The sequence below is a fragment of the Georgenia yuyongxinii genome (assembly GCF_006352065.1).
Classification (GTDB): Bacteria; Actinomycetota; Actinomycetes; order Actinomycetales; family Actinomycetaceae; genus Georgenia; species Georgenia yuyongxinii.
Map to the genome: position 1 here is coordinate 1,140,822 of NZ_CP040915.1, position 56,263 is coordinate 1,197,084.

The 56,263-nt window shown below is 72.3% G+C and carries 58 protein-coding genes, 1 other RNA gene and 2 pseudogenes (2 of these 61 only partly in view); 42 read left to right on the forward strand and 19 right to left on the reverse strand.

The window, feature by feature from the left end; translation table 11 throughout:
- From FE374_RS05110 to FE374_RS05150, 9 genes are all read right to left on the reverse strand, one after another.
- Positions 1–492, reverse strand: the 5' portion of a protein-coding gene (locus FE374_RS05110; RefSeq protein ID WP_139927535.1) for a hypothetical protein. 384 nt of this gene lie to the left of the window's left edge; 492 of the gene's 876 nt are visible here — the first part of the coding sequence; it begins with the start codon at positions 490–492; its stop codon lies beyond the left edge, outside the window.
- An 11-nt stretch (positions 493–503) separates the two neighbouring features.
- Positions 504–695: a hypothetical protein gene (locus tag FE374_RS05115; RefSeq protein ID WP_139927536.1), complete on the reverse strand. Its 192-nt coding sequence runs from the start codon at positions 693–695 to the stop codon at positions 504–506.
- Positions 692–991, reverse strand: coding sequence for a hypothetical protein (locus tag FE374_RS05120; RefSeq protein WP_139927537.1), 300 nt, complete (start codon positions 989–991; stop codon positions 692–694). The genes FE374_RS05115 and FE374_RS05120 overlap by 4 nt, the downstream gene beginning before the upstream one ends.
- A 24-nt stretch (positions 992–1,015) precedes the next feature.
- A complete protein-coding gene (locus FE374_RS05125; RefSeq protein ID WP_139927538.1) occupies positions 1,016–1,315 on the reverse strand; it encodes a hypothetical protein in 300 nt (99 codons plus the stop codon).
- A 276-nt stretch (positions 1,316–1,591) separates the two neighbouring features.
- Complete coding sequence (locus FE374_RS05130; RefSeq protein WP_139927539.1) at positions 1,592–1,828, reverse strand: hypothetical protein; 237 nt, start codon at positions 1,826–1,828, stop codon at positions 1,592–1,594.
- Positions 1,825–2,631 (reverse strand): hypothetical protein, encoded by an 807-nt coding sequence (locus tag FE374_RS05135; RefSeq protein WP_139927540.1) that lies wholly within the window; start codon positions 2,629–2,631, stop codon positions 1,825–1,827. The genes FE374_RS05130 and FE374_RS05135 overlap by 4 nt, the downstream gene beginning before the upstream one ends.
- Positions 2,632–3,067: 436 nt before the next feature.
- Positions 3,068–3,538, reverse strand: coding sequence for a hypothetical protein (locus FE374_RS05140; protein WP_168205601.1), 471 nt, complete (start codon positions 3,536–3,538; stop codon positions 3,068–3,070).
- A 970-nt stretch (positions 3,539–4,508) separates the two neighbouring features.
- On the reverse strand, positions 4,509–4,820 hold the full coding sequence (locus FE374_RS05145) for a hypothetical protein (protein ID WP_139927542.1): 312 nt from the start codon (positions 4,818–4,820) through the stop codon (positions 4,509–4,511).
- Between the two features lie 33 nt (positions 4,821–4,853).
- The gene (locus FE374_RS05150; RefSeq protein ID WP_168205602.1) at positions 4,854–6,344 is read right to left on the reverse strand and encodes a recombinase family protein; all 1,491 of its coding nucleotides are present in this window, start codon (positions 6,342–6,344) and stop codon (positions 4,854–4,856) included.
- 58 nt (positions 6,345–6,402) lie between these two features.
- On the opposite strand from FE374_RS05150, the pseudogene FE374_RS05155 reads away from it, so the two are divergent.
- The 9 genes and pseudogenes from FE374_RS05155 to FE374_RS05195 all read left to right on the forward strand — a co-directional run.
- Positions 6,403–7,203, forward strand: a pseudogene (locus tag FE374_RS05155) (CpaF family protein); the annotation flags it as partial.
- A gap of 4 nt (positions 7,204–7,207) precedes the next feature.
- The gene (locus FE374_RS05160; RefSeq protein WP_139927545.1) at positions 7,208–8,068 is read left to right on the forward strand and encodes a type II secretion system F family protein; all 861 of its coding nucleotides are present in this window, start codon (positions 7,208–7,210) and stop codon (positions 8,066–8,068) included.
- Positions 8,069–8,489: 421 nt separating this feature from the next.
- Positions 8,490–8,996 (forward strand): type II secretion system F family protein, encoded by a 507-nt coding sequence (locus FE374_RS20170; RefSeq protein WP_330998439.1) that lies wholly within the window; start codon positions 8,490–8,492, stop codon positions 8,994–8,996.
- A gap of 66 nt (positions 8,997–9,062) precedes the next feature.
- A complete protein-coding gene (locus tag FE374_RS05170) occupies positions 9,063–9,260 on the forward strand; it encodes a hypothetical protein (RefSeq protein WP_139927546.1) in 198 nt (65 codons plus the stop codon).
- Positions 9,261–9,292: 32 nt separating this feature from the next.
- Entirely contained in the window at positions 9,293–9,655 is a 363-nt protein-coding gene (locus tag FE374_RS05175) for a TadE/TadG family type IV pilus assembly protein (protein ID WP_230978464.1), read from the forward strand.
- Between the two features lie 5 nt (positions 9,656–9,660).
- Positions 9,661–10,095: a pilus assembly protein gene (locus tag FE374_RS05180; RefSeq protein ID WP_230978465.1), complete on the forward strand. Its 435-nt coding sequence runs from the start codon at positions 9,661–9,663 to the stop codon at positions 10,093–10,095.
- Entirely contained in the window at positions 10,092–10,616 is a 525-nt protein-coding gene (locus FE374_RS05185; protein ID WP_230978466.1) for a hypothetical protein, read from the forward strand. Before FE374_RS05180 ends, FE374_RS05185 begins: the two co-directional genes overlap by 4 nt.
- A gap of 160 nt (positions 10,617–10,776) precedes the next feature.
- A complete protein-coding gene (locus tag FE374_RS19360) occupies positions 10,777–11,829 on the forward strand; it encodes an IPT/TIG domain-containing protein (RefSeq protein WP_179957348.1) in 1,053 nt (350 codons plus the stop codon).
- Between the two features lie 193 nt (positions 11,830–12,022).
- Complete coding sequence (locus FE374_RS05195; RefSeq protein ID WP_139927548.1) at positions 12,023–12,793, forward strand: hypothetical protein; 771 nt, start codon at positions 12,023–12,025, stop codon at positions 12,791–12,793.
- A gap of 39 nt (positions 12,794–12,832) precedes the next feature.
- Here FE374_RS05195 and FE374_RS05200 read toward each other — a convergent pair whose 3' ends face one another.
- From FE374_RS05200 to FE374_RS05215, 4 genes are all read right to left on the reverse strand, one after another.
- Positions 12,833–14,062, reverse strand: a complete 1,230-nt coding sequence (locus FE374_RS05200; RefSeq protein ID WP_139927549.1) for a S8 family peptidase — start codon at positions 14,060–14,062, stop codon at positions 12,833–12,835.
- A complete protein-coding gene (locus FE374_RS05205; RefSeq protein WP_139927550.1) occupies positions 14,062–15,021 on the reverse strand; it encodes a glycerophosphodiester phosphodiesterase in 960 nt (319 codons plus the stop codon). Before FE374_RS05205 ends, FE374_RS05200 begins: the two co-directional genes overlap by 1 nt.
- A complete protein-coding gene (locus FE374_RS05210; RefSeq protein ID WP_139927551.1) occupies positions 15,018–16,739 on the reverse strand; it encodes a S8 family peptidase in 1,722 nt (573 codons plus the stop codon). The genes FE374_RS05205 and FE374_RS05210 overlap by 4 nt, the downstream gene beginning before the upstream one ends.
- Before the next feature lie 158 nt (positions 16,740–16,897).
- Positions 16,898–17,398 carry a CBU_0592 family membrane protein gene (locus FE374_RS05215; protein WP_139927552.1) on the reverse strand — a complete coding sequence of 167 codons (501 nt, stop codon included), beginning with the start codon at positions 17,396–17,398 and terminating at the stop codon, positions 16,898–16,900.
- Between the two features lie 72 nt (positions 17,399–17,470).
- Between FE374_RS05215 and FE374_RS05220 the strand changes: the two genes are divergently transcribed.
- Positions 17,471–18,376 (forward strand): LysR family transcriptional regulator, encoded by a 906-nt coding sequence (locus tag FE374_RS05220; RefSeq protein WP_139927553.1) that lies wholly within the window; start codon positions 17,471–17,473, stop codon positions 18,374–18,376.
- A 24-nt stretch (positions 18,377–18,400) separates the two neighbouring features.
- On the opposite strand, the gene FE374_RS05225 is transcribed toward FE374_RS05220, so the two are convergent.
- Positions 18,401–19,063: an SIMPL domain-containing protein gene (locus tag FE374_RS05225; protein WP_139927554.1), complete on the reverse strand. Its 663-nt coding sequence runs from the start codon at positions 19,061–19,063 to the stop codon at positions 18,401–18,403.
- A 146-nt stretch (positions 19,064–19,209) separates the two neighbouring features.
- Between FE374_RS05225 and FE374_RS05230 the strand changes: the two genes are divergently transcribed.
- The 11 genes from FE374_RS05230 (at position 19,210) to FE374_RS05280 (ending at position 29,327) form a co-directional block, all read left to right on the forward strand.
- Positions 19,210–19,785 (forward strand): DUF6529 family protein, encoded by a 576-nt coding sequence (locus FE374_RS05230; protein ID WP_230978467.1) that lies wholly within the window; start codon positions 19,210–19,212, stop codon positions 19,783–19,785.
- 2 nt (positions 19,786–19,787) lie between these two features.
- Complete coding sequence (locus tag FE374_RS05235) at positions 19,788–20,231, forward strand: Rieske (2Fe-2S) protein (protein ID WP_139927555.1); 444 nt, start codon at positions 19,788–19,790, stop codon at positions 20,229–20,231.
- Positions 20,232–20,377: 146 nt separating this feature from the next.
- Positions 20,378–21,769, forward strand: a complete 1,392-nt coding sequence (locus FE374_RS05240; protein WP_139927556.1) for a phosphoribosyltransferase family protein — start codon at positions 20,378–20,380, stop codon at positions 21,767–21,769.
- Positions 21,770–21,780: 11 nt separating this feature from the next.
- The gene (prfB, locus tag FE374_RS05245; protein ID WP_139927557.1) at positions 21,781–22,908 is read left to right on the forward strand and encodes a peptide chain release factor 2; all 1,128 of its coding nucleotides are present in this window, start codon (positions 21,781–21,783) and stop codon (positions 22,906–22,908) included.
- A gap of 149 nt (positions 22,909–23,057) precedes the next feature.
- On the forward strand, positions 23,058–23,747 hold the full coding sequence (ftsE, locus tag FE374_RS05250) for a cell division ATP-binding protein FtsE (protein ID WP_139927558.1): 690 nt from the start codon (positions 23,058–23,060) through the stop codon (positions 23,745–23,747).
- A 10-nt stretch (positions 23,748–23,757) separates the two neighbouring features.
- Positions 23,758–24,672, forward strand: a complete 915-nt coding sequence (gene ftsX / locus FE374_RS05255; RefSeq protein ID WP_139927559.1) for a permease-like cell division protein FtsX — start codon at positions 23,758–23,760, stop codon at positions 24,670–24,672.
- Between the two features lie 10 nt (positions 24,673–24,682).
- Positions 24,683–26,077, forward strand: coding sequence for a M23 family metallopeptidase (locus FE374_RS05260; protein WP_223173649.1), 1,395 nt, complete (start codon positions 24,683–24,685; stop codon positions 26,075–26,077).
- A gap of 73 nt (positions 26,078–26,150) precedes the next feature.
- Positions 26,151–26,888, forward strand: a complete 738-nt coding sequence (locus FE374_RS05265) for an IclR family transcriptional regulator (protein ID WP_139927560.1) — start codon at positions 26,151–26,153, stop codon at positions 26,886–26,888.
- Between the two features lie 177 nt (positions 26,889–27,065).
- Complete coding sequence (locus FE374_RS05270) at positions 27,066–28,049, forward strand: thiamine pyrophosphate-dependent dehydrogenase E1 component subunit alpha (RefSeq protein ID WP_456319095.1); 984 nt, start codon at positions 27,066–27,068, stop codon at positions 28,047–28,049.
- Position 28,050: 1 nt separating this feature from the next.
- Positions 28,051–29,088 carry an alpha-ketoacid dehydrogenase subunit beta gene (locus FE374_RS05275; protein WP_139927562.1) on the forward strand — a complete coding sequence of 346 codons (1,038 nt, stop codon included), beginning with the start codon at positions 28,051–28,053 and terminating at the stop codon, positions 29,086–29,088.
- Positions 29,085–29,327 carry a biotin/lipoyl-containing protein gene (locus tag FE374_RS05280; protein ID WP_139927563.1) on the forward strand — a complete coding sequence of 81 codons (243 nt, stop codon included), beginning with the start codon at positions 29,085–29,087 and terminating at the stop codon, positions 29,325–29,327. Before FE374_RS05275 ends, FE374_RS05280 begins: the two co-directional genes overlap by 4 nt.
- Before the next feature lie 234 nt (positions 29,328–29,561).
- Here FE374_RS05280 and FE374_RS05285 read toward each other — a convergent pair whose 3' ends face one another.
- On the reverse strand, positions 29,562–30,878 hold the full coding sequence (locus FE374_RS05285) for a lactate racemase domain-containing protein (protein ID WP_139927564.1): 1,317 nt from the start codon (positions 30,876–30,878) through the stop codon (positions 29,562–29,564).
- Between the two features lie 266 nt (positions 30,879–31,144).
- Between FE374_RS05285 and smpB the strand changes: the two genes are divergently transcribed.
- The 4 genes from smpB to ssrA all read left to right on the forward strand — a co-directional run bounded on the left by smpB (position 31,145) and on the right by ssrA (position 33,829).
- The gene (gene smpB, locus FE374_RS05290; protein WP_139927565.1) at positions 31,145–31,666 is read left to right on the forward strand and encodes an SsrA-binding protein SmpB; all 522 of its coding nucleotides are present in this window, start codon (positions 31,145–31,147) and stop codon (positions 31,664–31,666) included.
- A gap of 128 nt (positions 31,667–31,794) precedes the next feature.
- Positions 31,795–32,220, forward strand: coding sequence for a DoxX family membrane protein (locus FE374_RS05295; protein WP_139927566.1), 426 nt, complete (start codon positions 31,795–31,797; stop codon positions 32,218–32,220).
- Between the two features lie 57 nt (positions 32,221–32,277).
- Positions 32,278–33,336, forward strand: coding sequence for an LLM class flavin-dependent oxidoreductase (locus FE374_RS05300; RefSeq protein ID WP_139927567.1), 1,059 nt, complete (start codon positions 32,278–32,280; stop codon positions 33,334–33,336).
- A gap of 124 nt (positions 33,337–33,460) precedes the next feature.
- Positions 33,461–33,829, forward strand: a transfer-messenger RNA (tmRNA) gene (gene ssrA / locus FE374_RS05305).
- A 209-nt stretch (positions 33,830–34,038) separates the two neighbouring features.
- Here the strand turns inward: ssrA and FE374_RS05310 are convergent.
- A complete protein-coding gene (locus FE374_RS05310) occupies positions 34,039–35,079 on the reverse strand; it encodes a TerC family protein (RefSeq protein ID WP_139927568.1) in 1,041 nt (346 codons plus the stop codon).
- A 448-nt stretch (positions 35,080–35,527) separates the two neighbouring features.
- Between FE374_RS05310 and FE374_RS05320 the strand changes: the two genes are divergently transcribed.
- The 4 genes from FE374_RS05320 (at position 35,528) to FE374_RS05335 (ending at position 40,271) form a co-directional block, all read left to right on the forward strand.
- Entirely contained in the window at positions 35,528–36,553 is a 1,026-nt protein-coding gene (locus FE374_RS05320) for a threonine aldolase family protein (protein ID WP_139927569.1), read from the forward strand.
- Positions 36,554–36,654: 101 nt separating this feature from the next.
- Entirely contained in the window at positions 36,655–37,674 is a 1,020-nt protein-coding gene (locus FE374_RS05325; protein ID WP_139927570.1) for an ABC transporter ATP-binding protein, read from the forward strand.
- Positions 37,671–38,660 (forward strand): ABC transporter permease subunit, encoded by a 990-nt coding sequence (locus FE374_RS05330; protein ID WP_139927571.1) that lies wholly within the window; start codon positions 37,671–37,673, stop codon positions 38,658–38,660. The genes FE374_RS05325 and FE374_RS05330 overlap by 4 nt, the downstream gene beginning before the upstream one ends.
- 18 nt (positions 38,661–38,678) lie before the next feature.
- The gene (locus tag FE374_RS05335) at positions 38,679–40,271 is read left to right on the forward strand and encodes a CoA transferase (RefSeq protein ID WP_139927572.1); all 1,593 of its coding nucleotides are present in this window, start codon (positions 38,679–38,681) and stop codon (positions 40,269–40,271) included.
- Between the two features lie 626 nt (positions 40,272–40,897).
- On the opposite strand, the gene FE374_RS05340 is transcribed toward FE374_RS05335, so the two are convergent.
- A complete protein-coding gene (locus FE374_RS05340; protein ID WP_139931383.1) occupies positions 40,898–41,686 on the reverse strand; it encodes a FadR/GntR family transcriptional regulator in 789 nt (262 codons plus the stop codon).
- Between the two features lie 297 nt (positions 41,687–41,983).
- On the opposite strand from FE374_RS05340, the pseudogene FE374_RS19745 reads away from it, so the two are divergent.
- The 8 genes and pseudogenes from FE374_RS19745 to FE374_RS05380 all read left to right on the forward strand — a co-directional run.
- Positions 41,984–42,115: pseudogene (locus tag FE374_RS19745) on the forward strand (N-acetylmannosamine-6-phosphate 2-epimerase); the annotation flags it as partial.
- 199 nt (positions 42,116–42,314) lie between these two features.
- A complete protein-coding gene (locus tag FE374_RS05350; protein ID WP_139927573.1) occupies positions 42,315–42,596 on the forward strand; it encodes an HU family DNA-binding protein in 282 nt (93 codons plus the stop codon).
- 170 nt (positions 42,597–42,766) lie between these two features.
- On the forward strand, positions 42,767–43,552 hold the full coding sequence (gene nagB, locus FE374_RS05355) for a glucosamine-6-phosphate deaminase (protein WP_168205603.1): 786 nt from the start codon (positions 42,767–42,769) through the stop codon (positions 43,550–43,552).
- Between the two features lie 76 nt (positions 43,553–43,628).
- Positions 43,629–44,006 (forward strand): DUF3039 domain-containing protein, encoded by a 378-nt coding sequence (locus FE374_RS05360; RefSeq protein WP_139927575.1) that lies wholly within the window; start codon positions 43,629–43,631, stop codon positions 44,004–44,006.
- The gene (locus FE374_RS05365) at positions 44,003–45,838 is read left to right on the forward strand and encodes a DEAD/DEAH box helicase (protein WP_139927576.1); all 1,836 of its coding nucleotides are present in this window, start codon (positions 44,003–44,005) and stop codon (positions 45,836–45,838) included. The genes FE374_RS05360 and FE374_RS05365 overlap by 4 nt, the downstream gene beginning before the upstream one ends.
- 209 nt (positions 45,839–46,047) lie before the next feature.
- The gene (locus tag FE374_RS05370) at positions 46,048–47,412 is read left to right on the forward strand and encodes a DUF222 domain-containing protein (RefSeq protein ID WP_456319096.1); all 1,365 of its coding nucleotides are present in this window, start codon (positions 46,048–46,050) and stop codon (positions 47,410–47,412) included.
- A 157-nt stretch (positions 47,413–47,569) separates the two neighbouring features.
- Positions 47,570–48,457: a phytanoyl-CoA dioxygenase family protein gene (locus FE374_RS05375; RefSeq protein WP_139927578.1), complete on the forward strand. Its 888-nt coding sequence runs from the start codon at positions 47,570–47,572 to the stop codon at positions 48,455–48,457.
- A 212-nt stretch (positions 48,458–48,669) separates the two neighbouring features.
- Positions 48,670–48,825 (forward strand): hypothetical protein, encoded by a 156-nt coding sequence (locus FE374_RS05380; RefSeq protein ID WP_230978468.1) that lies wholly within the window; start codon positions 48,670–48,672, stop codon positions 48,823–48,825.
- Positions 48,826–48,933: 108 nt separating this feature from the next.
- Here FE374_RS05380 and FE374_RS05385 read toward each other — a convergent pair whose 3' ends face one another.
- Entirely contained in the window at positions 48,934–50,301 is a 1,368-nt protein-coding gene (locus FE374_RS05385; RefSeq protein WP_139927580.1) for a nicotinate phosphoribosyltransferase, read from the reverse strand.
- A 114-nt stretch (positions 50,302–50,415) separates the two neighbouring features.
- On the opposite strand from FE374_RS05385, the gene clpS reads away from it, so the two are divergent.
- The 5 genes from clpS to FE374_RS05410 all read left to right on the forward strand — a co-directional run bounded on the left by clpS (position 50,416) and on the right by FE374_RS05410 (position 55,915).
- Positions 50,416–50,748, forward strand: a complete 333-nt coding sequence (gene clpS / locus FE374_RS05390) for an ATP-dependent Clp protease adapter ClpS (RefSeq protein WP_139927581.1) — start codon at positions 50,416–50,418, stop codon at positions 50,746–50,748.
- Complete coding sequence (locus FE374_RS05395) at positions 50,749–51,441, forward strand: DUF2017 family protein (RefSeq protein ID WP_139927582.1); 693 nt, start codon at positions 50,749–50,751, stop codon at positions 51,439–51,441. It abuts the gene before it with no gap.
- A gap of 11 nt (positions 51,442–51,452) precedes the next feature.
- Complete coding sequence (murI, locus tag FE374_RS05400) at positions 51,453–52,274, forward strand: glutamate racemase (RefSeq protein ID WP_139927583.1); 822 nt, start codon at positions 51,453–51,455, stop codon at positions 52,272–52,274.
- Positions 52,271–53,065 (forward strand): MBL fold metallo-hydrolase, encoded by a 795-nt coding sequence (locus FE374_RS05405; RefSeq protein ID WP_139927584.1) that lies wholly within the window; start codon positions 52,271–52,273, stop codon positions 53,063–53,065. The genes murI and FE374_RS05405 overlap by 4 nt, the downstream gene beginning before the upstream one ends.
- Before the next feature lie 150 nt (positions 53,066–53,215).
- Complete coding sequence (locus tag FE374_RS05410) at positions 53,216–55,915, forward strand: phosphoenolpyruvate carboxylase (RefSeq protein WP_139927585.1); 2,700 nt, start codon at positions 53,216–53,218, stop codon at positions 55,913–55,915.
- A 116-nt stretch (positions 55,916–56,031) separates the two neighbouring features.
- On the opposite strand, the gene FE374_RS05415 is transcribed toward FE374_RS05410, so the two are convergent.
- On the reverse strand, positions 56,032–56,263 hold the final stretch of the coding sequence (locus FE374_RS05415) for a pilus assembly protein TadG-related protein (RefSeq protein WP_139927586.1). The gene runs 1,163 nt beyond the window's last position; only the last 232 of its 1,395 coding nucleotides appear in the window; its start codon lies off the right edge, out of view — the gene reads right to left on this strand; its stop codon occupies positions 56,032–56,034.

The following is a 56,263-nucleotide window of genomic DNA, read 5'->3' on the forward strand; positions in this document are numbered from 1 at the left end:
GGCGTCCTCGGTGCGTCCGGCCCGGAGGAGAGCCTCGGGAGTGTCGGCGTCGGTGGTCACCTCGGCGGCGGCGGCGAAGATCTCCACCACCGGGGTAACGATCTTGTTCTCGATCTCGGCGAGAATGTCATCCGCAAAGTCTCGGGCGGTGCTGGCGAAGATGTACGCGGAAGACTCGGCAGCCGTCCGGAGCGCTTGCAGCCGGATCTCGCGGACAGCCGCCACGGTGAATGTCTCGGGCTTGGTCCAGTTCTTGAGCGTGCCAGCGGCGATGGCGTGCGCGAGATCCCTCACGCCGGTCTGTCCCTCGGCGGCGACGCGGGTGGCCTCGGCGGCGACGGCGATGGCGTGCTGGCGAGCCTTGGTCACGTCCTCGGGAAGCGTGAGCGTGCCATCTGCGACGTACTGGCGAAGGTTGCGATCCAGTTGGCGGACAGACTGAGAGACGCCGAACGCGCCGAGAGTGACGGAGGTGTCGTAAGTGGTGGTCATGGTGTGCGCTCCTAGTTGTGAGAGGTGGTGCTGTCCGGCTCGGTGCCGGAGGTCGTGGGGTCGGTCGTCGGGAGACCGAAGAAGCGGAGAGCCGCGTCCGAGCGGGCCTCGGCGTGCTGGCGGTCGGCCTCCGGCTCGGCGGAGGGCTCCCGGGGTGCCATGCCGAAGATCTCCAGCGCGCGTGTGTTGTCGTCGGCACTCACGCGGCGTCCTCGGTGGGCGGCTCGGTGCCCCATTCGCCGGAGAGGATGCGCTCGGCGCACACGCGGGCGACATGCTCGCGCCTCTCCTCGGTGGTGAGGTCGTAGACCCACGACCAGCGCGGGATGCCACGCCGGAGACGGGTGGGCGCGTGGGCGTGCTGCTGTCGGCCACGGCCACGACGGGCACGGGGCACCACGTAGCGCTCGTGACGGCGGGTGTGGAAGTAGAGTGCGGCGCGCTGCTCCTCGGTCATGCCGAGGTCAGCGGCCACGCGGTCAACGGGGGACGTGGTCATCCTGTCTCCAGGGGGTGTAAACGGTCAGCGACGCCGAGCGACGATGTCGCGGGCGATGTAGCGGGCGAGGACGGCCTCACGGGCCTCCACGGGCAGGCGGCACCAGCCGCGCCGGGAGATCTCGCCGAGGATGGCTCGGGGCGTGGTGGTGTTGGTGTCCGTGGGGCTCACGTCGTAGACGAAGCGCGCGAGGTTGTCGAAGTCGGCAGCCGCGCGGGCCTGCTCGCCGGGCGTGAGGTTGCACGCGGCCACCTCGGCCCACATGGCGGCGAGGTCGAGATCCGGCACGGCGACGGGTGTGTCTGGGGTCGTGGGGGTAGTCATCTGCGCTCCAGGGGTGTAAATGGGCCGCTCCAGACGGGGTGAGCCCCCGTCCTGCCAGATCTCGCCAGATGCACGGCAGGACGGGGACGGGGGATCTCGGCGGACCGTGGGAGCGGTCACGGCCCGCCGAGAGAATGGGTGAGCCCCCGTCATCCCTGAGCAAGATGACGGGGGCCAGGCGGTGAGCCTCGGGGACTCTCCTGCCCATCGCGCCGGACCAGGGCGCGTGCCTCACCGGGGCCGACAAGGGGGGCCGGTGAGGGGTCTAGGGGGCCGCTACTGGCGGCGCTCGGTGACGGGGTCGGTCTCGGCGAAAGCGTCTAGCACGTCGTCCATGCTGAGACCGTCCGGCAGCGCCGGGATCTCGACGGATGCGCCCATTTCGGCCAGCGTGCGGCGGGCAGCGATGAGACGTTCGGCCGCGTCGGCGGCGTCATGGTAAACGGCGGTCTCGGCGCGCACGGCGTCCAGGTTGACAAGCTGCGTAGTGGTCTGCTCGGTCTTGCGGCTCATGCGGGGGCCTCCTGGCGGTCGTCGGTGCGGGCAGTAGCGGGCGAGGTCGAGACGGTCACCGGGACAGTCACCGGATGGTCAGCAGAGACGGCGACGCGGGCAGCGGCGAGACGGCCAGCCGTGGCACGCGCGGGGCGATAGCCGAAGTGACCGCGCACCTTGACGGGTGAGCCCCATCGGGCAGCCGCAAGCGCACGGAGGACGGTCTCGGGCACGTCACCGGGGCTACCGGCGTCGCGGTAGTGCGTCGTCAGGTCAGAGCGCCGAAGCCAGGCGTCAAGGTCGAAGCGGGCCAGCCATGCGGCGGCATCGGCGTCGGTGCGGGCCGGTGCGCCGGACGGGAGGTAGTTCCGGACGTTGCCCATGAGAGACGCGCGGGCACGGCCGGAGCCTCGGAGATCGGCAGCGGTTTCCCGGAGCGCCTTGGCGATCTCCTCGGCGTCGGGCAGATTGGCGAGCCGGTCCAGCCGATCACGCTCGCGGACTAGCGCGGGGATGTCGGCGGGCTCGGCGTCGGTGATCTCATCCGTGAGGACGGTGAGCCGGTAGTCCACGACGGCGGGGTCGGTGTCGTCGGCCAGGCGGCGGAGCATCTCGGCAACGTCGAGCGCGACAGCGTCGGCGGTCACCCGCTCACCGCGCCGGGTGTAGCCGGAGCCGTTGCGGTAAGTCACGCCGTAGTCAGCGCCGAGCTCGGCGGCGATCTCCTCGGCGGGGAGGTCGCGCACCAGCCAGCCAGCCTGGCGGCGTCGGATCTCGCGCCGGAGATGCAGCGGGGGCAGAGAGTCAAGGGGCAGGGGCATGGAGGTGTCCTAGGGGTGTGTGGTGGTGGTGGTGGTGGTCAGATGTGGTGCCATCGGTGCGCTACTGCTGTCGGGGCGGTGCCGGTCATGACTCCGGCACCAGCCCGCAACGCGCACCACACCCGCTACCTAGGCGGGCTCGCCGGGCACCACCCCGGCGAGATCAAGGGGCCAGCCCCGGCTCAACGTTGCAAGCACAACGACGGAGCCGGGGGCCAGCCGGTGCCCCGCTCTCCCGGCGCATCTCCCGTACAAACGGACGCCGGATCTGAGATGAGAGCGGAGCGGTCTCGGTGCGGGAAGGGTCACCGAGAAGGGGCCAGCACGTCACGCGCGATCCGTCAGGCGGGGAAGTGGGGCGGCGTGGCGTGCGTGCTGGCAGCACGTGGGAGGGGGCGAGACAGCCACCTCACCTACTAGTGAAAGTGTGACAGCGTCAGCTGAGCCGGGGACGCCGGGAGACGACATCCGGAGACGTGCGGCCCAACGTGCGGGAGTCGTCCGGCTCGGTGGCGAGGTACTGCTCCGGCGCGACGGTCAGCACGTAGCGCGCGGCGGGGTCACGGTGCCGGGCCGGAGCCTCCCGGGCGAGGTCGCCGAACGTGGCGGCGGTGCCGGTCACCATCGCGGCCGGGATGCCGGGCGTCCCGTCCTCACCTGCGGCGGAGCCGGTCAGCACGGACGGCGAGCCGCGACGCTCGCGGGCGTAGGTGTCGCGGTCCCAGACCGAGCCGGTGGGGCTCACGATGACGGCGTGCGCGGGAGCGGTCTCGGGAGAGGCCACGTCGCCGGGGGCGAGGTCATGCTCCCACGATCCGGCAGGCGGCTCCCGGTGCGTGTGGTCGGCCAGACGGGCGGCGTACCGGGCGCGACGACGCTCGACCAGGTCCGCGAGCGGGCCGGGCACCGCCGAGGACGTTGGGAGCGGCTCCCGGGCCTCACGCTCGGTCTGGCGCTGCTCGGCACGGTCGGCCGTGCGCCAAGCCGTGCGGCAGGCAGGACCGCAGTAGGCGGGGCGTCGGCCACGGTGACCGAGCGGGATGGTCAAGGGTGCGCCGCACCAGCGGCAAGCGGAGCCGGTAGGGACGTGGGACGTGATCACTGTGTCTCCAGGGTCGGTGGTGGTCGGGGGCGGAGATGTCTCCCGATGAGGAGGGGGACTTTCGGCCGGATCTGCTCACCAGCCCCCGTTACGAAGGAGACCAGTAGGGGCCGGTCTGCTCACGGGCGGAAGATCTCTCGACGGAGGAGACGGCCCACGGGGGGCAAAGTTGCTCACGATGGCGTCCACATTCTGAGACACAGATGGGGTGGGCGGTGATGCCATCACCCGTTAACGGCTCCCGGGAGCCCTAATGATTGAGCGGGAATAGTTCACAGTGTGTCGTTTAAACTTCCATCCCCGGCGCAGAGAGTATCCAGTTATTCATAACCGTTACTATTAGGGGGCAAACTTGGCCGGCCCCTCGACATTAGGGGGCAAGTGTCCGAGCGGTGCCCCCTAGATGCCCCCGTAAAGCCGCAGTTCAGAGCACATTGGGGGGCAAAGGGGGCAAGGGGGCACGATAGATGGGGAGAAAGCCTTATAGACCGATGTAGGAAGTTAGGTTAAAGAGCCCCTAACCTAACTAGGTATCGGAGGGTCGGGCTTCGATGCCCCCTCATTGTGGCTGGTCTCAAGGCCAAGAACGTACCAATGAAGCTCGCGGCCGCTGGACAAGGCGAGAGACGTGCGGCCAGCGCCACAGGCGACGGAAGCCCCGCCACCTCTCGGGGCGACGGGGCTTCGGTCACGTTGGATAGCCAAGTGAGGACCGCACTCGGCCCCGGCTATTCGGCGGTGGCAGCGGTCTGACGGGCTGAGGGTGGCCACGGTCTCACGCGTCGACCCATGTCCAACCGTCGAGTGCGTACGTCGATTCACCTCCGGCCGTGACGCCGTAGACCTCCCAGGAGTCTTCAGTCCCATCGCCGTCGATGTAAACGAGCCGTCCGTCGGCGGAGACGCTGACGCCGCGAGGCTCCCACGTCCCATTAGGGTCCATCTCCTGCCATGCGGCGATGAACGCCCGGAACGCTGGGGCGGTAGCGATGGGCACCTCGAAGCCATTCCAACGTTCTGGGGCCGTGGCGGTCACCTCAAGCTCAGGCGATGTCATGGGGTCCTCGGTGTCGAGATAGATGGCCATAGATCGTCCTCTCTTCGCGTTTCTAAGTGTGAGTCAGTCGACGCGGGCAGCGTCCGCGATCTCCGCATCGACGTCGATGTCCTCCCAGCGCCACGGGATGTCCAGCCGGTCAGGGTCGAGGCGCTTGGGTCCACGCTTGCCGGGATGCACCGTCATGGGACCGGTGAGCACGGAATGAACGAGCGCCCGACGTCCCGCCACGTCTTCCCGTTCCCATCGCGCCGCCATCATCTCTCCGGTGTCCACCTTGACCACCTCGGGCTCCGCCGGCTGTGCCGCAAGTTCGTCGCGCCGCTGGCGAAGGATGGTCAGGCGCTCGACAAGAGCGGCGATGTCCGCGTCTGGCGCTCTCAGTTCGTCGGTCGTCTCGGCGATGGCCTGCTCGACCTGAGCAACCTCGGCGGCGTCGCGGTTCATGGTGCGGACCTCGAAGACCGGCATGAGGCCAGCCATCCCGAGGAAGACCTCAGCGACATAGTCCTCAACGAGCGTCGCTGTGATCGTGACAGGAGCGGGACAACGCGCACCCTCGGCACTGCAAACGTAGCGCCCAACCTTCTCTCCGCGCCGGGGGAAGACCCCGGCACGCATCGGGCGGCCGCAGCCAGAGCACGTGAGCAGGCCGGAGAGGAGCCTGGCAGCCCTCGTGCGCGTGGTGTGCTCCTGCTCGGCGACGGCGCGAGCGGGAGAGTCCTTCGGGAGGTCGGATGGCCTCGCAAGGATGGCGCGGAGACGCTGGGACTCCTCCAACGTGAAGATCGGCTCCCAGCGGACCTCAGGGAGACCGTCATCCCCCAAGATGAGCCGCCCGCGATGCTTTACGCGCCCGAGCACGGCATCGCCGACCAGGACTGCCCGGAGCGTTGACCAGCCCCAGCGCTCGGCGCGATGCGGCTTGCTACCGGTTTCGTTGAGCATCTGGGCGGCACCGTAGAGACTGCCGCCGTCGAGCACGAGCCTCGCTGCCTCTCGGATGTGGGCAGCCTCCTCGGGGTCGATCTCCAGAGCTGAGCCACGGCCTGACGGATGCTCAACGATCCGATAGCCGTAGGGCGGCGTGTTCCCTCCGTAGCGGCCCAGCTTGGTGACGGCCGTCTCCTTGCCGAGCTTCGTGCGCTCCGCGATGGTCGCCGCTTCCATCTCGGCGAACGCCGCCAAGATCTGGGCGACGAACCGGCCACCGGGCGTCGACAGGTCCAGGGACTCCGCGACGCTGACGAGGTCGACGTCATGGGTGCGCGCCTCCTCAGCGAACCGGTTGAAGTCGAGGACGTTGCGGGCGAGCCGGTCCAACTTGGCGAAGATCACGACGTCGACGTCGTGGAACCGTTCGCGGATGCTGGCCAGGCCGGGACGGTCAAGCCTCAGGCCCTTGTCAGACCCCGACACGTCGAGGTCGCGGACGACGTCGACGACGTCCCATCCCTTGCTCTCGGCGTACGCGCGGCACCGAGCCTCTTGGGATGCGGGCGACGTCGTCGGGTCCGCCTCTCCCCGGTACACACTGAGACGGATGTAGATCACGGCCCGGCGAGGGCGGTGGGTGCGGCTGGTGGTCATGTGCCTATTGAATCAGACGACGCATGTGGTCATCCCCGACATCACCCGCAACGCCTGGGCCGTGAACGTGCGCAAGTACGTCACCCGGGCGCGCCGGCTGAGCGACCTGGTCGTGCGGGGCTCGCTCACCCCGCAGGCGGCCACGTTCCTCGACGCGGCCGTCGTCGCCGGGCTGAACGTCCTGGTCTCCGGTGCCACCCAGGCGGGGAAGACCACCATGGTCGGGGCACTCGCCGGTGCAATTCCGGCCGGGCAACGCGTCATCACCTGCGAGGAGGTCTTCGAGCTCAACCTGGCGAACCGGGACACCGTCGCGATGCAGACACGCCAGCCCAACCTGGAAGGGGCGGGGGAGGTGCCGCTGCGCCGTCTGGTCAAGGAGTCCCTCCGGATGCGGCCGGACCGCATCATCATCGGCGAGGTCCGCGAGGCCGAGGCGTTCGACATGCTCGTCGCCCTGAATGCCGGCATTCCCGGCATGTGCACGCTGCACGCCAACTCCGCCCGCGAGGCCGTCACGAAGCTGTGCACGCTGCCGCTGCTCGCCGGCGAGAACGTCACCGCGTCCTTCGTCGTCCCCACCGTCGCGGCGGCGGTGGACCTCGTCGTGCACCTCGAGCTCGACCGCGACGGCCGCCGCACGGTGCGCGAGGTGGTGGCCGTAACAGGGCGGGTGGAGGACGGGGTCGTCGAGACGGCGGAGCTGTTCGTCCGGCGGCAGGGGCGCCTCGTGCGCTCCGGCGGCCACCCGGGCGACGACGACCGCTTCGAGCGTGCGGGTTACGACCTGGGCGCGCTGCTCGCGACCGGGGACGGGGGATAGGGCCGTGGGCACGGTCGCGGGGCTGCTGCTGGGCGCCGGCCTGCTCTCCATCTGGTTCTCGTTCTTCGACCGGCCCGCGCCGCGACCCCGAACCCGCCCGACATGGGCCGAACGCACGCAGGACCTGCTCGTCCAGGCGGGTGCCCCGTCGGTCAGCCCGATCTCCTTGGCGGCCACTTCCGTGATGCTCGGGGCGATCACCCTGGTCGTCGCGGTCGCGGCGACGGCGTCACCGCCCATCGCGCTGTGCTTCGCGATCATGGTCGGACTCGCGCCACCGGTGCTGGTGCGTGCCCGGGCACGGCATCGCCGCACGCAGCTGCGTGCGGTCTGGCCCGAGGTCATCGACAACCTCGTCTCGGCCATCCGCGCCGGCCTCTCCCTGCCCGAGGCGCTCGCGGCGCTCGCGGAGCGTGGGCCGGAGGAGGTCCGCGCGGAGTTCCGCCTGTTCGCGGAGGACTACCGGGCCACGGGCCGGTTCGACGACGCGCTGGGCACCCTCAAGGCGCGGCTGGCCGACCCCGTCGCCGACCGGATCGTCGAGGCGCTCCGGCTCACCAGGGAGGTCGGCGGCACAGATCTGGGGCGCCTGCTCCGCACGCTCGCCCAGATGCTGCGCGAGGACCTGCGCACCCGGGGCGAGCTCGAGGCACGCCAGTCCTGGACGGTCAATGGTGCCCGGATGGCCGTCGCCGCACCATGGGTGGTCCTGCTGCTGCTCGCGAGCCGGGCGGAGACCGCCGCCGCGTACAACTCGGCCGCCGGGGTCGTCGTGCTGGTCACTGGCGCAGCCTGCTCCGCGTTGGCGTACTGGCTGATGGTCCGCCTCGGGCGCCTCCCCGAGGAAGAGCGGGTCCTGCGATGACGCCGACGGCGACGGGGGCGGTGATCGGGCTCATCGGCGGCATCGGCCTGTGCCTGGTGCTATGGCGCCTCGCCGCCCGCAGGATCACCCTCACCGACCGCATCGGCCCGTACCTGCGGGCACGGCCCCGCACCTCCCGACTGCTGGCCGAGCAGCGCGGCCACACCCCTTTCCCCACCCTCGAGCGGCTGCTGACCCCCTGGCTGAACGACCTGGGCGGGCTGCTGGAACGTCTCGGCTCGACGTCGGCCAGCATCCGCCGTCGGCTCCAGCTCGAGGGCGGGCGAATGAGTCACGACCAGTTCCGCATGGAGCAGCTGCTGTGGTCGGCCGTCGGGCTGGCGGTCGGGCTGTTCGGGGCGCTCACGCTCGGGGTCGTGCGCGGGGCGCCCCTCCTCCCGCTGCTGCTCGGGGTGGTGATGTGCACGTCGGCGGCGCGGCGGCCCGCGACCAGATGCTCACCCGCGCCGTGCGTCGCCGTCAGGAGCGGATGCGTGCCCAGCTCCCGGACGTCGCCGAGCTGCTCGCCCTCGCCGTCGGCGCCGGGGAGGGGCCGGTCGGGGCGCTCGAGCGGATCGTGCGCTCGACCCGGGGCGCCCTCACCGACGAGGTGAGGCACACCCTGGCCGACGCCCGCTCGGGCATCCCGCTCGCCCTGGCCTTCGAGCGGATGGCCGCGCGCACCGACGCTCCCGCCGTCGCCCGGTTCGCCGAGGGGGTCGCCGTCGCGCTCGAGCGGGGCACGCCGCTCGGCGACGTGCTGCGCGCCCAGGCGCAAGACGCCCGCGAGAGCTCTCGGCGCGAGCTCATGGAGACGGGCGGGAAGAAGGAGATGGCCATGATGGTCCCGGTTGTCTTCCTCGTGCTGCCGATCACGGTCCTCTTCGCGATCTTCCCTGGGCTGGCCGTCCTGCGGGTGGGCCTGTGAGCCCACCCGCGCCTCCGCGCCGACCCCGTCCTGCCCGCCACCACCCCGAGCAAGGAGCAGCGCCCCATGTGGACCACCCTGAGAATCCTGATCGCCACCCACTTCGCCTGGCCCCGGCGGGCAGACCGGGAGCGCGGCGACGTCCCCGGCTGGGTGCTGGTCACCCTCATGACAGCCGGGCTCGTCATCGCGATCTGGGCGCTGGCCGGTCCCGCGCTGGAGAACGTCTTCAGCACGGCGATGAACCGGGTGCTGAACTTCTGACCCAACCCGGGCGCGAGTCCGGGTCCGCGATCGTGGAGTTCGTCCTGGTGTCCGTCCTCGTCGTCACGATCGTCGTCGCGCTGATCCAGCTGGTCCTCGCTCTGCACGTGCGCAACACGCTGATCGACTCCGCCTCCGAGGGAGCTCGGCATGGCGCCCTGCAGGGATCGACCCCGGCGGACGGCGTCGCCCGCACGCGCGAGCTCATCGGCCTGACGCTCTCACCCGGCTATGCCCGGGACGTCTCGGCCCATGTCGTCCCGGACGGCGCCGGCGAGGTGATCGAGGTGGTCGTCAACGCGCCACTGCCCGTCCTCGGTCTGCTCGGGCCCACCGGTGTGGTCACCGTCGAAGGGCACGCGGTCGTCGAGCCGGCCCTGGACGGCACCCCGTGAGGTCGGTGGGCCGGAACGAGCGTGGCAGCGCCGTGGTGGAGTTCCTCGGGGTCAGCCTGCTGCTCCTCGTGCCGATCGTGTACCTGGTGCTCACCCTGTCCCGGGTCCAGGCGGCCACGTTCGCCGCGGAGGGAGCCGCCCGCGAGGTGGGCCGGATCGTCGCTCAGGCCGAGACGCTGGAGGCCGGCCTCGCCCGGGCCGAGCGCGCGGTCGAGCTCGCCTTCGCCGACCAGGGGTTCGACGTCGACGGCGGCCAGGCGCTGCGGGTCAGCTGTGCGGCCGTGCCGTGTCTGACGCCAGGCGCCGAGGTCCACGTCGAGGTGGCCACCGTCGTCGCCCTGCCGCTCGTACCGGACTTCCTGCGCCAGGCCGTGCCGGCGGAGGTGCCGATCGCCGCCGGGCATCTCGTGATGATGCCGGAGTTCCGGGAGGTGCCGTGAGCTGGCGTACGGCCGCACGGCGGGGGGGCGACGTCGACCGCCCCGGCCATCGCATCGCCACGGGGACGAGCGACGAGAAAGGCCGGATCCTGCTGCTCACCCTGGCGTTCGGTGCGCTCGTGCTCACGCTCGTGCTGGTGGTCGCGAGCGCCTCCGCGGTGCACATCGAGCGCAAACGCCTGCTGGCGCTCGCGGACACGGTCGCCGCGGACGCGGCCGACGCCGTCGACGAGGCTGCGTACTACCAAGGCCTGCTCGGCGGTGAGGCAGCGGGTGCGACCCGGGTGCCGCTCACCACCGCCACGGTCCGGGCGGCCGTGCGTGACCACCTGCTCGCGCCGGCCTCCGGCGCGGCGAACTTCGAGGCCCTGCGGGTGGCAGAACCCACCGGCACCCCCGACGGCGTGACCGCGGAGGTCACGCTCGTCGCGCTGGCGCGGCCGCCCCTGGTCCCGTGGCCGATCGTGCCGTGGAGCGAGGGCATCACCCTGCGGGTGACCTCGACGGCCCGGGCCGGCTGAGGTTCCGCATGCTGGTGTGCGGCCCGACGCACACCACGGCCTGCGCGTCCCACAGCAGCTGAGGTCTTCACGCCCGGTCCAGCCGCGCTCACGCGACGGTCACGCGCCGATGACGCACCGGTAACGGGCCGCAGCGCACGATCCTCGGGGGTGGACCGCGATGACGCTCGCGAGGGCCGGAATTCCTGTCGGGCGGGCACTGCTCGCGGCGGCACTCGCCCTGGCGGTCGCCTCGTGCAGCGTGCCGGGCGGCGACAGCCCGCAGCCGGGTCTGGACACGTCAGCGGCCGGCGAGACCGCTACGTCAGAGGACGGCACTCCCACCGAGGGCTCGACTGCGACCCAAACGCCGCCCGGCAACGACACAGACGGGCCAGCGCCCCAGACCGGCGGCCGGAACGTGCTGGCCTGGATCGCGGACCTCGGCGCCGGGGCGCCCCCCGGCCCAGAGGGCGAAGGCGCCTCGTACCTCGCGCTCTCCGAGCTGCGGTGCGGCGAAGCGCTGAGCCTGGCGGGCACCAGGTCGGCGGTCAAGGCCGCGGCGACGGCCTGTCTGGCCGCCCAGACGGGCAGTGCCCAGCTGTGGGAGAGCGCGGTGGCGCAACGCGCCGCCCTCGCCGACGGCAGTGAGGGCTGCCTGGACGTCGGTGTCCTGGGTGCTCTCGATCGGCTCCTCGCGGCGTATGCGGCGAGTCCCGGGAGCCAGATCGTTCTTCGGCCCGATGCCGGCGAGGGCCGCCCGCCGTGCCCCACCGACATCACGATCTCCCCGACGAGTGGACCGGCCGGGACGCCGGTGACCATCACCGGCGACCACTTGGAGTTTGTGACCACCGTGATCGTGGACCTCGGCGGCGGCAACGTGCAGCAGGACTTCGTCGAGCTGGGCCAGAGGCAGGTCACCGTCACCATGCCGGCCCCCAGCGGTGCGGCGACGGCCGAGGTTCTCGTCGGCGTGGACCCCAACGAGTGGCAGCTCGGCCGGGCGACCTTCACATTCGAGCCCGGCGCCGGGGACGGCGGTGACACCGGTGACGGCACCGATCCGGGCGACGGCGGGGACCCCGGAGACGGCACCGATCCGGGCGACGGCGGGGACCCCGGAGACGGCACCGATCCGGGCGACGGCGGGGACCCCGGAGACGGCACCGATCCGGGCGGTCCGGAAGCCACGAGTGGCGGGGACGGCGAAGCGGACAGTGGCGCGGGCTGATGGGACAGAGCGCGACGCCCCTTCCCCGGGGGCCGGGACGCCACGTGGTCACCCGTCGACGGCGGACCCCGTGGGATCCGGTCACGCGGGAACCACTGCAGATCCGCCCTCGGTTCCACCCGCCGCAGGCACGCCACCGGCTCGTGAGCAGCGGATCTCGGAGGTCCTCAAGGTCGTCACCCAGCTGGCCTCCTTGGTCGCCCTCGTCACGGCGCTGCTGGTGTACTTCGGCTGGCGCCGCACGGCGGAGATGGCGGAGCGGTTCGGCGCCGACGCGAGCATCTTCGGCCTGTCCAGCCAGGACTACGTGCTGCGCAGCGTCGACATCGTGCTGCTGCCCGCCGTCGCGCTCCTGCTGCTCGCCCTGCTCGGACTGTGGGCCCATGGGCGGCTGGTGACCCGTCCGCGCACCGCGCGAAGGGTCGTCGCCGTCCTGCGGTTCAGCTGGTTGGTCCCGCTCGTGGTCGGTGTGCCGCAGCTCGTCTGGCGCGAGCCGGTGGGCGTGTTCTGGTTGCCGTTCTGGTTCGCCATCGCGGTGTTCGGCACCTGGTACGCCCAGGCGCTAGGCGCCCGCATTCACGGGCGCACACAGGCGATGCCGTTGGTCGCCGTCGTCGTGCTCACCGCGCTGGCGGCCGTCGCGATGTTCTGGATGACCGAGCGCGTCGCATGGGCCGTGGGTGGCGCGCGCGCCGAGGACATCAAGGACGACGTCGACCGCACGCTCGCGGCCGTCACCCTCTACAGCGACCAGCGCCTGGACCTCGCCGGTGCCGACCTCACGGAGTCGGTGCTGGCGGACGCCGAGGCCGCGCACCGGTTCCGGTACGACGGTCTGTTCCTCCTCGACCAGTCCGGCGGCAAGCACTTCCTCCTCACCGGGGACTGGTCACCAGGGCACGGCCGGCTGATCGTGCTCCCCGACAACTCCAGCGTTCGTCTCGAGTTCGGACCGGGCCGGTAGCGGCGCCCAACCGCCGGCCACCGCCGCCGGACGGGCACCTCACGGCGACCGGACGAGCCCGACGCCCCGGTCGGCGACGTCGACGTCCGGCGCGAGCGCGGACAGGTCGGCGGTGGCGAGCAGCCGGGACACCACCACGGTGGCCATCGGTGGCAGGGGCGACGCCATGATCTCCTCCCACCACAGCGCCGTGACCCCGGCCACGTGCGGGGTGGCCATGGAGGTGCCGTTCAGGCTGACCAGCCCGCCGCCGGCCTTTGCCGAGACGACGCCGACGCCCGGCGCGGCGACCTGCGGAAAGGTGTTGGAGAAGGGCGCGATGGTCAGCCCGGCCGGAGACTGGCCGAGCGCCCCGGTGGAGATCACGCCCTCGGCGGCCGCGGGGATGGAGACACCGATCTCGAACGCGGGGTCGACGCGGCGTTTGCTCTCGTTGCCCGCCGCGGCGACGACGACCGTCCCCCCGCCGAAGGCCGCCTGGCCTCGAAAGAGCTGCATGAGCGCGTCGAAGACCCGAAGGTTGGCCCGATAGGCCTCCAGTGCGGAGGACGTCGCGAGCTCGACGGGCCAACCTTGGGTGGTCAGCTGCTTGACCAGTCCGGGGAAGTCGAAGCCGAGCGACATGGAGATGACCTGGGCGCCCTGCTGGACCGCCCACTGCATGCCGCGGAAGAGCATGTCCGACTCGCCGCCGCCGTCGTCGCCGAGCACCTTGCCGATCAGGGCGCTGGTCACGCCGCGGGCGACCCCGATGCGGGTGCCGTCCACGTCCCGTCCCAGCACGGTGCCTGCGCAGTGGGTGCCGTGCCCCTGCCGGTCACCGGTGCCCGAGCCGGAGAAGTCCTCCTCCACCAGGGTCACGCCGGCGAAGGCGGCATGGGTGGCGTCGATGCCGGTGTCGAGCACCGCCACGACGGTGCCCGCGCCGGTGCGCGCCGAGACGTCCGCGCCCACCGCGGTCACGCCCCAGGTGGCGCCGGCCGCCTCGGCGCCGCCTGGGTCGCCGCCCGCCGGGGCGCCGGCACCGCCGTCGCCGCCCGCCTCGTCGTCGCCGACGGGCCGCACCAGCGCGGTGGGCATCACCGGCGCCACCGCCCGGACCTCGGGGTCGCGGGCGACGTCGCGGACCTCGCGTTTGTCCAGCTCGACCACGTCGACCCGCGGCTCGGGCGGGACGTCGAGAACGTCGAGCGGGGCGGCCTCCCCGCCGAACGGCTCTTGGGTGCGGGCCCGGCTCAGGTCCCGCAGAACGGTGTAGCTGCGTTCCATCACGCCTCCTCGAGTACCCGGGCCAGCACGTCTGGGTGGTCCGTCATGATGCCGTCGACGCCCCAGGCCAGCAGGCGCCGCATGTCGTCCTCGTCGTCGATGGTCCACACGTCCACGCGCAACCCCGCCGCATGGGCCTGGCGGATCAGGCTCGGCGTGACGATCCGGAAGCCCTTGTACGCGTCCGGCGGCTGCAGGGCCTGGAACGGGGCCCGGTAGAGGCGGGCCAGGCGCACCTTGCTCAGGAGCCAGAACTGGACGAACTCCGCGACCGCCGCCGCCGTCGCCACCGAGCCACCGGAGGCGGCGCGGAAACGCTTGATGGAGGCGCCGTCGTCGGTGACGACGAGCGTGCGGGCCTGCCCGCCGGCCGTCTCAATGACGCGCCAGACCGCCTCCTCGGTCCCCGGCCGGGTGGGCTTGAGCTCGATGTTGATGTTCCGGTCCGGGAACTCCCGGTAGAAGGCCTCAAGGGTGGCGATGGTGACCCCGCGGCCGCGCCACGGGAAGGTCGCGCCGCCGTCGGGCGTGAAGCGGTAGCCGGCGTCGAGCCGCTGCAGCTCGGCGAAGGTCTTGCGGGCCACCGGGCCGGTGCCGTCGGTGGTGCGGTCGACGGTTTCGTCGTGGATCACCACGACGACGCCGTCCGCGCTGGTGTGCGCGTCGAGCTCGAGGACCGCCTCCCGGCCGGCCAGCGCCTCGTGGAAGCCCTCCAGGGTGTTCTCGGGCACGATCTTCCGCCCGCCCCGGTGCGCGAAGTTCACCGGCCAGCCCGACGGCGTGGGGGCCCGTGCGGACCGCGCGCCGGAAGCCTGCGCCGCCGAACGGCGCGCCAGCACCGTGCCGACCACCCCGGCGAGCAGGCCGAGCGCGAAGGGTGCCGCGCCCAGCTTGAGGTGCCAGATGTTGTCCGCGACGACGGCGCCCGGGCCCTGCTGCTTGATGATCGCGTTGCTCACGGCATCTCCTTCGGCGGTGGCCGGTGGTCGGGAACGGCAGCGGGCACGGCAAGCAGCGCCCGGGAAGAGGTGTGGGCGAGGAGCGCCCGACCGTCGGGGGGCACGGCCACCTCCCGCCCGGCGATCTCGGGCCCGACCACCGCGGCGCGCAGTGCGTCCTCCTCGCCGAGGCGGTAGACCAGCTCGCTCACGGCCGTGGCCGGCAGCGCGTCGACATCGGCAGGGGAGACCCCCAGGAGCCGTGCCACGCCGGTGCGCACCTGGTCGCGGTCGAGGTCGGCGAGCACCGCCTGAAGGCGCCCGACGGCGTCCCCGGCCGAGCCGGCCCAGGCCACCTCCGGCTCGACGAGCGGCGGCAGACCCGCTTCCAGCAGAGCGGCAGCGTCGACGATGCCCACCCCGTAGTTGCCGGCCACCGGCCATGTGTCCCAGCCGGGCGGCACCCGGTGCCCGTGGCTGCGCAGCAGGGCGAGGAACGCCGCCTGCACGTGGGCGCGCCCGTACCGGGCCACGATCGCCTCGTGCCCGTGGTGCGCGATCCACAGGGCGGCCACCCCGGCCAGGCACGCGACCGCGTAGGAGGTCCCGCTGGCGCGCCGCTCCAGATAGGTCGGCGACCCGGAGGTGCGGTCCACCGCCGCCACCCACACGCTCTCGCCCGGGGCGCTGATGTCCACCAGCGGCCCGTGGGAGGACCCCTCCCAGGGGCGGCTGTCCGCGTTCGTCGCCGCCACGGCGAGGCATTCCGGGTACGACGCCGGCGCCACCACCACCCCCACCTTGTTGCCGGCCGCCGCCATCACCACCATCCCGCCCGCCACCGCGGCCCGGATGGCCTCCTGCAGGCCGAAGAACCCCCGCCCGCCCAGCGACATCGAGATCACCTGGCAGCCGCGGCGCCGGGCCTCCTCCACCGCGCGGGCGACGTCGCCGTCGAGCACCTGCACCACGCTGCGCACCGCGCGCACGGGCACTACCGTGCACAGCGGCGCCACGCCCAGGATGGTCCGTGTCTCGCGGCTGCCGATCACGCTCGAGGACGCCGTGCCGTGCCCAGGCGTGGTGAACGGCAGGTACCACGGGCGCTCGAGCGGGTCGCGCGCGTCGTCGTCGCCGGCGATGGCGTCCCAGTCCTTGGTGAGGTCGTACATGCCGGCGACCTCGGGATGGTCGGTGTAGCCGGTGTCGATCGAGGCGACCACCGCGCCGTCGCCCCGGCTGCGCCCGTCGGCCGGCGGCGCCAGCGCCCAGGCGTCCCGGGCGCGGACGGCGTCCACCGCCCACGTCGGCGGCTCCGAGCCCGGCAGGTGCGCCGCCGAGTCGGTGAAGGACTCCTCACCCGAGGCCGAGAGCGACCCCGCCGCCGTCCACGACTCGGGCCCGAACGCGCTCGACGGCACGTCCGGCTCGACGTCGGCGCCGGTCACGGCCGCGAGCCGGGCGGCGAGGTCGTAGGCGGTGCGGGAGGCGTCGTAGGCGGTCAGCGCGGGCACCGCGCCCGAGACCACCCAGTACGCCGCGAGGGGCCCGGCGCCGTCGGTGAGCGGCTCGACCCGCCACGGCCGGCCCGCCTCGTCAAGCGTGCCCAACGCCCGGGTGGTCAGGGTCCGGACGGCCGCCGCGTCGGGGCCGGGGATGGGGATGGCGCCGGCGGCCCGGTCGGCGCCGAGGCGCACGAGCAGCCGCACCGTGGTGACCGAGGGGTCCTCGGGCGGCATGTCCACCCCCGTGGGTCGAGCGCACCGCGACGCCCGGAGAGCGCGCCACGGCGCCCGGAGCGTAGCCGCCCCGGCGTGACCGGCGCGTGACCAGGGCGTCACCGGCGGCCGCGCCGGCGGGCGTGCTCGAGATCTGGCTCGAACCGGTCGTCGGGCGGTTACGCGACCGGCGTCGTCGACCAGCGGTGCGCGGTCCGCTCCAGCCGGCGGCCGGCGGGCCGGGACGAGCCCGGCTGGCGCGGCCGACGGCGGAACTGACCCGGGCGGGCGTGCGCGAGGTGACCCGAACCGGCGGAGCGTCGCGTCGCCAGCGCCGTCCACCGCTCGCGCTCGGCCACGAGACGGGCTCGCCCGGCGCGGGCGAGCTCACGCTGCCGCTGCGCCCCGGCGGAGAGCCGGCGCGCGAGGAAGGCCCGCTTCATCGCCAGCACGGCCATCACGCCGATGCCAACCCAGATGACGTTGACGACCGCGGAGGGCAGCGCCCCGTTCGCCAGCGCACTGACGCTCAGCAACGCTGCGCCGGTCATGTTGAGGACCTGGTAGCGCACCGTGTCGGTCGCCAGGCGCTGCCGGGTCACCATGATGTACGTCACCAGGGAGACAAGGGCGCCCGCCCATCCGAGGACGGCGATAGCAGTTGCGGCCAGGTCATTCACGTAACGAATCCTGACGGGTTCCGGGGTGAAGATCAATCGAACGATTCCTGATGAGGTATACAGTTCTGCTTCATGGACATCGACCCACGCAGGCTTGGTTTTCTGTTGGCCGTCAGCAGGTCTGGAGGTGTCCTGGCCGCGGCGGACTCGTTACGTCTGAGTGCTTCTGCCGTGTCTCAGCAAATTGCGCGTCTGGAGTCCGAGGCGGGTGTGAAGGTGCTCGACCGGCAGCCCACCGGGGCCACCCTCACCGCGGCGGGTCGGCTGCTGGCCGAGACGGCCGAACGCATCGAGAGCGAGGTGGGGGAGGCCCGCCGGGCGCTTGCGGCTCTCGAGGGCGACATCTCCGGCGTCGTGGTGGTCGGCGCCTTCCAGACGGCGATCCGCGCGGTGCTGGTGCCGCTCCTCGCCGAGCTCGAGCAGACGCTGCCCGGCGTGGACCTCTTCGTGCACGAGCTGGCCGAGGAGCACGGACGCCGGGCCCTGCGGCGCGGCGAGCTGGACCTGCTGGTCATCGAGCACGACCTCACCGCCCCGACCGCCGCGCCCCAGGGCACCCGGGACGTCCCGTTCCTCGACGAGCCGTGGATGATCGCGCTGCCGGCGAGCGATCCCACGCCGAGCTCGTTGCTGGACCTGGCGGGGGCCACGTGGCTCGCCCCCGAGCCGGGGGGTGCGTCGGACCGAGCGCTGCGCCGGCTGGCCACCGAGCTGTCGTTCACGCCCCGCACCGCGCACCGCTACCAGGACTTCGACGTGTCGCTCGCCATGGTCGCCGCCGGGCTGGGTGTGGCGCTCGTGCCGCAGCTGGCGCTGCGCCGGCAGCTGCCCGAGAACGTCCAGTGGGTGGGGCTGCCCGGGCTCGGCAACCGGCACCTGTTCATCCGCCACCGCGCCACCCGCACCGAGCCGCGGGCGGCCACGCTCGCGGTGCTCGAGCAGATGATCCAGGTCGCGGCCAACCTCGAGCCGTTCTGAGCCACCGGGCGACGGCGTCCGGGGTCACCCGGCGTCGAACCGGGCGTGGACCAGCGCGTCGACCGTGATCTCCGCAGGCCGCAGGTCCAGGCCGGGGGCAGCCTCCATCGCGAACGCCGCCATCCGCACCTCCTTCTCGCGCGGGACGGGCGGGCCGCCGTCGGCGAGGAGCCCGGGGTCGGCGACCGCCGTCACCCGCACGTCCGCCAGGCCCACCGCGGCCGCGTAGACGCCGGCCTTGTGCACCGCCGCGGCGACGGCGCCCCGGCGGGCCTCCTCGGTGACCGCGGCCCGGGTCTGCTCGGTCAGGTCCCAGGTGACGCCCTCGACCGTCACGCCGTCGACGAGCGAGACCTCGGTGAGCCAGGCGGACAGCGCCGTGACGTCCGCGAACGTGGCGCTGGCACCGGCGGCGGCGTGGAACACGACCGGGAGCTGTGTGCCCTCCTGGTTCCAGGGACGTTCGCCCCAGACGCGGAGCTGGTCGCTCGACCACTCCGTCACAGGGCCGTCCGCGGGGTCGTGCCGCGCGGAGAGCCCCTCGCCGATCTCGGCGTGCAGCCGCGCGCAGCGCTCCACGACGTCCTCCCGGGACGGTCCCTCGAACCCCAGCGAGAGCCGCACGGTCCCGCGCTCGGCGGCCCGGCGCACCTCGAACTCCCCGGTCACGGCGATCGTGGTCGGCATAGCTCCTCCTCGGGTGGGTCGTCCTCGACGGGCCGGGGCGTCGGCGTCGACATGGACAGGAGCGTAGGCACCACGGCGCCGGCCCGTGCGCCGTTGTCCTCGCGGCGGCGGCGGAGGACCATCGGAGGCAGGCGTAGGAGGCGCACGTGAGCACGACCGCTGGCACAACCCGGGCCGGGCGCCCGATCAACCGGGCCGGCCTCGTGGCCGCGCTCGCCCTCGGCGCGGGAGTCGCCGTCGCCGTGGGTGTCTACGCCGGTGTCCACACTCCGGCGGAGCGCCCGCTCTTCACCCTCGGCTTCTCGGGCATGCTGCAGATGAAGGCGTGGCTGACCACCGCGGCGGCCGTCCTGCTGGTGGTCCAGCTCGTCACCGCGCTCGGGATGTGGGGCCGCCTGCCGGGCGCGCGCCGAAGCCGCGCCGCCCTGGCGCTCACGCACCGCTACAGCGGCACGGCCGCGTTCGTGCTGACCCTGCCGGTGGCAGTGCACTGCCTGTGGTCGCTCGGGTTCGCGGCCACCAGCCCACGCGTCGTGGTGCACGGCCTTGCCGGCTCCCTGTTCTACGGTGCCTTCGCGACCAAGATGCTCGGCCTACGGCTGCGCCGCCTGCCCGGCTGGACGCTCCCCGTGCTCGGCGGGACCGTGCTGGCGCTGCTCGTGCTGCTCTGGCTCACCTCCGCGCTGTGGTTCTTCACCCGGCCCGGCGTCCCGAGGACGTAGCGATGCCCGTCCCGCCCCTGACCCGCCGCTCCGCGCTGCGCGGCCTGGTCCTCGCCGCGGCCGCGGGCGTCGCCGGCTTCGTCGTGGCGCGCCGCAGCGGGGCGGGCGAGCCGCTGGCCCCGGGCGCGCGGGCCAACGCGTACGGGCCCGAGCCGGCCACACCCGGCCGGCTCCTCGTCCCGGTCGCGGACGTCCCGGCGGGCGGGGGGGTGGTGCTGAGCGGTCCACGGGTCGTAGTCACGCGCGACGGCGACATCCACGCCTTCTCCGCCGTGTGCACCCACCAGGGCTGCACCGTCGCCACCGTGGCCGACGGCGTGATCACCTGCCCGTGCCACGGCAGCCGGTTCGACGCCGCCACCGGCGCGGTGGTCGGTGGGCCGGCGACCCGTCCGCTGCCCGTCGTCCCGGTCGAGATCCGCGACGGCGACGTCGTCGCCACATGAAGGAGGCACCGTGCGCCGTCTCCTCATCGCCCTGCCCACCTGGCTGTGGCTGGTCGCCGCAGCCTTCGCGGTCGGCGCGCTCGTCGCGCTGGGCTGACCAGCCGTCGCTGGCGTCCCCGGCCGGGCGGGCGCATGCTGGAGGTGCCATGCGACGCACGGACAGCAGGTTCGTCGACCGCGTCGCGGCCGGGCGCAGGCTCGCGGAGGAACTCACCGGCGCCCGCCTCGGCGACGTGGTGGTGGCAGGTCTGCCCCGCGGCGGGGTTCCCGTCGCTGCGGAGATCGCCCGGGCGCTGGACGCACCACTCGACGTCGTCGTCGTCCGCAAGCTCGGGGTGCCGTGGCAGCCCGAGGTGGCGATGGGCGCCGTCGGCGAGGACGGGACGGTCGTGGTCAACCCGCGCATCGTCGCGCAGGTGAGCGAGCCAGAGGTCGCGGCGGTGACCGCACGGGAGCGCGACGAGGTGGCTCGGCGCCTCAGGGCTTGGCGCGGCGACGGCGGTGCCGACGTGCACGGGCGCACGGTCGTGCTGGTCGACGACGGCATCGCCACCGGCGCGACCGCCCGCGCGGCCGTGGCGGTGCTGCGGGCCCGCGGTGCCGCCCGGGTCGTCCTGGCCGTCCCGGTCGCCGCCGCGGACTCCCTCGAGGCGCTGCGTCCGCTCGTCGACGACATCGTGTGCCTGCTCGTGCCTGACGAGCTCTACGCCGTCGGTGCCTGGTACGACGACTTCCGCCAGGTCGACGACGCCGTCGTCCGTGAGCTCCTCGACGCCGCCCGCACCCGCCGGGCTGCCGGCACCGGCCAGGCGGTCGACACCGGCGGTGCGGCCGACACCGGCGGGGCCGGTACCGCGGACGGCGGGGGCACCACCGAGGAGTCGGTCGAGACCTCCGCCGGGCTGCTGCCCGCCCTCCTCACCGTGCCTGACGGTGCCGCGGGGCTCGTGCTCTTCGCCCACGGTTCCGGCAGCAGCCGGCTCAGCCCGCGCAACGCGCAGGTGGCGCGGATGCTCCAGGGCGCCGGGCTCGCCACCGCACTGCTCGACCTGCTCACGCCGGCCGAGGCAGGCGACCGCGCCCGGGTCTTCGACATCCCGCTGCTCGCCGGGAGGCTGCTCGACGCCACGAGGTGGGCCGCCACCCGTCCCGAGCTCGCCGAGCTGACGCTGGGCTACTTCGGCGCCAGCACCGGGGCCGGCGCCGCCCTGTGGGCCGCGGCCGAGCATCCCGCCCGGCTGCGCGCCGTCGTCTCCCGCGGCGGGCGACCCGACCTGGCGGAGGAGCGCCTGCCGGCCGTGCGGGCACCCACACTCCTCATCGTCGGCGCCCGCGACACAGAGGTCCTCGCGCTGAACCGGCAGGCCCGCGCGGGACTGACCTGCCCCAGCGAGCTGACCACGGTGCCTGGCGCGACGCACCTGTTCGAGGAACCGGGCACCCTGGAGGTGGCGGGCCGGCTCGCCGTGGCGTGGTTCCGCCGTCACCTTGAGGCCGGTGGGCAGAACCACGGCGCCGCGGCCGGCCGCATCCCGTAACCTTGACGTTCGTGGCCACCGACTTCTCGCTCGAGATCCAGCACCTCCGCAGCACGTTCGAGTCCATCCGGGCCGTGACGGACCCGGAGGCGCTGCGCGCCACGATCGCCGAGCTCTCCGAGCAGGCCGCCGCGCCGAACCTGTGGGACGACCCAGAGGCGGCCCAGGCGGTCACCTCCCGGCTCTCCCACGCCCAGTCTGAGCTCGAGCGCGTCGAGAAGATGGGTGAGCGCATCGACGACCTCGAGGCCCTCGTCGAGCTGGGCCAGGAGGAGGAGGGCGCCGACGCGGACGCGTTCCTGACCGACGCCGAGGCCGAGCTCACCGCCATCCGCAAGGCCCTCAGCGAGCTCGAGGTCCGCACGCTGCTGGCCGGCGAGTACGACCAGCGCGAGGCAGTCATCTCCATCCGGGCCGGCGCGGGCGGCGTGGACGCCGCCGACTTCGCCGAGATGCTGCTGCGCATGTACCTGCGCTGGGCCGAGCGGCACGGCTACCCGACGGCGGTACTCGACACCTCCTACGCGGAGGAGGCCGGCCTGAAGTCGGTCACCTTCGAGGTCAAGGCCCCCTACGCCTTCGGCACCCTCTCGGTCGAGGCCGGCACGCACCGCCTCGTGCGGATCTCTCCGTTCGACAACCAGGGCCGGCGTCAGACCTCCTTCGCCGCCGTGGAGGTCATCCCGCTGATCGAGCAGACCGACCACGTCGACATCCCCGAGCACGAGATCAAGGTCGACGTCTTCCGGTCCTCCGGCCCGGGCGGGCAGTCCGTGAACACCACCGACTCCGCCGTGCGCATGACACACATCCCCACCGGGATCGTGGTGTCGATGCAGAACGAGAAGTCCCAGATCCAGAACCGTGCCGCCGCGCTGCGCGTGCTGCAGTCGCGCCTGCTGCTGGTGCGCCAGCAGGAGGAGAACGCCACGAAGAAGGCGATGGCCGGCGACGTCAAGGCCTCGTGGGGCGACCAGATGCGCTCCTACGTGCTCCAGCCGTACCAGATGGTCAAGGACCTGCGCACCGAGCACGAGTCGGGCAACCCGTCCGCCGTGTTCGACGGCGAGATCGACGACTTCATCGACGCCGGCGTCCGCTGGCGCAAGAGCCAGCAGCAGCAGACCGCCGACGTGTGACCGGGGTCCCGCCCCTCGTGTGACCGGGGTCCCGCCGTCGTTCAAGCGGCGGCGCGGCGTGTCTGCGCCGGGCCGACGGCCGGTCGTGCCTAGTCTCGAAGCAGGCCAGAGCACCGCTTCCCCCACCGTCGAGACTGGCCACCCCCAACGTGATCAGATTCGAGAAGGTCTCCAAGGTCTACGCTCGTGGCGCCCGGCCGGCGCTGGACGAGATCAGCATGGAGGTCGAGCGCGGCGAGTTCGTCTTCCTGGTCGGTTCGTCCGGCTCGGGCAAGTCGACCTTCCTGCGCCTGGCGCTGCGCGAGGAGCGCCCCACGGCCGGGAAGGTGTACGCCCTGGGGCGTGACCTCGCCCAGGTCTCCCGCTGGAAGGTGCCGCACCTGCGCCGTCGCATCGGCACGGTCTTCCAGGACTTCCGGCTGCTGCCCAAGAAGACCGTCTTCGACAACGTCGCCATCGCCCTGCAGGTGATAGGCAAGCCGCGCCACCACATCCTCACCACCGTCCCGGAGACCCTCGAGCTCGTGGGGCTGGAAGGCAAGGAGAAGCGCCTGCCGCACGAGCTCTCCGGTGGCGAGCAGCAGCGCGTGGCCATCGCCCGCGCCATGGTCAACCGTCCCCAGCTGCTCATGGCGGACGAGCCCACCGGCAACCTCGACCCCACCACCTCGATCGGCATCATGCGTCTGCTCGACCGGATCAACCGCACCGGCACCACGATCATCATGGCCACCCACGACGACGAGATCGTCGACCAGATGCGCAAGCGCGTGGTCGAGCTCGCCGGCGGGGTCATGGTGCGCGACCAGTCCCGCGGCGTCTACGGCGCGGCACGGTAGGGGCGGGCACGTGCGACTTCGGTTCATCCTGTCCCAGGTCGGCCAGGGTCTTTCCCGCAACCTGGCGATGACCATCTCGGTCGCCCTGGTCACGTTCGTCTCCCTGACGTTCGTCGGGGCGGCCGCGCTGCTCCAGATGCAGATCGACAACCTCAAGAACGACTGGTACGACAAGGTCGAGGTCTCCGCCTTCATGTGCCCGGAGGGCTCCGCCCAGCCGGGCTGCGCCGCCGGGGAGGCCAGCCAGGAACAGATCGACGACATCGGTGCGCTCCTCGCCTCACCTGCGCTCGAGCCCTACGTCAACGAGGTCTACCTGGAGTCCAAGGACGAGGCGTTCGCCGCGTTCCAGGAGCAGATGGCGGATACCGTCTGGGCGCAGTCGCTCACGGTGGACCAGATGCAGGTCTCCTACCGCGTCAAGCTCATCGACCCCGAGCAGTACCAGATCGTCGCCGACGAGCTGGAGGGGCGCCCCGGCGTCGAGATCGTCGTGGACCAGCGCGAACAGCTCGAGCCGCTGTTCAACATCCTCAACAGCGCCACCCTGCTCTCCCTGGGCCTGGCCGGCGTCATGATCGTGACCGCGGTGCTGCTCATCACCACCACGATCAAGCTCTCGGCCATGTCCCGGCGGCGCGAGACCGGCATCATGCGCCTGGTCGGCGCCTCGAACCTGTTCATCCAGCTGCCGTTCATGGTCGAGGGCGCCGTCGCCGCGCTGGTCGGGGCGGTGCTCTCCGTCGGTGGGCTGCTCCTCGGCGTGCGCTACCTGGTCCAGGACTGGCTCGCCGGCACGACGCCGTGGGTGCAGTTCGTGGGGACCGGAGACGTGCTCGTCATCGCCCCGTTCCTCGTGCTCGCCGCCATCCTGCTCGCCGGGATCAGCTCCGTGGTGAGCCTCGGCCGGTACACGAGGGTGTGAGGGGCCGACCGTGACAGCTCCCGCCCGCCCCACCGCCCGCCGCCGGCCGATGCTGCGCCCTACCGCCCGCCGGCCGATCCTGCGCCGCGCCGCCCTCGCGCTGCTGGTCTGCCTGAGCCTCGTCGGCCCCGCGAGCCTGGCGCAGGCCGACTCCCGCGACGACCTCGTGCGCCAGCAGCAGGAGAACGCCCAGCGGCGCGAGAAGCTCCAGTCCGACATGGAGGGACTCGACCAGAGCCTCGTCGAGACACATATCGCGCTCGAGGACGCCCGCGCCGCGCTGCCCGGCGCCGAGGCCGCGCTCGCCCAGGCCCGGGCCGAGCTGGCCGCGGCGGAGCGTGAGCAGGAGCAGGTCTCCGGACGGCTCGCGGTCGCGGAGGAGGAGGCCCGCTCGCTCGAGGCGGCCATCGCCGAGGGTGGGGAGAAGATCGCCGCCACCCGCTCGGCCATGGGCGAGCTCGCGCGCAGCACCTACCGCGGCGAGAACACCGTCAGCACGGTCGAGGTGGTGCTCGACTCCGCCTCCACCGAGGAGTTCCTCCAGGGCTACGCGGTGCGCGAGACCGCGGTGCGCGCCCAGACTCAGGTGCTCGACGAGCTCGAGACCATGGCCGCCGTCGCCGAGAACCAGCGCACCCGGCAGGACGCCGTCACGGTGCGCATCGGCGAGCTGAAGGCCGAGGCGGACCTCGCCGTCGCCGCCGCGGACGAGGCTCGCGCCGCCGCTGAGCAGCACGCGGCCCAGATCCGGGAGCTCGAGTCCGAGATGGCCACCCTGGCCGCCGCCCTGGAGGGCCAGAAGGACGACGTGTCCGGGCAGATCGCCGGGCTCCAGGCCGAGAACGACCAGCTCGGCGCCGAGATCGCCGCGATCGACGAGGCGAACCGCAGGGCCGAGGAGGAGCGCAAGCGCAAGGCAGCCGAGGAGGCAGCGGCGGCCGCGCGTGCCGGCCGGGCCGCGCCGGCGCCGCCGGCCCCTCAGGCCTCCGGCGGCACCCTGCTCATCCCGCCGGTGCCGAACCCGCTGTTCGTGACCTCGGGCTACGGCATGCGCTGGTACCCCATCACCGGCGGGTACTGGATGCACCTGGGTGTCGACCTGCGCTCGGCCTGCGGCAACCCTCAGTACGCGGCCGCCGGCGGGACGGTCTCGGCCGTGAAGCCGCACCCGAACGGCACGCACGGCAACCAGGTGATCGTCAACCACGGCTACCTCGGCGGCAGCTCCTACGTGACGGTGTACAACCACCTCTCCCGATTCGCGGTGCGTACGGGTCAGCAGGTCTCCCAGGGGCAGGTCATCGGGAACACCGGGCAGACCGGCAACGTCACCGGCTGCCACGTGCACTTCGAGGTGTGGAAGAACGGGCGCAGCCTCGACCCCATGGGCCTGCCGGGCTTCTGACCCCGGGGGTACGTCCCCCTGTCCCGCCCCGGCGGGCGCGGTCGCGACGTACGCTTCGGGGCAGGAGGTCCTGTTGGCGACGCAGCCCACCCTCATCAACTCGGTCGTCCGCGCCCTGCGGTTGCTCGACGCGGTCGGCGAGGCGAGCGGCCCTGTGCCCGCAAAGCTGCTCGCCCATCGCACCGGGCTGGCGCTGGGCACGACCTACCACCTGCTGCGGACCCTCGCCCACGAGGGGTACGTCGTCCGCACCGACGATGGGTTCGCTCTCGGTGACCGGGTGGACAGCCTCGCGAGCGCCCGGCACAGCCCTATCGGTCCCGGTCGCACCCGGCAGGTGCTCGGCCAGCTCCACGACGACCTCGGCGCCGCCGCCTACCTCGCCGTGCTGGACGACGGCGAGGTGCACATCGCGGAGATCTACGACAGTCCGGGGGCACCGCGCACCGACCTGTGGGTCGGCCTGCACGAAGCCGCCCACGCCACAGCGCTGGGCAAGGCGGTTCTTGCGGCCCTGCCGGAGGAGGGGCGGCGTGCCTACCTCGCGGCGCACCCGATGAACGACCTCACCCCACGCACGCTCACCACGCGCCGCGCTCTGCTCAGTGAGCTGGCGGCCGGCGACGGCGTGATGGTCGACCGCGAGGAGTATGCCGTCGGGACCGTGTGCGCGGCGGCGGCCCTGCCCAGTGCCGACGTCACCGCGGCGGTCGCCGTGTCGGCCCCCGTCGGCCGGGCGAAGGAGGTGCTTGCCAGCACCGACCACCTGCGGCGCGCCGCCACGCTCCTCGCGCTCGCCGCACGCCGCTGAGCGGCCCGCCGTTCGTACCGCGCATTGTCACCATCTGAAATATCGGCCGTTGCCAGGCCCGCCGCCCCGACGCAGAGTGTGATCACCACCTACCTGCTTGGAGGCATCATGTCGACATCGTTGTCGCAGCCGCCGCCCGTGCCCGAGGCGGCCGAGGCGAACGCGCCGGGGAAGTACCTGCCGGAGGAGGTGCGCAAGGACCTGTACGCAACGATGGTCTTGTCCCGCACGTTCGAGGAGGCGATCCTCCGCGAGTACCACGCCGACAAGGGGCCCGGCTTCGACATCGGCAAGGGCCTGATCCCGGGCGAGATGCACCTGTCGGCCGGCCAGGAGCCCGTGGCCGCGGGTGTCTGCGCCCACCTCACCGGCGACGACGCCGTGACCGCTACGCACCGGCCGCACCACCTCGCCGTCGCCCACGGGGTGGACCTGGCGAAGATGACCGCGGAGATCTTCGGCCGGGAGACCGGCCTGGGCCGGGGCCGCGGGGGCCACATGCACCTGTTCGACCCCGCCGTGCACTTCTCCTGCTCCGGCATCGTCGCCGAAGGGCTGCCACCCGCTCTCGGCGCCGCGTTCGCGTTCAAGCGGCGCGAGGGCAACGCGGTCGCCGTCGCTGTCACCGGTGAGGGCGCCGCCAACCAGGGCGCCTTTCACGAGTCCCTCAACCTCGCCGCTCTGTGGAAGCTGCCCGTCGTCTTCGTCGTCGAGGACAACGAGTGGGGCATCTCCGTGCCGCGCTCCGCGTCCACGTCCGTGCCGTCGAACGACGTGCGCGCCGCCGCGTACGGCATCCCCGGCGAGCTCGTCGAGGACAACGACGTCGAAGCCGTCCATGCCGCGGCCGGCCGCGCCGTGGAACGCGCCCGGGCGGGGGAGGGCCCGAGTCTCATCGAGGTGCGCACCCTGCGCCTGTGGGGCCACTTCGAGGGCGACGCCCAGGGCTACCGCCCGGATCTCGGCTCCGTGGCCGGCCTCGACCCGATCCCGCGCTACGAGAAGCGGCTGCGCGAGGCCGAGATCCTCGACGACGCCGCCGTCCAGCAGATCCGCGCCGAGGCGAGCGCGAAGGTCGAGGGCGCCATCGCCTTCGCCAAGGACAGTCCGATCCCCCCACCCGCCGACGTCATGAAGTACGTCTTCGCCGAGGAGGCTTGAGATGACCCTCACCGACACCACCACGGCCAAGGCCACCAGCCGCAGGCTCAACACGTCCAAGGCCATGATCGAGGCCATCGCTCAGGAGATGGAGGCGGATCCGTCCGTCGTCTACCTCGGGGAGGACGTCGGCCCCTACGGCGGCATCTTCTCCTCGACCACCGGCCTGCAGGAGCGGTTCGGCAAGGACCGGGTCATCGACACGCCCATCTCCGAGACGGCGTTCATCGGGCTGGGCATCGGTGCCGCGACCGAGGGCATGCGGCCGATCGTGGAGCTGATGTTCGCCGACTTCATGGGCGTCTGCCTGGACCAGATCTACAACCACATGGCGAAGATCAACTACTTCTCCGGGGGCAACGTCAAAGTTCCCATGGTGCTGACGACGGCCGTCGGGGGCGGCTACTCCGACGGCGGCCAGCATTCCCAGACGCTGTGGGGCACGTTCGGGCACCTGCCCGGGATGAAGGTCGTCGTCCCAGCCACCCCTGCCGACGCGAAGGGCCTGATGACCTCGGCGATCCGGGACGACTCCCCGGTGGTCTACATGTTCCACAAGGGCGTCATGGGCCTGCCGTGGATGGCGAAGAACCGCCGGTCCGTGGACGTCGTCCCCGAAGGTGAGTACGTCGTCCCCATCGGCAAGGCCCGCACCGCGAAGGAAGGCAGCGACGTCACGGTCGTGACTTTGTCGTTGTCGGTCCACCACGCCCTCGACGTCGCCGAGAAGCTCGACGCCGAGGGCATCAGCGCGGAGGTGGTCGACCTGCGCTCGGTCGTCCCGCTCGACCGGCAGGCGATCCTCGAGTCGGTGGGCAAGACCGGCCGGCTCGTCGTCGTCGACGAGGACTACCTGTCGTACGGGCTGTCCGCGGAGGTGTCCGCGACGATCACCGACGAGGACCCGACGCTGCTCAAGGCGCCGGTCCAGCGTGTGGCGGTGCCGGACGTGCCGATCCCGTACGCCCACGACCTCGAGTATGCGGTCCTGCCCAGGCCGGAACGTATCGAGGCGGCGATCCGGAAGGTCCTCGGATGACGGAGGTGCCGTTCCCACCGCTCAGCGAGGCCAAGCCCGACACCGAGGGTGTCCTCGCCACCTGGTACGTGGCGGACGGTGATCAGGTCGTCGAGGGCCAGCTCCTCGCCGAGGTCCAGGTCGACAAGGTCGACGCGGAGGTCGCCGCACCCGCGGCAGGGACGGTCCATCTCCTCGTCGGTGAGGACGAGTCCGTGCTCCAGGGTGCGCCGATCGCCCGCATCGACCGAGGGGTCTGACCTCCACGGCGGTGTCGCCGGCCACACAGCGACCGGCGCGGCCTGCTCGTGAGCCGGCACCGAGCGGGCACGACCGCGCCGCGCGACGGACCGCCTCGTCAGAGGGACGGCGGCGACCGCCATGTGTGCGACCGGACGACCGCCCCGCGCGACGGGCCGAGAGTGCAGATCGGGGAGGAAACGTCAGGCCAGGCCTGACGTTTCCTCCCCGAACCGTTCCGCGGAGCTTCGGGCTCAGCCGTGCTGCTCGTGGCCCGCCCGCTGGTCGAGCTTCTCCTTCGTGGCCCAGAGGCCCGCCGACGGGGTGGAGATGTAGAAGACCTCCTCGCCGTCGGGCATCGTGTTCCAACCGTCCTTCATCACGGCCGGGTCGTACCGCTTCTGCGCCTCCGCGAGGTCCATGTACTGGTAGCCGACGGACTCGATCTCCTCCTTGCTGAGGTGACCGGGCGCGTAGGTGATCGTGAAGCGGCCCTCGGAGGAGCCGTGCACGAGGTGGGCGGTGCCGTGCGGGATGTCCTGCATGTCTTCCTGCGTCTTGTACAGCTCGAGGACCTCGGCCTGGCTGAGGTAGCCGTACCGGCGCACCAGCTCGTCCACCTCCGGCTGCTCACCGAAGCGCTCCACACCGGGGGCGATGACCAGCAGCTCGCCGCCGTCGGCGATGGCCATGCGGGTGCGGTAGACGGCCTTGTTGGCGACCCAGGTGGCGCGGAACTCGTCTGCCTGCATGACGGCGACGATCTTCTTCACCGGCTCGTCGAACTGCGTGATGTTCTGCGCCAGCGACGCCCGGGCCGCGGCGTAGTACGTCTCGAGGTCGTCACCGACGTACACGCCCGTGTGCGCGAGCTTGCCCTCGTCGTCGTAGTCCATGACGACCTGGAAGTAGACGTCCTTGAGGTCACCGAGGAACTCGTCCTCGGCGTAGTTGAAGCACGCCCGCACCGGGGTCAGCAGGTTGCCGAGGTTGTTCTCGATGCCGTACACCGCCGAGGCCATGTGCGAGGCACCCAGCAGGCGCTTGCCGCCCAGCCCGATGAAGTAGTTCTTGTTGTGGTTGGCGAAGCCGAGCACCTCGTGGGGCACCACGTGGCCGACGTTGATGACCAGGTCCCACTGCTCGATGACGAGCATCGTGTTCAGGTCGATCGGCATCTCCCAGTCCACCGCGCCGCCCGTCTTCTCCTTGACGAGCTCGGCGGGCACGGTCCCGACGTTCGTGACCCCGTTCTTCCAGTCGTGTGCGTGGATCCGCTCCTCGGGGATGGACCCGAACATCCACTTGTTGTCCTCGGGGGTGTGCGGCACGTGCTGGCCGAGCGTGGGGATCACGTGCACCTCGGCGCCCGCGGCGTCCAGGAGCTCGTAGAACTTCTCGGTGATCCAGCCCGAGCCGGAGTGCGCGCGGGTGAGGTCCGGCGGCAGCAGCAGGACGCGCTTGAGCTCCGCGATGCCGAGACGCTCCTTGGCCTCATCGAGCGTGCGCTGCACCATCTCCTCGATCTGGGCGCGGGAGACGAATCGGGCTTCGTGCTGGAACCAGGTCATGGACGCCAACATAGCGGCGGGCACGGGACGACGGATACTGCAGCGGCGGGGTTGCCACCGGTTGTCGGCCCGCGGCCGGCTGCCCCGAAAACAGGACGGACGACGGCGGATCGGGTGCCTTGGCCCGGGCGCTCGCCCCGGCGCGGCGACGCCTGCCCTAGGCTGGGAGATCGGCCCGGAGGGTCGGTCGCGCCAACGGCGCGGCGGTCGCGCCAACCGGTGCGGCCCGAGCGGCGACCGCCGGACGGCGGTAGGAGGTAGGAACGGTGGCGGGCACGAAGGCCGGGTCGAACAGGCCGACCCAGGCGCAGAAGGCCAAGGCCGAGGCGGACGCCCGCAAGGTCGTGGCACGCAACAAGAAGGCCCTCCACGACTACCACATCGACGACCGGCTCGAGGCGGGGCTCTCCCTGACCGGGACCGAGGTCAAGGCACTGCGCATGGGCCGGGCCTCCCTCGTGGACGGCTGGGTGGAGATCGACCGCGGTGAGGCGTGGCTGCACAACGTCCACATCCCCGAGTACGCCCAGGGGTCCTGGACCAACCACGGTCCCAAGCGCAAGCGCAAGCTGCTGCTCCACAAGCAGGAGATCGAGAAGCTGGGTGTGAAGACCCGCGAGAAGGGGCACACGATCGTGCCGCTCGAGCTGTACTTCGTGCGCGGCAAGGTCAAGGTCGAGATCGCCCTCGCCCGCGGGAAGCAGGAGTGGGACAAGCGCCAGACCCTGCGGGAGAAGCAGGACGAGCGCGAGGCGCAGCGGGCGATGAGCCTGCGGAAGCACCTGTAGCGGCGCGGCTCCGGTGAGGTCGCGGCGATCGCCTCGGCCTGCGCGCGCCGTCGACGATCGGGCGCACTCTGGCGGCCCCAGGGCGCCGGGGCTAGCGTGGTTATCCCCACCCTGCCCCGGAGGTCGTCATGGGTTTGCCGATCAAGCTCCGCCACGTGCCCGCCAGGCTCGCCGCCGGAGCGTTCATCCTCAACTCCGGCATGGGCAAGCGCGGCATGCCGGACGACGGCGCCGCCGGCCTCCAGCAGATGGCCGCGCATGCGTTTCCCCAGCTCAAGGAGATGTCGCCGAAGGACTTCGGCAAGTTGATCTCCACGGGGGAGATCGCACTCGGCGTCGCCCTGCTGACCCCGCTCGTGCCGACCTGGCTCGCGGCCCTGGGGCTCGCGGGCTTCTCCGGCGGCCTGCTGCGCATGTACACCAAGGTGCCGGGCCTGACCAGGAGCGACGGGATCCGCCCCACGGCGGACGGCAACGCCATCGCCAAGGACGTCTTCCTCGCCGGGATCGCTGGCACGCTGCTGATCGACGAGCTCACCAGCCGCAGGCGCTGACGCCGGCAACCGGGCGCCGTCGGAACATCGGACGCCCCCTGCGGCGTTCGCACCATCATGCAGCTCGGTATCTACACCTTCGGCGACCTCGACACCCGTCCCGCCGCCCCATCTGTCTCGCCCGGCCAGCGCCTGCGGGAGATCCTCGAACGAGTCCGGCTCGCCGAGGAGGTCGGGCTCCACTACGCGGGGATCGGCGAGCACCATCGGCCGGACTACTCCATCTCCTCCCCGGCCACCGTGATCGCCGCCGCCCTGGCGCAGACCTCGCACATCCACGTGGGCTCCGCGGTGACGGTGCTGTCCACCGAGGACCCGGTGCGGGTGTATCAGCAGTTCGCGACGATGGACCAGTTCTCGGGTGGCCGGGTCGAGCTGCTCGCCGGCAGAGGCTCTTTCATCGAGTCCTTCCCGCTCTTCGGCGCGAACCTGGAGGACTACGACGAGCTCTACGAGGAGAAGCTGGATCTGCTGCTCGCGCTCGACCGCGGCAACCCGGTGACGTGGTCGGGCCGATTCCGCCCGCCGCTGACGGGCGCCGAGATCTGGCCCCGGCCCACCGATAAGCCGGGCCTGGGGGAGCGGTTGCACATCGGAATCGCGACGGGCGGGTCGCCGGCCTCCTCCGTGCGGGCGGGCACGCTCGGGCTGCCGGTGAACTACGCCGTCATCGGGGGCGAGCCCCGCCGCTTCGCCCCTCTCGTGGAGCTCTACCGGCAGGCGCACAACAAGGCCGGGCACCCGGCCGCGACCCAGCACGTCTCGGTCTCCGTGCACGGGTTCCTCGCCGAGACCGACGTGGCGGCCCTCGAGACCTTCTACCCCTACCAGCTCGACGCCGGCACGAAGATCGCGCGGGAGCGCGGGTTCGCGCTGCCCAACCGGATCTCCTACGAGATGCAGGCGAGCGGGCACGGTGCCTTCGTGGTCGGCTCGCCCGAGGCGGTGGCCGAGAGGATCCTGACCCTCCACGGCTACCTCGGGCACGACCGGCAGAACTTCCAGATGGACGTCTCCGGCATGCCCCAGCCCGAGTCGCTCAAGGCCATCGAGATGCTCGGCCGCGCCCGGGAGCTCGTGGACGCCGAGCTGGGCGGCGAGCCAGTGACCCGCTGACCGGACGCGCACGGTCCCGGTCGCGGGGCGCCGGGACGTAATAGATGTGCCAGGAACCGGGTCGACCACGTATCATGGACAGACCGGCCGCGCCCATAGGGCAAGACCGGTGACAACTGCACAGGGGGATGATCGGTTTCGACGATGGTCGTCGTTCCAGGAGAAGCGGGTCGAGGATGCAGAGTCATCTCGTCAACGATCTCTGCAAACCAATAGGTGCCGATTCCAAGCGCACCGCGTTCGCCCTCGCCGCCTGAGCGAGTTCTGAACGCCGTCAGCCCGAGGTAGCTCTCGCCCCGGTCCCTGGCGTCATCTAGGGAGCCACTGCTCGTAGCCTTCGTCATCGGGGTTTACGGGGACTTTTAGATGACTGAGCCCGTCAGCGACATGTCTGCGTGATCGCTGGGGCCGAGAAAATCAGCAGCAGACTGCACCCGGAGAAGCCCTGGTTCCACGCCGTCGGACGCGGGTTCGATTCCCGCCATCTCCACAGCTCCGATCCCCCACATCGGGACAAGGCCCGAACCCTTTGCAGGGTTCGGGCCTTGTCGTTGTCCGCGCAAGGCAGGGACCGCCCGGCCCGGGCACGCCCGGCCAGGCGGCCACGCCCGGCCCGGGCACGCCCGGCCAGGCGGCCACGCCCGGCCAGGCGGCCACGCCCGGCCAGGCGGCTACGCCCGGCCAGGCCTCGGCCCGCGCGTCTCAGCGGTCGGAGTGCTCCTGGTCGGGTGCCCCCCGCTCCGTGGCGGCGACCGCCCGTGCATCCTTCTTGTTCTTCCAGACGCTCGCGACGACGGTGATGGCCAGCACGCCGATGATCCACCCCAGCGAGACGGCGATCGTGGGCTCGGGCAGGCCGAGCCAGGGCTCGCCGCCGTTGATGAACGGCAGCTCGTTCTCGTGCAGCGCGTGGATGACGAGCTTCACGCCGATGAAGCCCAGGATCGCCGCCAGCCCGTAGTGCAGGAAGACGAGGCGGTCGAGCAGTCCGTCGATGAGGAAGTACAGCTGCCGCAGCCCGAGAAGGGAGAACGCGTTGGCAGCGAAGACCAGGTACGGCTCCTGGGTGAGCCCGAAGATCGCCGGGATGGAGTCGATCGCGAACATCAGGTCTGCGGTCCCGATAGCGAAGATCGTGATGAGCAGCGGCGTGATGAACGTCTTGCCGCTCGCGCGGTGGAGCAGCTTGCCGCCCCGGAAGCCGTCGGTGACCGGGAAGATCCGGCGCACGCCGCGCACGAGCGCGTTCTCGTGGTAGTCGCCGCCGTCGTGCTCACCCGGCCGCTCCAGGCCCTGCCGGGCCTGGGCGATGGCGGTGTAGAGCAGGAACGCGCCGAACAGGTAGAAGACCCACGTGAACTCGTCGATGACCGCCGCACCGACCGCGATGAAGACGCCGCGCATGGCCAGCGCCATGACGATGCCCCACATCAGCACCTTCTGCTGGAACTCCCGGGGCACCCGGAACGCCGCGATGATGATGACGAAGACGAACAGGTTGTCCACCGAGAGGCTCTTCTCGGTGATGTAGCCGGCGAAGTACTCACCGGCGTAGCGCGAGCCCGAGGTGGCCCAGATGATGAAGCCAAAGACGATGGCCATGGCGATGTAGCCGACGGACCACCAGGCGGCTTCCTTGAGGCTCGGGGCGTGCGGGGTCCGCACGTGGCCGAGGAGGTCGACGGCGATCATGACGAGGATGATCGCGATCAGCACGATCCAGGCGAGCGCTGAAACTTCCATGGGGTCCTCCGGTACGTGGGTTCGATCTGGTACCGGAGGTCTCTTCCGCCCGTTACGGCCGTAGACCGCGGGACTGGTGGCACCGAACGACCGTCGTCGATCGCTGTGCTGACGGCGTCACCGAGTGGGAATACTCCCCTCCGACATCGAGGCTACGGGCGTCGAGGGCTCGGTGCCAGCCGGAGTGCGACTTCCCACAAACGCCCGAACCGGGGCAAAGGGTCGCCCCGCGTCAGCGTTCGGCCAGGCGTTCGGCGTGACGCGGACGTAGTTGTCGTACCTGCGGATCGCGCCGGTGCCGGACTGCTGGAAGTGGGTGAACCCCGAGGCGAGCTGGCGGTCGTAGATCGGTTCGGGCACCCCCGGGTGGGTGTTGCCGATCTGCGGCTTGGGCGACCAGCACGTCGCCGCAATTCCCGACGGCTGCGCACCCCGCCAGAATGGACCCATGACCGCACGTGGCTTTCTCTCCGACAACGCCTCCGGCGTCCACCCCGCGGCCCTCGCCGCCCTCGCCGCCGCCAACGAGGGCCACGTGCCCTCCTATGGGGCGGACCCCATCACCACCAGGCTGGGGGAGCGGGTGCGTGACCTCTTCGGCCCGGACGCCTCGATCTTCCCCGTCTTCAACGGCACCGGCGCCAACGTCGTCGCCGTCCAGGCGCTGCTGCAGCGGTGGGACGCGGCGGTCGCCACGGCCGAGTCGCACATGGTCAACGACGAGTCCACCGCCCCACAGCTCATCGGGGGCTTCCCGATCCTCACCGCCGGCTCGGTCGCCGGCCGCACGACGCCCGAGCTGCTCGCCCCGCTGTTCGACGCCTACGACGGCAGCGTCCACCACGCCCGGCCCGCGGCGATCAGTCTCGCCCAGAGCACCGAGCTCGGCACCACCTACACCGCCGCCCAGCTCGCCGGGATCGGTGCGTTCGCCCGCGCCCGGGGCGCCCGCCTGCACCTCGACGGCGCCCGTCTGGCGAACGCCGCCGCCCGCCTGGGCACCGGCCTGCGAGCGCTGACCACCGACGCCGGCGCCGACGTCGTCTCCTTCGGCGGCACCAAGAACGGACTGCTGCTCGGCGACGCCGTCATCGTGCTCGACCCCGCCCTCGCCGATCCGGTGGCCCGGCTGCGCAAGGCGTCCGGTCAGCTGGCCTCGAAGATGCGGTTCGCCTCGGCCCAGCTCCTCGCCCTGCTCGAGGACGACCTGTGGTACCGCAACGCCGCCCACGCCAACGCGGCCGCCGACCTGCTGGTGGCGCGCCTGCGCACGCTCGGCCTCGAGCCGGCCTACCCCGTCGAGGCCAACGCCGTCTTCATCCCGGTCCCGGCCCCAGCGCTCGCCCCGGTGATCACCGACGCCCCGGTGCTGGCCTGGGATGCCACCACCGTGCGCGCCGTCGCCTCCTTCGACACCACCGAGGAGGACGTCGACGCCCTGGTGGCCACGTTGGCGCGCCACCTCGGGCGCTGACCCGCCCGCCCGCACGGCACAAACGGCCGTCGGCGCTCCGAATCTGGCTAGGGTAGGCAGCGGTCGGTGACCGACCTACCCGGCTGAGAGGTTGCCCGCGCATGGTGCTCGCCGTCGAGACACTGGGCCTGCGCAAGACGTATCGCGCCGGCCGCGGACGGCACGTGGCCGTCCAAGGCCTCGATCTGCAGGTGCCGGCCGGCGGGGTCCACGGCTTCCTGGGCCCGAACGGGTCCGGGAAGACGACGACGATCCGGATGCTCCTCGGGCTTGTCCGTGCCGACTCCGGCACTATGCGCATCTTCGACCAGCCGGGGCCCGAGCAGCTGCCCGCGGTGGTCGGGCGGGTGGGCGCGATCGTGGAGTCGCCCAAGTTCTTCCCCGCGTTCACCGGCACCAAGAATCTCAGCCTGCTCGCCGAGGCGATCGGCGCACCGCGGGCGAAGGTGACGGAGGTGCTCGAGCAGACCGGTCTGGCCGAGCGCGGCAAGGACCGCTACCGCGGCTACTCCCTCGGCATGAAGCAGCGCCTCGCCATCGCGGCCACGCTCCTGAAGTCCCCGGACCTGCTCATCTTCGACGAGCCGACCAACGGGCTCGACCCCGCCGGGATCCGCGAGATCCGGCAGACCATGCGCCGGCTCGGCGACGAGGGCCGCACGGTGCTCGTCTCGAGCCACGTCCTCGCCGAGGTCGAGCAGGTCGCCGACACGGTCTCCATCATCGGGCACGGCCGGCTGCTCGCCTCCGGTCCGGTCGCCGACGTCATCGGTGCACGCGGCGCCCCGATGGTCCGGGTGACCGTGGCCCAGCCGGAGGCCGCGGCCGAGATCCTCACCCGCGGGGGCATGGCCGTCCAGCGCGACGGCGCGGCGCTGCAGGTTCACGGCACCGACGACCCCGCGCGGATCACCTACCTCCTGGCCCAGCACGGTCTCTACGTCAGCGAGCTGGTGGCACAGCGCGCCGACCTGGAGTCGGTGTTCCTGGCGCTGACCAGCGGGGAGGGGCTCGGTGCCCCCCGGGCCACCGGGCGCGGCCGGCGCCGCGCCGACGCCGCGCCACCACCGGGGACGCCCGTCCAGGACCGCTCGCTGAGCACCGGGGGAGGGGACGCATGAGCCGGCTGACGAAGGTCGAGCTGCGCCGCCTGTTCTCCCGCCGCCTGGTGGTGCTCGCCATGCTCGCCGGGCTCGTCGCCACCGCGGCCGCCCTGGTCGGCACCTGGAACCAGTCCCAGCCGATGTCGCCCTCCGAGCAGGCCCAGGCGGAACGGTGGTACCAGGAGGCCCGGGCCGACTGGGAGGCGAACGGTGAGCAGCACGTGGCCGACTGTCTCGAGGCCGAGGAGACGGAGCGCGAGGCCACGGGCCAGGTCGTCGACTTCGGGTGCCGCCAGATGGAACCGGCGCGCGACATGTTCATCGTCACCGCGCCACCCTTCGAGAGCAGCCTGCCCGGCCTGCTCGGCGCCCAGTCCTTCCTCCTGCTCTTTCTCGCTCTCCTGGTCGGGGCCACCGCCACCGCCGCGGAGCTCAGCACCGGCTCGATCGCGAGCTGGCTCACGTTTGAGCCGCGCCGGCTGCACGTCTACGCGTCCAAGCTGCTCGCCCCCGGCCTGGGCCTGCTTCCGGTCGCCGTGACACTGCTCGCCCTGCTCGTCGCGGGGGCCTGGTTCATCGCCGGCGCCTTCGACCTGACAGGCACCATGACCGGCGCGGCGTGGGTGGACGCCGGCTGGACGGTCCTCCGGGTGCTTGCCCTCACCCTGCTCGCCGCGGTGGTAGGAGCCGCGTTGGGGTTCCTGCTCCAGCACACCGCCGCGGTGCTCGGCGTGGTCGTCGGCTACGTGATCGTCGTCGAGGCCATGTTCCGGGGCCTGCTGCAGGACCACCAGCGCTGGCTGCTATCGACGAACATCGGCGCCTGGATCGAGAACGGCACCGTGTACTTCCAGGAGGTCTGCACCGCCGAGGCCGCCGGGACGGTGTGCGAGGTCGCCGAGCACAGCCTGGGCTTCGACGGCGGCGCCGCCTACCTGCTCGTGCTGGTCGCGGCACTGGTCGTGCTCGGGGCACTGGTCTTCCGCCGTCGCGACGTGGTCTGACGGTGCCAGCATGGCTCCATGGACGACGACGCCTCCTGGCCAGCGCTGACCGTCCCGGGCGCGCCGGGGACCGAGCCGGGGGTCGCCGTCGTCGGCCCCCGACGGCTGTGGGACGGGCCGCTCGACGTCGAGGGGCTTGCCGTGGCCAGCGTGCGCGAGGCCGCCCGGGCCGCGGTGTCGCTCGCCGCCCGACGCGGCGTGAACCTGCCGATCGCCGTCGACTCCCGGGACGTGGCGGCCGCCTTCGAATCCTTCCGGCACCTGCGGGTGGCCGGCCGGGCGCCGGAGGGGTTCGCGCCGCTGTCCACCTTCTACGCGGCGACCGACGGCTGGGTGCGGGTGCACGCCAACTACCCGCACCACCGTCACGCCCTGACCAACGCCCTGGAGGTGACCGACGACGGCGACCCCTCGGTCCGGGAGCGGGTCGCCGCCGCCATCGCCTCGATGCCCGCGCACGCCGTCGAGACCCGCGTGCGCGCCACCGGCGGGGTCGCCGCGGCGCTGCGCACCCCCCAGGCGTGGCGCGCCCACGAGCATGGCCGGCTCGTGACGGCCCAGCCGCTCGTCGACGTGCGGGCCACGGGTGCGCCGGCGGCCCCCGTTGCGCCCGCCGACGACCTGCCCCTGACGGGGCTCCGCGTGCTGGACCTGACGCGGGTCATCGCCGGCCCCACCGCCACCCGCCTGCTGGGGGCGCTCGGCGCGGACGTGCTGCGGCTCGACCCGCCCGGCCGCCCCGAGCTGCTGGATCAGCACCTCGACACGGGATTCGCCAAGCGTTCCGCCGTCGGTGATCTCGCCGACCCGGCGACGCGGGCGCGGGTGGAGGAGCTGCTCGCGACGGCCGACGTCGTTGTCAGCGGCTACCGGCCGGGCGCGCTCACCACCTTCGGGCTCGACGCGGACTCGCTGCTCGCGCGACGGCCGGGCCTGGTGGTGGCCGAGCTGTCCGCCTGGGGCACCGACGGACCCTGGGGGCACGAGCGTGGCTTCGACAGCATCGTCCAGGTCGCCGCGGGGATCGCCCACCGGTACGGGCGCAACGACGACGCCGCACCTGGCGGCTGGCGCCCCGGTGCCCTGCCGGTGCAGGCCCTGGACCACGCGGCCGGCTACCTGCTCGCCGCCACGGTGATGCGGCTGCTCGCCGGGCGGGTGAACGAAGGCGGCGCCGTCGCACGGATCAGCCTTGCGCGGGTGGCCGAGGAGCTGCTCCGGCTGCCTGGCCCCGGGAGGGAGTCGAGCGCCGCACCCACGCCCGCCGACGCCGCGCCGATGCAGGTTGCCCCCGCCATCCGGCACCGCGAGTCGGCGTACGGGGTCGTCGAGTACGTGCCGCCCCGCTCGTCGTGGCCGGCGACCGGTTGGACTTTCCGACGCCACCGCAGGAGTACGGCACCGCCCAGCTCGCCTGGACCTGACCGCCGGCGGGCAGCAGAAGGCCCCGGCCGTCGTGACGACGGCCGGGGCCTTTCCGTGAACGGAACCTTCGTCAGGTCAGCCGAGCTCGACCCGCGGTCCGGTGTGCTCGACGACGGTCACGTCGCTGCCGGAAGTCGAGGTCAACGTCGTCACCGGCGTGAAGTGGCCAGTGTCGCAGCGCGGTGACCAGCCCGACGGCCAGCGCCGGGGATGCGGCGCCGCGGGGAACGGTGACAGACACGCATGTCCTTTCGCTGAGGACGCAACCTCGCTCCCGTTAAACGTATGACGTCAGACGGCTGATGTGACAACGAGTCCGCGAAGGAGAACCTGCCATGGCAGGAGGCGGCCACCGTCCGCGGTTCGTCCTCGCCCCGATCTCGCTCGTACCACGGCACGATGTGTTTCAGCGCGGCCGTGAGGACTACGGGCGGCCGTCAGATGAGGGCGCGCAGGGGGGCGCATCGAGTGGGGGACGTCAAGCGGTGCCTTGACGTCCCCCACTCGATCCCGCGCGGCCCGCTGCCCCCGCTCATGTAAGGGACATCGGCGGCGTGGGGTGACCACGTTGTCGGGGTTCCGAGGCTGCATGGTCATCCCGGTTGGTTCGGGAGGGTGGCGTCGAGTAGCGCCTGGGAAGGTTCTCCGCGTGGAGTGCTTGCCCCGTTGGCCGGGCATCAGCGCGGCGAGCTCCGCCGCGCGGCCGAGGTCCTGGCCGGCGACCCAGCGGACCTGGACCTCGGGGATGGTGCGCAGCGCGAGGAGGTGCTCGCGGGCGAAGGCGCCGGTGCCGACGACCGTGACCGGGAGGCTCATCGGGTGGCCTCGGCCCCGGACCCGGCTAGCCCGGTCCCGGTGCCGCCGCCGTGCGCGGCCCCGCCGTGCGCCCGCCGCGCCGGCTGGGCCTCGTCCAGTGCGCGCTGCAGCGGCGCGTAGTGGTCGACCACCGCCGCGCGGAACGCCTCGACGTCGCCGGCCTCCGCGGCGCGCAGCATGTCGCCGTGCGCCTGGGCCGCCTGCTCGAGGTCCTTCGGCAGGCTCAGGCCCAGCCGCAGCATGACTGCGGTGTGCACGTCCCAGAACGCGGTGACCAGCTGGCCGACCAACGAGTTGTTCACGTGCCGCGGCAGTCCGGCGTGGAAGTGGCGGTCCTGCTTGGGGAACGTCTCGCCCTTGCGGGCGCTCACCACCATCTCGTCCACCAGGGCGTGCAGGGCCGGGTCGGTCGTGCCGCGCATGCCGTCGACGATCCGCTGCGCCATCGACATGTCGAGCGCCTGCCGGACCTCCACCACCTCCCGCAGGGCATCGAGGTCGTCGCCGGGGATGAGTACGCCGCGGAAGATCAGCGACTCCACCATCGCATCGAGGGACATGTTCCCCACGAACGTCCCGCGTCCGTGCCGGACTTCGACGATGTCCAGGGTGGACAGCGTGCGGATGGCCTCGCGCACGCTCGAGCGGGACACGCCGAGGCTCTCGCACAGCTCGGTCTCGGTGGGCAGCACGTCACCGGGACGCAGGCCCTGCGTGAGGATGTAGTCCTTGATCTGGTCGGCAGTGGTGGCGCGGCGAGATGCGGCTGGGGCCGGGCGCGACATGGCCACGGCCGGTCGTGGGGCAGCCGGCCGGCCGGGAGATCCTTGTGCTCCGCTGATCGAAGACATGTTCTTGACCCTTTCGGTGATGACGTTCTACTCGCATCGTAATACGTCAGACATCAGATGTCGTTCGTTCAGAAGAGGGATTCATGAAGCGTTCACTCGCAGGGCGCCCGGGTCTTCGTCGTCGCGGGCTCAAGCTCACGGCGGTCAGCGGAGCCGTAGCACTCACCCTTGCCGCTTGCGGTGGCGGCGCCTCGTCAGAGGAGACGAGCTCGGGTGAGGACGCGGGCACCGGTGCCGCCGCCGGCCCAGGCCGCGGAGGCGCTGGCCCACGGTGCGTTCAGCGTGTGCGTAGGCACTGCGATCACCCACCCGACGACCATCACCACCTGGTTCGCCGACGCCGTAGCGACCGCGCGCGGTTAACCGGCCCTGCCCGTCACTTGCGCGACAGGTGTGGGCGAAGTGGGCGACCAGGCCCCCCGACGGGCGTCCAAGTGCCCGCAAACCGCGTGGACACGCTGGAAAATCGGCGCGTGAGAGCGACAATCGCGCCGCCGTGTGCGTAATGTCTGGCGCAGCGGCGCCGAACATGGCGTCCGACCCGAACGATGAGAGGTTTTCCATGTCCGTCAACCGCACCGAGCTCGTCGCCGCCATTGCCGAGCGCGCCTCGCTCACCAAGACCGACGCAGACGCTGCTCTGTCGGCGCTCCAGGACGTCCTGGTCGACGCTCTCGGCAAGGGCGAGGCCGTCAAGGTCACCGGCCTGCTGAGCGTCGAGCGCGTCGAGCGCGCGGCCCGCACCGGCCGCAACCCCCGCACCGGTGAGGAGATCCAGATCCCCGCCGGCTACGGCGTCAAGATCTCCGCCGGCTCGACCCTGAAGAAGGCCGTCGCCAAGTGACCTCGCGCTGAGCGCACCCGGACGGGCAGGGCCATTGCGGCCCTGCCCGTTCGTGTTTCCGGCAATCCCGAAGCTCTCTCGACAGCAGACGTCTGATGTCCGGGTGGACACGGGCTAGGCTGGACGCACGGGCCCGAGCGTGGCCCGGCACCGAGAGAGAGGGACGTGTCGTGGAGGTCGTGATCCAGCACAGCGCGGCGGACATCGCCGCACTGGTCGCGGACGAGATCGAGAAGCTACTTGCCGCCAAGCCGGACGCGGTCCTGGGCCTGGCGACCGGCTCCAGTCCGCTGGCCGTCTACGACGAGCTGGTGCGCCGCCACGAGGCCGGCCGGATCTCCTTCGCCCGGGCCCGCGGCTTCATGCTCGACGAGTACGTCGGCCTCCCCGACGATCACCCCGAGCGCTACAGGAACGTCATCGAGCGCGAGATCGCCTCCCGCGTGGACTTCGCGCCCGGTGCCGTGCAGGGACCGGACGGCAACTCCGAGGACCTGCTCGGTGCCTGCGAGGACTACGAGGCCGACATCGCCGCCGCGGGCGGCGTGGACCTGCAGATCCTGGGCATCGGCACCGACGGGCACATCGCCTTCAACGAGCCAGGCTCGTCGCTGGCCTCGCGCACCCGGATCAAGACCCTCACCAGCCAGACCCGCACCGACAACGCCCGCTTCTTCGACGGCGACGTCGAGCGCGTCCCGCGTCACTGCCTCACTCAGGGCCTGGCCACCATCATGTCCGCGCGGCACCTGGTCCTCATCGCCACGGGCACCGGCAAGGCCGAGGCGGTCCATCAGCTCACCGAGGGACCGGTCAGCGCGATGTGGCCCGCGACGGTCATGCAGCACCACCCGCACGCCACCGTCCTGGTCGACGACGCCGCCGCCTCCCGCCTGCAGCTCGGCGCGTACTACCGCGAGGTCTTCGCCACCAAGCCGGCCTGGCAGGGCCTGTAGGCGGGGCGCGAGGGGCGCGCCACACGCGCCCCTTGGCGCCGCCCGGCGTGCCCGGCGCGTGCTTAGACTGGCTGCCATGAGCTCCACGACGCCCGATCAGCCCACCGGCCCGCAGCCACCCGCCTCGCCCTCGACGCAGCCGGCGGCCGGGACCGGTGTGCTCGAGCGTGAGGAGCTGCGCGAGCAGGTCTCGCCGGGGGACGAGGAGCGCTACGCGCATTACGTCCGCAAGGACAAGATCACCGCGTCGGCGGTCACCGGCCAGCCGGTGGTTGCCCTGTGCGGAAAGGTCTGGACGCCGGGTCGTGACCCGAAGAAGTACCCCGTGTGCCCCACGTGCAAGGCGATCTTCGAGGGCATGAACCCTGGCGGGGACGAGGGGGGCAAGGGCCGCGGGTGGCCCTTCGGTCGTGGCCGTGGCCGCGACGGTGCCTCCTCGGGAAGCGGGGAGTGACCGCCCCGCACCAGCGCAGGTCGACGCCGACTCACCCCGCCGGGCCCGCCGCCGTCTCCACGGTCGCAGCCGAGCATCTCTCGCCCGCCTTCCCGGCGCGCGCGGCATGGGGGACTGCGTCGCGTCTGCGCGCATGGCAGGCCGAGGCGCTCGAGATCTACCTCGAGCGGCAGCCCCGGGACTTCCTCGCGGTCGCCACGCCCGGCGCCGGCAAGACCACCTTCGCGCTGCGTATCGCCACCGAGCTGCTCGCCCGCGGCGTCGTGCGACGCGTCACGGTGGTGTGCCCGACCGAGCACCTGAAGACCCAGTGGGCCGACGCCGCCGCCCGGGTGGGCTTGCAGCTGGACCCCAACTTCAAGAACGCCCAGGGCCGGCACGGCGCCAGCTTCGACGGCGTCGCGCTGACCTACGCGCAGGTCGCCGCCAACCCCGCGCTGCACCACAACCGCACCTCCGCCGAGCCCACGCTGGTGATCCTGGACGAGGTCCACCACGGCGGCGACGCGCTGAGCTGGGGCGACGCCGTCCGGGAGGCCTTCGAGCCCGCCCGGCGCCGCCTGTCGCTGACCGGCACCCCGTTTCGCTCGGACACCGCGGCCATCCCGTTCGTCGAGTACGAGCGCGACGCCATGGGCATCCGGCGGTCCAAGGCCGACTACTCCTACGGCTACGGCGACGCCCTGCGCGACGGCGTCGTGCGCCCGGTCATCTTCCTCAGCTACTCCGGCCAGATGCGCTGGCGTACGCGGGCCGGCGACGAGGTCTCCGCCCAGCTGGGCGAGCTGCTGACCAAGGACATGATGAACCAGGCCTGGCGCACGGCCCTGGATCCCTCGGGCGAGTGGATCCCGGCGGTGCTCTCCGCCGCCGACCAGCGCCTGAGCGAGGTGCGCCGCTCGGTGCCCGACGCCGGCGGCCTGGTCATCGCCACCGACCAGAACGCCGCGCGTTCCTACGCCAAGACGCTGCACTCCATCACCGGTGAGCCGCCCGTCGTCGTCCTGTCCGACGACGACGGCGCGAACGCCCGGATCGAGGAGTACGCCGCGGGCCTGCAGCGCTGGATGGTCGCGGTGCGCATGGTCTCCGAGGGCGTGGACGTGCCCCGCCTCGCCGTCGGCGTCTATGCCACCGCGACCGCGACGCCGCTGTTCTTCGCCCAGGCGGTGGGCCGGTTCGTCCGGGCCCGCAAGCGCGGGGAGACTGCGTCGGTGTTCCTGCCCTCAGTCCAGCACCTCCTTGGTCTGGCCGGGGAGCTCGAGGTCGAGCGCGACCACGCGCTGGACCGGGTCAAGACCGCCGAGGAGAAGGGCACGTTCTTCACCCCCGAGGACTCCTTGCTCGCGGACGCGAACCGGTCGGAGAAGGCCTCGGACGACCTCATGCTGCCCGGGTTCGAGGCGCTCGAGGCCCAGGCCACCTTCGACAAGGTCCTCTTCGACGGCGGTGAGTTCGGCACCGGCGCGGAGGTCGGCTCGGTCGAGGAGCAGGAATACCTGGGACTGCCCGGCCTCCTCGAGCCCGAGCAGGTCACCAGCCTCCTCCGGGCCCGGCAGGCCGAGCAGGTCAAGGCGCAGAAGCGGCAGGCCAAGGCGCAGTCGATCCGGCACCAGAACGCCGGGGTGGACGACCACCGCCGCCGGGCCGCTGCACGCAAGGAGCTGAACACCCTGGTCTCGGCGTGGTCCCGGCGCTCGGGCAAGCCCCACGGCGTGGTGCACACCGAGCTGCGCAGCACCTGCGGAGGACCCGAGGTGGCGCTGGCCCGCACGGACGAGATCGAGGCGCGCATCTCGCTGCTCCGCCAGTGGTTCGTGGGCCGGGGCTGACCTCCCCAGGCGCCGGCTGACAGCGAGGACTGTCGCCTCGGGATCGGACGTCAGCGAGGACTGTCGCCGCCTCGGGACCGGATGTCAGTGGCCGCCGATACGGTCGACACATGTTGCAGAGGCAGGGTGGTCAGGCCCGGGATGCGGAACATCCCGAGGTACCGCCCGCGCGCCCGTCAACGGCGGACTTCGCCCGCTGGCGGGACGCGATGGCCAGCGTGGACCGGAGCGTCTCGGACGCCGAGCGGATTGACCAGCTGCGCGTGCTGGAGGAGCTCAAGGCCGCGGCGTCGGCGGCGCAGGCCCGCATCGCGGTGGACCTCGAGGCCTCGCAGCTACAGGTGCAGGCCTCGGCCGGTGTGCCCCGTGCCCGGCGCGGTCGGGGGATCGGGGCGCAGGTGGCGCTGGCCCGGCGGGAGTCACACGCCCGGGGTGGGCGGCTGCTCGGGTTGGCGAAGGCGCTGGTGAACGAGATGCCTCACACGTTCGCCGCCCTGGAGGCCGGGGTGATCAGTGAGTGGCGCGCCACGTTGCTGGTGCGTGAGTCCGCTTGCCTGACGGTGGTGGACCGGGCCGCGTTCGACGTGGAGCTGTGGGCCGACCCCGGGGCGACCGAGCGGCTGGGTGACCGCCGCCTCGTCGCCCGCGCGAAGCAGATCGCCTACCGGCTCGACCCGCGGTCGGTGGTGCGGCGTGCGGCGAAGGCTGAGAGCGAGCGGTGCGTGACGTTGCGGCCGGCGCCGGACACCATGACCTACCTGACCGGGCTCCTTCCGGTGGTCCAGGGGGTGGGGGTGTACGCGGCGCTGACTCGGGCGGCCGACGCGCTGCGGGCGCAGGGTGACCCCAGGAGCCGGGGGCAGATCATGGCCGACACCCTCGTCGAGCGGGTCACCGGCCAGGACAGGGCCGCCGACGTCCCGGTGGAGGTCCAGGTGGTCATGACGGACCGGGCCCTGCTCGCGGGCAATGACGAACCGGCGGTCATACCGGGGTACGGCACCGTGCCCGCGGGATGGGCCCGCGCGTTGATCGCCGCCCGGACCGGCACAGCCGATGCCGTGGAATCTCTCGACGGGGCAGGCCGCAAGGTGCTGGTGTGGCTGCGCCGGCTCTTCACCGCCCCGAGCACCGGTCAGCTCGTCGCGATGGACTCCAGGCGCCGGACCGTGCCGCCCGGGCTGGCCAGGTTCATCGACGCTCGGGACCAGGTGTGCCGGACGCTGTGGTGCGACGCCCCGATCCGCCACCACGACCACATCCAGGCCCATGCCGACAGCGGGACGACCTCGGCGGAGAACCTCCGCGGCACCTGCGAAGCATGCAACTACGCCAAACAAGCGCCCGGGTGGGGCACTCGCACCGTCACCGTCACCGGCGCCGAGCAACGCGCGGGCCCCGGCCCCAGCGGCCACGTCGTGGAGACGACCACCCCGACCGGGCACCGCTACACCTCGGATGCTCCACCTCTGCCCGGCCACGTGACACCCACACGTGCCACCGCACCACCAGGCACCCAGGCCGCGTACAGCCCCGCCGAACGACTCCTCCTCGACCTGAACTGGGCAGCCTGAATCCACGATCTCCCGCGCGTCGGCCCGCAGAGCAGCCTGCGACGCCCGACCCTCACAGGACAGCCCGCGACGCCGGCGCCCCGGTCTCCCGGCCTCGGCTCTTCAGCGCCGGGGAGGCTACGCTCGGCATGGCCGTCAACGGGGACAGGTGAGGACGATGGAACCGGATCTCGACACCGAGCGGGAGCCGCGTCATGATCCGCTGGAGCTGAGCGATGCCCTGCACCGCGACGGCATGGCCGTGGTTCCCGGTGCCTTCACACGCGACTGGGCGTCCGTCCTGGACGACGACCTCTCGGCGGAGCTCATGAGCGCGCTGCGGAGCCCGGACGGCGTGGCGCCCCGCGGCTGGAACCGCTTCTACTTCGAGCCCTACGCCGAGCGGGTCCGCGGGTTCCTCGACCTGGTGCAGCACCCGGTGCTCGCCGCGCTCTCCGCTGAGATGTTCGGTCCGGAGTGGCAGGTGGTCGAGCTGGGCTGCGACATCCCGCTGCCCGGGGCCCTGGACCAGCCCTGGCACCGCGACTTCCCCATGCCCGAGTACACGCGCAGCCACCGCCGCCTGACGTCGATCGCGGTCAACGTGCCGTCGATGGACGTCGTCGACGCGCCCTTCCAGGCGGTGCTCGGCACGCACCTGGACGACGACGCGGACTTCGATGGCGGCATGTTCCCGCCCGCCGCGCGGGCGCACGAGCTCGAGACCCGCATGCAGTCGTTCTACGGCCGGATGGGGAACCTCTCCGTTCGCTCGGGCCTGATGCTGCATCGGGGCTCGGCGATGAGCCTGCGCTCCCGGATGAGGCCCGTGGCCATCCTTGGCATCGTCGCCCCAGACGACGGAGCCGTCTCCGACGGTCCTCGTAGCGAGGCCGACCGCGTGCCGCCGCGCCTGCGGATGTCGCGTGAGTACCACGACCGGCTGCCGGTCGCCCTGCGCCGGCACGTCGTCGTCGAGATCGTCGCCGACACGACGGCGACGCTGCCGCCCCACCGCACCGACCATACTTTTGAGGGGCTGAGGATGGGCGGCCCGCCCTCCTGACCCGCCAAGAGGAGCGGGGTGTCCACTCGTCAGCCGGCGGCCTGCACACGCCCTTCAGCCGGCGGACGACGCCGGGTTCCATATCATGCCGGACGGCACGGCGTCAAGACCGTTCAAGATGCGCGTGAAGCGCAGCGGTGCCAGTCTCTGAGCAGGCGAGATACGTCCGAGCCTGGCCACCCGGCCAGGCTGCTCAGAGAATGGAGGACATCATGTCGCTCTGGCTCATCCTCATCATCGTCGGTGTCGTCATGCTCATCCTGGGAGTCGCGGTCGAGGCGGCCCAGATCCTCATCTGGATCGGGATCGCCATCGTGGTGATCTCGTTGATCATGACCCTCGTCTCGCGAGGACGAACACGCGTCTGACCCAGCGGTCAGATCTAAGGCCAGGGCCCTCGCCGCACATGCGGCGAGGGCCCTGGCCTCGTTCTGTCACGGCGCTCGGATGGCGGTGTCGCTTAACGGCGGCGGCGGTCAGACCACGTAGTCGGGATCGTCGGCGCGGTCCACGTCGAGCATCCGCGTGGGGATCCCCGGTTCGCCCTCGCTCAGCCGCCACGCCGCGTAGGGCAGCTCGGCCCGGGAGGTGCGGTGCCGCTCCCGCGCCGCCTCCAGCGCACCCGGACCGCGGTGCTCCTCGACAATCTCGCCGTCGCGCACGAACGGCACCTGCAGCGGCCGCGCCCCGGCGCGCTGAAGCTCGGTCAGCCCCTGCTCCCACCGCGTGCACGCCACCACGAGCTCCTCCGCGGCGCGGCCCGCGCCGTCGAGCACCCGCCCCGCCACCTTCAGCCCGCCCACCGAGCTCTTGGAGGCGGACGCCTTGGCCACCTCCTCCATGCGCCCGGCCGCGTCCTCGCGCGCGACGAGCTTGTACACCAGCTCCGCCGTCGGGTGGCCGGAGCCCGTCACGAGCCTGGTGCCCACCCCGTAGGAGTCGACCGGGGCCGCCCCGAGGGCCGCGATGGCGTACTCGTCGAGATCGGAAGTGACGGTGATCTTGGTGCTGGTCGCCCCCAGGGCGTCCAGCTGCTGGCGCACCGTGAACGCCTGGGCGACCAGGTCACCGGAGTCGAGCCGCACGGCGCCGAGCTCGCCGCCGGCCGCGCGTGCGGCGGCCACCGCCCGCTCCACTCCGCGGGGCACGTCGTAGGTGTCCACCAGCAAGGTGGTGTCCGGTCCCATGGTGGCGACCTGCGCCGCGAATGCGGCCTCCTCGTCGTCGTGCACGAGGGTGAAGGAGTGGGCGGCGGTGCCGATGGGGCGGATGCCGTAGGAGCGGCCACCCTCCAGGACGGAGGTGCCGACGAACCCGCCGACGACGGCGGCCCGGGCCGCCGCGACCGCCGCGCTCTCGTGAGTGCGCCGCGCACCCATCTCCAGGCACGGGCGGCGGTGGGCGGCCACGGTCATCCGTGACGCGGCGGCGGCCACGGCGCTGTCGTGGTTGAGGATCGACAGGATCACCGTCTCGAGCACGACGGCGTCGGCGAAGCTGCCCTCGACCGTCAGGATCGGCGAGCCCGGGAAGTAGCACTCGCCCTCGCCGTAGCCGGTGATCGACCCGCCAAAGCGGTACTCGCGCAGGTAGTCGAGGGTCTCCTCGCCGACCACGGCGGCGGCGGCGAGGTAGTCGATCTCCTCGGGCCCGAACCGGAACGCCTCGACCGCGTCGAGCACCCGTGCGGTGCCGGCGACCACGCCGTACCGGCGCCCGCCCGGCAGGCGGCGGCTGAACACCTCGAAGACGCTGCGCCGCCCGGCGGTGCCGGAGCGGAGGGCCCCCTCGATCATGGTGAGCTCGTACATGTCAGTCAGGAGCGCCGTGCTCGCGTGTGGCATGCGGCCCACGCTAGCGGGAGCGAGCGGCGGTGCAGGCCGCGGACGGCGGGTGGTGGAGCGTCGTCGGGCACCCTCGGGTCGGCCCGGCTTTGGCCGACTGCCTAAAGTGGGGTCGTGAGTCCCGCCCCCGTCGCCCCGCCGCGCCCGCGCACCTCCACCGCGCCGGCCGAGCAGGAGGCGACGGCGCAGGCACCGCAGGCGGTGCCGGAGAAGGCGTGGCACACGGTCGTGTGGGACGACCCCGTCAACCTCATGAGCTACGTCACCTACGTCTTCGAGACGTACTTCGGCTACGACGAGCCCACCGCCGCGCGGCTGATGATGAGGGTCCACACCCAGGGCCGGGCGGTCGTCTCGCACGGACCCCGCGAGAAGATGGAGGTGGACGTGCAGGCCATGCACTCCTACGGGCTCTGGGCCACGCTCGAGCAGGACGGGGCGGCGTAGGTGCAGGCCTTCGTCCCCGTACCGGGCGGGCACGCGTCCCGGCTGCAGCCGGCCGAGCGCACGGTCATCGCCCGCCTGGTGGCGGACACCGCCGAGCTGCTCGGCACCCGCCTGAGCGAGAGCGGCTCCGGCGCCCCCGCCGCCGCCGACACCCAGCTGCCCGACCTGCTCTACGCCCAGGGCAGCCGCCTCACCGGTGACGACGCGGTGCTGGCCGCGCTGGACTTCGACCCCGCCGACGCCGCGCCCGACGCCCCCGCCGACCCCGCCCTGGCCAGGCTGCTGCCACCGATGAGCCACGACGACGCCACGCTCGCCGCGGAGCTGCGGGCCCTGACGGAGGACTCCGTGCGGTCCGGCAAGGTCACCCGCCTGGAGACGGTGTGGCGCGAGCTGAGCGTTCCCACGGGACCCAAGGGCGCCGTCGTCGTGCGCACCGGGCAGGAGGGCACGTGGCTGTCGGCCCTGACCGACGTGCGGCTGGTGCTCGCCACCCGCCTGGGCATCGAGGGGGAGGACGACGCCGAGGACGTGTACGAACGGGCCCGACAACCCGAACGGGTGCGCACCTCCGACGCCCCGGCCGACCGCGACGAGGAGATCACCGACGCCCTCGCGACGATGTACGCCGCCTTGACATGGTGGCAGGAGTCACTGCTGGAGTCGATGCAGCGGCGCCGACGCGCGCATTAGGCTCGATCGCTGTGGAGGACGCACCGATCGGGATATTCGACTCCGGCGTGGGAGGGCTGACCGTCGCGCGCGCGGTGATCGACCAGCTGCCCGGCGAGTCGATCCTGTACATCGGCGACACCGCCCACACCCCGTACGGGCCCAAGCCGATCGCGGCCGTGCGGGCCCTGGCGCTGGAGGTCATGGACCGCCTGGTGCTTTCCGGCGTGAAGATGCTCGTCATCGCCTGCAACTCCGCCTCGTCCGCGGTGCTGCGCGACGCCCGGGAGCGGTACACCATCGACGCCGGGGTGCCGGTGGTCGAGGTCATCCAGCCCGCGGTGCGCCGCGCCGTCGCCGCCACCCGCACCGGCAAGGTCGGCGTGATCGGCACCCGCGCCACGATCGAGTCCGGTGCCTACCGCGACGCCTTCGCCGCCGCCCCGCACCTGGAGCTGACCATGGCGGCGGCGCCGAAGTTCGTCGAGCTCGTCGAGCGCGGGATCACGTCCGGGCCAGAGGTGCTCCGCGCCGCCGAGGAGTACCTGGCACCGGTCCGTGACGCCGGGGTGGACACCCTCGTGCTCGGCTGCACCCACTACCCCCTGCTCACCGGCGTCATCAGCTACGTCATGGGGGAGAACGTCACCCTGGTGTCCTCCGCCGAGGAGACCGCCAAGGACGTCTACCGCACTCTCGTGGCCCACGACCTGTCCCGTGACCCCGCCGCCCCGCCCGAGCACCGCTTCCTCGCCACCGGCGACCCCGGCTCCTTCGCCCGGCTCGCCCGGCGCTTCCTCGGGCCCGAGGTCACCGCCGTGCACGGCGCCGACGAGCTCGAGGGCGTGCGGTGAGGCTCACGGTGGTCGGGTGCTCCGGCTCCATGTCCGGACCGGCCTCGGCCGCCTCGTGCTACCTCGTCCAGGCCGACGGCGCGGACGAGCAGGGCCACCCGCGCACCTGGTCCGTGGTCCTCGACCTCGGCCCCGGCGCCATGGGCGCGCTCATGACCCACGTCGACCCGGCCGCGGTCGACGCCGTCGTCCTGTCGCACCTGCACGCGGACCACATGGTCGACCTCATCGGCATGCAGGTCTACCGCCGCTGGCACCCCAGCGGCCCCCTGACGCCCCTGCCCGTGCACGCGCCCGCCGGTGCGCTCGAGCGGGTGCGCGGGGTGGGCGGGGACGGCGAGGACGAGGACTACGCGGGCGAGTTCGCCTTCCTCGAGCACGACCCCGCCCGGACGATCCAGATCGGCCCCATGCGGCTGCAGGCCTTCGAGGTGCACCACCCCGTGCCCGCGTACGGGATCCGGGTCACCGGCCCCGCCGAGGACGCCGACGGCGAGGTGTCACTCGCCTACACCGGTGACACCGACTCCTGCGACGGCCTCGTCACCATGTCCGACGGCGTGGACCTGCTGCTCAGTGAGGCCGCCTTCCAGGAGGGCCGTGACACCGTCCGCGGCGTGCACCTGACCGGCCGCCGCGCGGGTGAGCTGGCCGCGACGGCCGGCGTGCGCCGGCTCGTCCTGACGCACCTGCAGCCGTGGACCGACCCCGAGGTCGTGCGCGGCGAGGCCCACGAGGTCTACCCCGGCCCGGTCGACCTGGCCGCACCGGGCGCCGTCTGGACCCTCTGACCCCTCCCAAAGGGCGAGGTCGCGAGATGTCATCTCCTCCGTGAGATGTCATCGCGTCGGCGGACATCGGCGACGAACGAGGCCTTCCTCACAGGCCATCAGGTGACCCCCGCAGGTCCCGGCCAGGCGTGCGTGGGTAGCCTGCTGACCATGAGTGAGGCAGCAGGACCAACGTCCCTACCGACCGCCGCCAACTCCCGTGGGGCGGCACGGCACGACGTGCCCGATGAGATGCGCAACGACGTCCGCCTTCTCGGGGGGCTGCTCGGGGAAGTCCTACGCGAGTACGGCAAGCCCGGTCTGTACGAGGACGTCGAACGGCTGCGCGAGCTGGCCATCTCGGCCCTCGAGGCGCCCGACGGCGTCCACCTCGCCGCCGCTGAGGAGCTGGTGGCGTCGTTCAGCGCCGAGCGCGCCGAGGAGGTCGCCCGCGCCTTCACCTGCTACTTCCACCTGACCAACCTGTCCGAGGAGCTGCACCGGGTGCGCACGCTGCGCGCCCGTGAGGGAGAGATCCCGCTGGACCAGCAGCGGCCGTCCGACTCGATCGCCGCCGCGTTCACCCACCTGGCCGCCGAGGTCGGCGAGGACGAGGCCCGCCGTCGTCTCGGTGAGCTCGAGTTCCACCCCGTGCTGACCGCCCACCCCACCGAGGCGCGTCGCAACGCCGTCGCGAGCAGCATCCGCCGCATCACCGAGCTGATGTCCGAGCGGGACGACCCGCGCTGGGGCCGTGGCGCCCTGGAGGAGAACCGCCGCCGTCTGCTGGGCGAGGTGGACAACCTGTGGCGCACCGCCCAGCTGCGCCCGGCCAACCCCTCGCCGCTGGACGAGGTGCGCACCTCCCTGGGTGTGTTCGACTCCTCCCTCTTCGACGTCTTCACCGCCGTCTACCGCCGCCTCGATGACTGGCTGCTGGGCGAGGACCGCGGCCGGCGCGCCCCCGTCGCCCCCGCCTTCGTGCGGCTGGGCACCTGGATCGGCGGGGACCGGGACGGCAACCCGAACGTCACCGCGTCGATCACCCGGCAGGCTGCCGCGCAGTCCTCGGACCGGATCCTCGCCGCCCTGGAGCGCGTCGCCCGCGACGCCGGGCTCGGGCTCACCCTCGACGACCGGTTCACCCCGCCCGGCAAGGAGCTGGCCGCTCTGTGGGCCCGGCAGCGCCAGCTGTCGCCCGAGGTGGCCGCGCAGGCCGCCGAGCACTCCCCGGGCGAGAGCCACCGGCAGGTGCTGCTGGTCATCGCCGAGCGGATCGCCGCGACCCGGCGCCGCGACGCCGACCTCGCCTACGGCGGCGCCGCCGAGCTGCGGCGCGACCTCGCCGTCGTGCAGGACTCCCTGGTGGCCGCCGGTGCCTCCCGGGCGGCCTACGGCCGGCTGCAGGAGCTGATCTGGCAGGTGGAGACCTTCGGGTTCCACCTCTCCGAGATGGAGGTGCGCCAGCACTCCAAGGTGCACGCCCAGACCCTGGCGTGGCTCGAGGACGCTGCGGCGGTGACGAGCCCGGCCGTTCCGCCGGAGGAGGTGCTCGACACCTTCCGCTCCGTCGCGGCCGTCCAGGCCCGGTACGGGGTGGACGCGTGCCGTCGCTACATCATCTCCTTCACCCAGTCCGCGCAGAACATCGCCGATGTCTACGCCCTCGCCGAGAGCGCGCTGGGCTCTGCGGAGGCCGCGCCCGTCCTCGACGTCATCCCCCTGTTCGAGACGTTCGACGACCTGCAGGCCGCGCCGCGCATCCTCGACGAGATGCTGGCCCTGCCTCAGGTGCAGCGGCGGCTCGAGCAGACCGGGCGACGCCTGGAGGTCATGCTCGGCTACTCCGACTCCGCCAAGGACGTCGGCCCCGTCTCCGCCACGCTCGCGCTGTACGAGGCGCAGCAGCGCATCGCCTCGTGGGCTCGGGACAACGACATCCGCCTCACCCAGTTCCACGGGCGCGGCGGTGCGCTCGGACGCGGCGGCGGCCCGGCCAACCGCGCCATCCTCGCGCAGCCGCCCCACTCGGTGGACCTGAGGTTCAAGGTCACCGAGCAGGGTGAGGTCATCAACGCCCGCTACGGCAACCCGGACATCGCGGTGCGCCACATCGAGCAGGTCGCCGCGGCCACGCTCATGGCCTCGGCGCCCTCGACCGAGCGGCGCAACGCCGAGGCGGCCGAGCGCTACGCCGACCTGGCCGCGCGCATGGATGCCGTGTCGAAGGAGCGCTTCTACGGCCTCATCCACGCCGACGGCTTCGCGCCGTGGTTCGCGGAGGTCACCCCGCAGGAGGAGATCGGGCTCCTGGCCATCGGCTCGCGTCCGTCGCGTCGCGGCCTCAGCGTGGAGTCGCTGGAGGACCTGCGCGCCATCCCGTGGAACTTCGCCTGGACCCAGGCCCGGATCAACCTCACCGGCTGGTTCGGGCTCGGCTCCGCGCTGGAGGCCGCGGGCGACCTCGACCTGCTGCGCACCGCGTACGCCGAGTGGCCGCTGCTGGCGACGATGATCGACAACGTCGAGATGTCGCTGGCCAAGACGGACCGCCGCATCGCGGTGCGCTACCTCGAGCTGGGCGGCCGGCAGGACCTCGCCGACCTGGTGCTCGCTGAGCTGGACCTGACCGCCAAGTGGGTGCTGGCCATCACCGACCACACCCGGCTGCTCGAGGGGCACCGCGTCCTCGGCCGGGCCGTGCAGCTGCGCAACCCGTACGTCGACGCGCTCTCCCTGCTGCAGCTGCGGGCGCTACGCGCGCTGCGGGACTCCTCCCGGGAGCTCAGCGAGGAGGAGGTGGCCGACCAGCACCGGCTCCTGCTCCTCACGCTCAAGGGCGTCGCGGCGGGCCTGCAGAACACCGGCTGACCCTCTCATCTCGCGCGAGATGTCATCTTCTCCGCGAGATGTCATCTTCGCCCGGGAGTTGCCACAACGGACGACGGCGACGCCTTGGTGGCGTCGCCGTCGATCGCGCCTGATGATCACCCAGGGAGTCGGAGCAGGCGGGTGTGCGGGTTGAGCTGGCTGACCGCCGCGGCGAAGATCGAACCGAGCTCGTCGCCGTCGGCGGCACAGAAGAAGAAGTCACCGTCGCCGTTCTCGGTGTCCCGCTTGGCCGCGTCGGAGCAGTTGTTGTCGGCGTCGCTCGGGTTGCCGTCGGGGTCGGGGGAGGCCGCGGCAGCTAGGACGTTGCGCACGGGCATCCCGGACGCA

Coding starts and splice junctions, on each gene's coding strand:
- FE374_RS05145 (WP_139927542.1), bottom strand. CDS start 4,820: ATGGCCATCTATCTCGACACCGAGGACCCCATGACATCGCCTGAGCTT.
- FE374_RS05325 (WP_139927570.1), top strand. CDS start 36,655: ATGGTGCTCGCCGTCGAGACACTGGGCCTGCGCAAGACGTATCGCGCC.
- FE374_RS05385 (WP_139927580.1), bottom strand. CDS start 50,301: ATGCCACACGCGAGCACGGCGCTCCTGACTGACATGTACGAGCTCACC.
- FE374_RS05235 (WP_139927555.1), top strand. CDS start 19,788: ATGCCCGTCCCGCCCCTGACCCGCCGCTCCGCGCTGCGCGGCCTGGTC.
- FE374_RS05370 (WP_456319096.1), top strand. CDS start 46,048: ATGGCCAGCGTGGACCGGAGCGTCTCGGACGCCGAGCGGATTGACCAG.
- FE374_RS05300 (WP_139927567.1), top strand. CDS start 32,278: ATGCAGCTCGGTATCTACACCTTCGGCGACCTCGACACCCGTCCCGCC.
- FE374_RS05350 (WP_139927573.1), top strand. CDS start 42,315: ATGTCCGTCAACCGCACCGAGCTCGTCGCCGCCATTGCCGAGCGCGCC.
- FE374_RS05340 (WP_139931383.1), bottom strand. CDS start 41,686: ATGTCGCGCCCGGCCCCAGCCGCATCTCGCCGCGCCACCACTGCCGAC.
- FE374_RS05240 (WP_139927556.1), top strand. CDS start 20,378: ATGCGACGCACGGACAGCAGGTTCGTCGACCGCGTCGCGGCCGGGCGC.
- FE374_RS05275 (WP_139927562.1), top strand. CDS start 28,051: ATGACCCTCACCGACACCACCACGGCCAAGGCCACCAGCCGCAGGCTC.
- FE374_RS05285 (WP_139927564.1), bottom strand. CDS start 30,878: ATGACCTGGTTCCAGCACGAAGCCCGATTCGTCTCCCGCGCCCAGATC.
- FE374_RS05380 (WP_230978468.1), top strand. CDS start 48,670: ATGTCGCTCTGGCTCATCCTCATCATCGTCGGTGTCGTCATGCTCATC.
- FE374_RS05210 (WP_139927551.1), bottom strand. CDS start 16,739: ATGCCGCCCGAGGACCCCTCGGTCACCACGGTGCGGCTGCTCGTGCGC.
- FE374_RS05360 (WP_139927575.1), top strand. CDS start 43,629: ATGAGCTCCACGACGCCCGATCAGCCCACCGGCCCGCAGCCACCCGCC.
- FE374_RS05120 (WP_139927537.1), bottom strand. CDS start 991: ATGACCACGTCCCCCGTTGACCGCGTGGCCGCTGACCTCGGCATGACC.
- FE374_RS05375 (WP_139927578.1), top strand. CDS start 47,570: ATGGAACCGGATCTCGACACCGAGCGGGAGCCGCGTCATGATCCGCTG.
- FE374_RS19360 (WP_179957348.1), top strand. CDS start 10,777: ATGACGCTCGCGAGGGCCGGAATTCCTGTCGGGCGGGCACTGCTCGCG.
- FE374_RS05220 (WP_139927553.1), top strand. CDS start 17,471: ATGGACATCGACCCACGCAGGCTTGGTTTTCTGTTGGCCGTCAGCAGG.
- FE374_RS05200 (WP_139927549.1), bottom strand. CDS start 14,062: ATGGAACGCAGCTACACCGTTCTGCGGGACCTGAGCCGGGCCCGCACC.
- FE374_RS05330 (WP_139927571.1), top strand. CDS start 37,671: ATGAGCCGGCTGACGAAGGTCGAGCTGCGCCGCCTGTTCTCCCGCCGC.
- FE374_RS05280 (WP_139927563.1), top strand. CDS start 29,085: ATGACGGAGGTGCCGTTCCCACCGCTCAGCGAGGCCAAGCCCGACACC.
- FE374_RS05170 (WP_139927546.1), top strand. CDS start 9,063: ATGTGGACCACCCTGAGAATCCTGATCGCCACCCACTTCGCCTGGCCC.
- FE374_RS05135 (WP_139927540.1), bottom strand. CDS start 2,631: ATGCCCCTGCCCCTTGACTCTCTGCCCCCGCTGCATCTCCGGCGCGAG.
- FE374_RS05410 (WP_139927585.1), top strand. CDS start 53,216: ATGAGTGAGGCAGCAGGACCAACGTCCCTACCGACCGCCGCCAACTCC.
- FE374_RS05335 (WP_139927572.1), top strand. CDS start 38,679: ATGGACGACGACGCCTCCTGGCCAGCGCTGACCGTCCCGGGCGCGCCG.
- FE374_RS05125 (WP_139927538.1), bottom strand. CDS start 1,315: ATGACTACCCCCACGACCCCAGACACACCCGTCGCCGTGCCGGATCTC.
- FE374_RS05295 (WP_139927566.1), top strand. CDS start 31,795: ATGGGTTTGCCGATCAAGCTCCGCCACGTGCCCGCCAGGCTCGCCGCC.
- FE374_RS05320 (WP_139927569.1), top strand. CDS start 35,528: ATGACCGCACGTGGCTTTCTCTCCGACAACGCCTCCGGCGTCCACCCC.
- FE374_RS05225 (WP_139927554.1), bottom strand. CDS start 19,063: ATGCCGACCACGATCGCCGTGACCGGGGAGTTCGAGGTGCGCCGGGCC.
- FE374_RS05130 (WP_139927539.1), bottom strand. CDS start 1,828: ATGAGCCGCAAGACCGAGCAGACCACTACGCAGCTTGTCAACCTGGAC.
- FE374_RS05310 (WP_139927568.1), bottom strand. CDS start 35,079: ATGGAAGTTTCAGCGCTCGCCTGGATCGTGCTGATCGCGATCATCCTC.